The 57,671-nt window shown below is 48.9% G+C and carries 49 protein-coding genes (2 of these 49 cut by a window edge); 22 read left to right on the top strand and 27 right to left on the bottom strand.

Features of this window, described 5'->3' with window-relative positions; all coding sequences use genetic code 11:
• Positions 1-47: the end of a hypothetical protein gene (locus BMZ54_RS07735; protein WP_089908728.1), read on the top strand. It extends 352 nt beyond the left edge of the window; the window shows 47 of its 399 coding nt (coding positions 353-399); its start codon lies beyond the left edge, outside the window; it ends in the stop codon at positions 45-47.
• A 78-nt stretch (positions 48-125) separates the two neighbouring features.
• Here BMZ54_RS07735 and BMZ54_RS07730 read toward each other — a convergent pair whose 3' ends face one another.
• Positions 126-347 (bottom strand): DUF1905 domain-containing protein, encoded by a 222-nt coding sequence (locus tag BMZ54_RS07730; protein ID WP_089908725.1) that lies wholly within the window; start codon positions 345-347, stop codon positions 126-128.
• A gap of 115 nt (positions 348-462) precedes the next feature.
• Between BMZ54_RS07730 and BMZ54_RS07725 the strand changes: the two genes are divergently transcribed.
• The gene (locus BMZ54_RS07725; RefSeq protein WP_089908722.1) at positions 463-885 is read left to right on the top strand and encodes a hypothetical protein; all 423 of its coding nucleotides are present in this window, start codon (positions 463-465) and stop codon (positions 883-885) included.
• A gap of 194 nt (positions 886-1,079) precedes the next feature.
• Here the strand turns inward: BMZ54_RS07725 and BMZ54_RS07720 are convergent, their stop codons facing one another.
• The 4 genes from BMZ54_RS07720 to BMZ54_RS07705 form a co-directional block, all read right to left on the bottom strand.
• Positions 1,080-4,505, bottom strand: a complete 3,426-nt coding sequence (locus BMZ54_RS07720) for a HEAT repeat domain-containing protein (RefSeq protein WP_089908720.1) — start codon at positions 4,503-4,505, stop codon at positions 1,080-1,082.
• 93 nt (positions 4,506-4,598) lie between these two features.
• Positions 4,599-6,740, bottom strand: a complete 2,142-nt coding sequence (locus BMZ54_RS07715; protein WP_089908717.1) for a glycoside hydrolase family 31 protein — start codon at positions 6,738-6,740, stop codon at positions 4,599-4,601.
• 61 nt (positions 6,741-6,801) lie between these two features.
• Positions 6,802-7,359 carry a dihydrofolate reductase family protein gene (locus tag BMZ54_RS07710; RefSeq protein ID WP_162277495.1) on the bottom strand — a complete coding sequence of 186 codons (558 nt, stop codon included), beginning with the start codon at positions 7,357-7,359 and terminating at the stop codon, positions 6,802-6,804.
• Positions 7,360-7,445: 86 nt separating this feature from the next.
• On the bottom strand, positions 7,446-8,219 hold the full coding sequence (locus BMZ54_RS07705) for an AraC family transcriptional regulator (RefSeq protein ID WP_089908710.1): 774 nt from the start codon (positions 8,217-8,219) through the stop codon (positions 7,446-7,448).
• Between the two features lie 265 nt (positions 8,220-8,484).
• Here BMZ54_RS07705 and BMZ54_RS07700 point away from each other — a divergent pair, with 265 nt between their 5' ends.
• A complete protein-coding gene (locus tag BMZ54_RS07700; RefSeq protein WP_238386528.1) occupies positions 8,485-9,747 on the top strand; it encodes an NRAMP family divalent metal transporter in 1,263 nt (420 codons plus the stop codon).
• A gap of 6 nt (positions 9,748-9,753) precedes the next feature.
• Here BMZ54_RS07700 and BMZ54_RS07695 read toward each other — a convergent pair whose 3' ends face one another.
• Positions 9,754-10,161: an NUDIX hydrolase gene (locus BMZ54_RS07695; RefSeq protein ID WP_089908706.1), complete on the bottom strand. Its 408-nt coding sequence runs from the start codon at positions 10,159-10,161 to the stop codon at positions 9,754-9,756.
• A gap of 80 nt (positions 10,162-10,241) precedes the next feature.
• On the opposite strand from BMZ54_RS07695, the gene BMZ54_RS33130 reads away from it, so the two are divergent.
• From BMZ54_RS33130 to BMZ54_RS07680, 3 genes are all read left to right on the top strand, one after another.
• A complete protein-coding gene (locus BMZ54_RS33130; protein ID WP_089908703.1) occupies positions 10,242-10,439 on the top strand; it encodes a hypothetical protein in 198 nt (65 codons plus the stop codon).
• Positions 10,440-10,582: 143 nt separating this feature from the next.
• Positions 10,583-11,233, top strand: coding sequence for a DUF1349 domain-containing protein (locus BMZ54_RS07685; RefSeq protein ID WP_089908700.1), 651 nt, complete (start codon positions 10,583-10,585; stop codon positions 11,231-11,233).
• Positions 11,234-11,573: 340 nt separating this feature from the next.
• A complete protein-coding gene (locus tag BMZ54_RS07680) occupies positions 11,574-14,000 on the top strand; it encodes an ABC transporter permease (protein ID WP_238386527.1) in 2,427 nt (808 codons plus the stop codon).
• 114 nt (positions 14,001-14,114) lie between these two features.
• Here BMZ54_RS07680 and BMZ54_RS07675 read toward each other — a convergent pair whose 3' ends face one another.
• From BMZ54_RS07675 to BMZ54_RS07600, 16 genes are all read right to left on the bottom strand, one after another.
• On the bottom strand, positions 14,115-15,473 hold the full coding sequence (locus BMZ54_RS07675) for an alkaline phosphatase family protein (RefSeq protein WP_089908698.1): 1,359 nt from the start codon (positions 15,471-15,473) through the stop codon (positions 14,115-14,117).
• A 105-nt stretch (positions 15,474-15,578) separates the two neighbouring features.
• Positions 15,579-16,859, bottom strand: coding sequence for an MFS transporter (locus tag BMZ54_RS07670; protein ID WP_089908695.1), 1,281 nt, complete (start codon positions 16,857-16,859; stop codon positions 15,579-15,581).
• Positions 16,860-16,865: 6 nt separating this feature from the next.
• A complete protein-coding gene (locus BMZ54_RS07665) occupies positions 16,866-18,131 on the bottom strand; it encodes a sugar MFS transporter (RefSeq protein ID WP_202909178.1) in 1,266 nt (421 codons plus the stop codon).
• A gap of 9 nt (positions 18,132-18,140) precedes the next feature.
• Positions 18,141-18,953 carry an N-acetylmuramic acid 6-phosphate etherase gene (gene murQ, locus BMZ54_RS07660; protein WP_089908692.1) on the bottom strand — a complete coding sequence of 271 codons (813 nt, stop codon included), beginning with the start codon at positions 18,951-18,953 and terminating at the stop codon, positions 18,141-18,143.
• Positions 18,950-19,777 carry a TIM barrel protein gene (locus BMZ54_RS07655; protein ID WP_089908690.1) on the bottom strand — a complete coding sequence of 276 codons (828 nt, stop codon included), beginning with the start codon at positions 19,775-19,777 and terminating at the stop codon, positions 18,950-18,952. Before BMZ54_RS07655 ends, murQ begins: the two co-directional genes overlap by 4 nt.
• Positions 19,778-19,808: 31 nt before the next feature.
• Entirely contained in the window at positions 19,809-20,705 is an 897-nt protein-coding gene (locus tag BMZ54_RS07650; protein WP_089908689.1) for a phytanoyl-CoA dioxygenase family protein, read from the bottom strand.
• A 52-nt stretch (positions 20,706-20,757) separates the two neighbouring features.
• A complete protein-coding gene (locus tag BMZ54_RS07645; RefSeq protein ID WP_202909177.1) occupies positions 20,758-21,534 on the bottom strand; it encodes a 6-phosphogluconolactonase in 777 nt (258 codons plus the stop codon).
• Positions 21,535-21,573: 39 nt separating this feature from the next.
• Positions 21,574-24,417, bottom strand: coding sequence for a TonB-dependent receptor (locus tag BMZ54_RS07640; protein WP_089908687.1), 2,844 nt, complete (start codon positions 24,415-24,417; stop codon positions 21,574-21,576).
• Between the two features lie 38 nt (positions 24,418-24,455).
• A complete protein-coding gene (locus tag BMZ54_RS07635) occupies positions 24,456-25,709 on the bottom strand; it encodes a hypothetical protein (RefSeq protein WP_089908684.1) in 1,254 nt (417 codons plus the stop codon).
• Positions 25,696-28,176 carry a glycoside hydrolase family 20 zincin-like fold domain-containing protein gene (locus BMZ54_RS07630; protein WP_202909176.1) on the bottom strand — a complete coding sequence of 827 codons (2,481 nt, stop codon included), beginning with the start codon at positions 28,174-28,176 and terminating at the stop codon, positions 25,696-25,698. The genes BMZ54_RS07635 and BMZ54_RS07630 overlap by 14 nt, the downstream gene beginning before the upstream one ends.
• 242 nt (positions 28,177-28,418) lie before the next feature.
• A complete protein-coding gene (locus BMZ54_RS07625; RefSeq protein ID WP_089908679.1) occupies positions 28,419-31,247 on the bottom strand; it encodes a CARDB domain-containing protein in 2,829 nt (942 codons plus the stop codon).
• A 6-nt stretch (positions 31,248-31,253) separates the two neighbouring features.
• Positions 31,254-32,924, bottom strand: coding sequence for a glycoside hydrolase family 88/105 protein (locus BMZ54_RS07620; RefSeq protein WP_162277494.1), 1,671 nt, complete (start codon positions 32,922-32,924; stop codon positions 31,254-31,256).
• The gene (locus BMZ54_RS07615) at positions 32,908-34,452 is read right to left on the bottom strand and encodes a glycoside hydrolase family 28 protein (RefSeq protein ID WP_089908673.1); all 1,545 of its coding nucleotides are present in this window, start codon (positions 34,450-34,452) and stop codon (positions 32,908-32,910) included. The genes BMZ54_RS07620 and BMZ54_RS07615 overlap by 17 nt, the downstream gene beginning before the upstream one ends.
• An 81-nt stretch (positions 34,453-34,533) precedes the next feature.
• Positions 34,534-36,423, bottom strand: a complete 1,890-nt coding sequence (locus tag BMZ54_RS07610; protein WP_089908670.1) for an ulvan lysase-like protein — start codon at positions 36,421-36,423, stop codon at positions 34,534-34,536.
• Between the two features lie 45 nt (positions 36,424-36,468).
• On the bottom strand, positions 36,469-37,542 hold the full coding sequence (locus BMZ54_RS07605; RefSeq protein ID WP_089908667.1) for a LacI family DNA-binding transcriptional regulator: 1,074 nt from the start codon (positions 37,540-37,542) through the stop codon (positions 36,469-36,471).
• 58 nt (positions 37,543-37,600) lie between these two features.
• Positions 37,601-38,365: a phytanoyl-CoA dioxygenase family protein gene (locus tag BMZ54_RS07600; protein ID WP_089908663.1), complete on the bottom strand. Its 765-nt coding sequence runs from the start codon at positions 38,363-38,365 to the stop codon at positions 37,601-37,603.
• An 84-nt stretch (positions 38,366-38,449) separates the two neighbouring features.
• On the opposite strand from BMZ54_RS07600, the gene BMZ54_RS07595 reads away from it, so the two are divergent.
• The 5 genes from BMZ54_RS07595 to BMZ54_RS07575 all read left to right on the top strand — a co-directional run bounded on the left by BMZ54_RS07595 (position 38,450) and on the right by BMZ54_RS07575 (position 42,893).
• Entirely contained in the window at positions 38,450-39,352 is a 903-nt protein-coding gene (locus tag BMZ54_RS07595; RefSeq protein ID WP_089908660.1) for an AraC family transcriptional regulator, read from the top strand.
• 43 nt (positions 39,353-39,395) lie between these two features.
• On the top strand, positions 39,396-40,034 hold the full coding sequence (locus tag BMZ54_RS07590) for an NAD(P)H-dependent oxidoreductase (RefSeq protein ID WP_089908657.1): 639 nt from the start codon (positions 39,396-39,398) through the stop codon (positions 40,032-40,034).
• Positions 40,035-40,086: 52 nt separating this feature from the next.
• Complete coding sequence (locus BMZ54_RS07585; RefSeq protein WP_089908654.1) at positions 40,087-41,637, top strand: M81 family metallopeptidase; 1,551 nt, start codon at positions 40,087-40,089, stop codon at positions 41,635-41,637.
• Between the two features lie 164 nt (positions 41,638-41,801).
• On the top strand, positions 41,802-42,227 hold the full coding sequence (locus tag BMZ54_RS07580; RefSeq protein ID WP_089908652.1) for an OsmC family protein: 426 nt from the start codon (positions 41,802-41,804) through the stop codon (positions 42,225-42,227).
• 234 nt (positions 42,228-42,461) lie between these two features.
• The gene (locus BMZ54_RS07575; RefSeq protein WP_089908649.1) at positions 42,462-42,893 is read left to right on the top strand and encodes a response regulator; all 432 of its coding nucleotides are present in this window, start codon (positions 42,462-42,464) and stop codon (positions 42,891-42,893) included.
• A gap of 70 nt (positions 42,894-42,963) precedes the next feature.
• Here the strand turns inward: BMZ54_RS07575 and BMZ54_RS07570 are convergent, their stop codons facing one another.
• The 3 genes from BMZ54_RS07570 to BMZ54_RS07560 all read right to left on the bottom strand — a co-directional run bounded on the left by BMZ54_RS07570 (position 42,964) and on the right by BMZ54_RS07560 (position 44,589).
• A complete protein-coding gene (locus BMZ54_RS07570; protein WP_089908646.1) occupies positions 42,964-43,734 on the bottom strand; it encodes an SDR family NAD(P)-dependent oxidoreductase in 771 nt (256 codons plus the stop codon).
• On the bottom strand, positions 43,718-44,056 hold the full coding sequence (locus tag BMZ54_RS07565; protein ID WP_089908643.1) for an ArsR/SmtB family transcription factor: 339 nt from the start codon (positions 44,054-44,056) through the stop codon (positions 43,718-43,720). Before BMZ54_RS07565 ends, BMZ54_RS07570 begins: the two co-directional genes overlap by 17 nt.
• A gap of 245 nt (positions 44,057-44,301) precedes the next feature.
• Positions 44,302-44,589 carry an ArsR/SmtB family transcription factor gene (locus tag BMZ54_RS07560; protein ID WP_089908640.1) on the bottom strand — a complete coding sequence of 96 codons (288 nt, stop codon included), beginning with the start codon at positions 44,587-44,589 and terminating at the stop codon, positions 44,302-44,304.
• A 137-nt stretch (positions 44,590-44,726) separates the two neighbouring features.
• On the opposite strand from BMZ54_RS07560, the gene BMZ54_RS07555 reads away from it, so the two are divergent.
• Positions 44,727-45,107, top strand: a complete 381-nt coding sequence (locus tag BMZ54_RS07555) for a hypothetical protein (protein ID WP_089908638.1) — start codon at positions 44,727-44,729, stop codon at positions 45,105-45,107.
• Here BMZ54_RS07555 and BMZ54_RS07550 read toward each other — a convergent pair.
• On the bottom strand, positions 45,104-46,162 hold the full coding sequence (locus BMZ54_RS07550; protein WP_089908636.1) for a response regulator: 1,059 nt from the start codon (positions 46,160-46,162) through the stop codon (positions 45,104-45,106). The genes BMZ54_RS07555 and BMZ54_RS07550 overlap by 4 nt on opposite strands.
• Position 46,163: 1 nt before the next feature.
• Positions 46,164-47,744, bottom strand: a complete 1,581-nt coding sequence (locus BMZ54_RS07545) for a PAS domain-containing sensor histidine kinase (protein ID WP_238386526.1) — start codon at positions 47,742-47,744, stop codon at positions 46,164-46,166.
• A gap of 166 nt (positions 47,745-47,910) precedes the next feature.
• On the opposite strand from BMZ54_RS07545, the gene BMZ54_RS07540 reads away from it, so the two are divergent.
• The 10 genes from BMZ54_RS07540 to hemN all read left to right on the top strand — a co-directional run.
• On the top strand, positions 47,911-48,306 hold the full coding sequence (locus BMZ54_RS07540; protein ID WP_089908633.1) for a hypothetical protein: 396 nt from the start codon (positions 47,911-47,913) through the stop codon (positions 48,304-48,306).
• Positions 48,307-48,472: 166 nt separating this feature from the next.
• Positions 48,473-50,899 (top strand): heavy metal translocating P-type ATPase, encoded by a 2,427-nt coding sequence (locus tag BMZ54_RS07535; RefSeq protein WP_089908630.1) that lies wholly within the window; start codon positions 48,473-48,475, stop codon positions 50,897-50,899.
• A gap of 50 nt (positions 50,900-50,949) precedes the next feature.
• A complete protein-coding gene (gene ccoS, locus BMZ54_RS07530; RefSeq protein ID WP_089908628.1) occupies positions 50,950-51,108 on the top strand; it encodes a cbb3-type cytochrome oxidase assembly protein CcoS in 159 nt (52 codons plus the stop codon).
• A gap of 26 nt (positions 51,109-51,134) precedes the next feature.
• Positions 51,135-53,270, top strand: coding sequence for a cytochrome-c oxidase, cbb3-type subunit I (gene ccoN / locus BMZ54_RS07525; protein ID WP_089908626.1), 2,136 nt, complete (start codon positions 51,135-51,137; stop codon positions 53,268-53,270).
• 17 nt (positions 53,271-53,287) lie between these two features.
• Positions 53,288-53,467: a CcoQ/FixQ family Cbb3-type cytochrome c oxidase assembly chaperone gene (locus BMZ54_RS07520; RefSeq protein ID WP_089908624.1), complete on the top strand. Its 180-nt coding sequence runs from the start codon at positions 53,288-53,290 to the stop codon at positions 53,465-53,467.
• 12 nt (positions 53,468-53,479) lie between these two features.
• Positions 53,480-54,559, top strand: coding sequence for a cbb3-type cytochrome c oxidase N-terminal domain-containing protein (locus BMZ54_RS07515; RefSeq protein ID WP_089908621.1), 1,080 nt, complete (start codon positions 53,480-53,482; stop codon positions 54,557-54,559).
• A 5-nt stretch (positions 54,560-54,564) separates the two neighbouring features.
• Positions 54,565-55,989, top strand: a complete 1,425-nt coding sequence (ccoG, locus tag BMZ54_RS07510) for a cytochrome c oxidase accessory protein CcoG (protein WP_089908618.1) — start codon at positions 54,565-54,567, stop codon at positions 55,987-55,989.
• 5 nt (positions 55,990-55,994) lie between these two features.
• On the top strand, positions 55,995-56,441 hold the full coding sequence (locus BMZ54_RS07505; RefSeq protein WP_089908615.1) for a FixH family protein: 447 nt from the start codon (positions 55,995-55,997) through the stop codon (positions 56,439-56,441).
• A 2-nt stretch (positions 56,442-56,443) separates the two neighbouring features.
• Positions 56,444-57,157, top strand: a complete 714-nt coding sequence (locus tag BMZ54_RS07500) for a sulfite exporter TauE/SafE family protein (RefSeq protein WP_089908613.1) — start codon at positions 56,444-56,446, stop codon at positions 57,155-57,157.
• 3 nt (positions 57,158-57,160) lie between these two features.
• A protein-coding gene (gene hemN / locus BMZ54_RS07495) for an oxygen-independent coproporphyrinogen III oxidase (protein ID WP_089908610.1) crosses the window boundary here: on the top strand, positions 57,161-57,671 show its 5' portion. 848 nt of this gene lie beyond the right edge of the window; only the first 511 of its 1,359 coding nucleotides appear in the window; it begins with the start codon at positions 57,161-57,163; its stop codon lies off the right edge, out of view.

The following is a 57,671-nucleotide window of genomic DNA, read 5'->3' as shown; positions in this document are numbered from 1 at the left end:
ACGTGTATATTATGCAGCAACCCCGTTCACTGAGCGTAGCACGCTAATGACCGCTGATTATAGCGGGTACGCCTAAAATTATGGTGGATATATCTTTTCAACAATGGCGGATACTGCGCTGCGGCTTATAACCGTTGCTCCAGCTTCACTGTTACTGTTGCGCCTTCCTCTTTCCCGATCAGCTTACGCAAAGCAGCTTTTACCGGCAGCTTATGCGTACCGTTCCCTAACGCCATAAATGCGCTGGTAAAGGGATGGCCTTCAATAGTACCCTGTACTTTTACCAGCCCGCGGGTACCATAAAGCTCAAAGCAGAAAGCAGAAAGCAAAAAGCTTTCCCACCGCACTTTCCTGCTTTATGCTTTAGACCTCAAGCTTTATGCTTTGTGCTTTCCCCTTTCCGCTTTCGGCTCTATATTTGCTTTATTCCAGGCTAAACGAAACCCAAAAAACCGATTACTTATGAAGCATATTTACGCTTTACTTTTTTTACTCATTATCAGCTACTGTGCGCATGCGCAGCAGGAGCCCCTGCAGGAAGGCGTGCATAATTTCACCCTGCAATGGATAGGCTGGAACACGCCGGGGAAAGTGCAGATAGACAAAAAGGAGAATAATATTTATACCATTAAGGGAGAACAGCGCAGTGCGGATAGAACTGAATTTGCCACCATTACCGGTACCCTGCAGGTGCTCTCTGCACGCGAGCTGCTTTTTGAAGGTAAGATCCAGACCAGGACCAATGATAATAACAACGGAGAAGTTTGTGATAAAACCGGCACCTATCATTTTTTAGCCAAAGGCGACCGCAAATACTGGCGCTTACAGGAAATGGATAATTGTGAAGGCAATAATGTAGTGGATTATGTAGATATCTATTTTTGATAAGAATGTAAAATCATAAACCGGCGAAAGAGGTTCATAGAGACCATTTAAAAGACTTTATGAACGGGATCACTATAAAAGTAAAATGCCGCGAACATAGGCCTATTCGGCTTCGCGGCATTTTACTTTTATAGTTATGATTTAAAATTTTACATTTCACATTCTTTAAGGCAACGCCTTTTAGGATGGTTTATTTATTCTCCTTTTTGTTCAGCCAGGAAGCTCACCACATCGCGGATCTCCTTTTTAGAAAGGATCAGTTTCATATCCGGCATGCTGGATTGTGCATATTCCTTTTTCACGATGTGGTCACTGGGTATGGTACGCACCGGCTCTAATCCTTCTTTTACTTTTAACCCTGCCTTACTTTCTTCCTGTAAGATGGCGGTTAGCTTTTTACCGTCCTTCAGCTCAAGGGTTACCATGCCAAAACCAGGCGCCAGGCGTGCGCTGGGCGATATAAGCGCCTGCAGGATCTGCTCCCTTGAAATGCGGTTGGCTACCCCGTTCAAACGCGGGCCGGCATTGCCTCCCCTATCGTCGTAAGAGTGGCAGCGCATACACTGTGAGTTCTGGTTATTGAAAAAGATCTGCCGGCCTCTGTGAGGATCACCGCCCAGCAGGCAGCTGTTGTATGAGGCCATCAGGTCATTGGTTGATAGCTTGCTGCTGATCTCTTTATAACGGGCTATTAAAGGCTGTGAGCGGGTGCTGTCAATGGCTTCGCCCAGCTCCAGGTAAATGTCCGGGCTTAATTTGCCGGTACCCATTTTATTCAGCAGGTCTTCAAACGTTTTACTGGAATAGGTAAGCGGTAATTTGCCCAGTGTTAATACGGCCGCCTGTTTTTCTTCCATTGTTTTGGAGCTGATCACATCTGCGAGCAGGGTTACCATCAGCTCTTTAGGGATGTTCATTTTCTCCAGCAGGTCCAGCCCTGCTACCCGTACTATTTTTTCTTTATCTGCTATGGCCAGCTTAATGGCCTGTTCTGCAGCGGGATCCTGTAAGCTTACCAGCGCCTGCAGCACTTCCACCCGCATGGCAGGCTCACGGTCGGTTTTCAGTACGGCCAGCAATTCCGGCGCAGCCTGTTTAATATTTAGCTTGCTGATAGCTTTTGCAGCGCTTAGCCTTACGGGCAGCTCCTTATTCTTTAATAAACCGGTAAGCGCATTTGCTGATACATTTACCAGCGGCGCTGCATCTCTTTTGATCTCCCCTCTCAAACGTCCGTCTACCCGGTCCAGCACAGAAGGTTTGGCCCATACGCTTAATGCATCAATAGCTTCTGCCCGCATAGCTGCAGGGGCGCCTTCTTTCAGCGCGTAATGCACCAGCGTTTTCATTGCAGTATCGGTACCTACGCGCAGGTTGGCATTGATCACACGGCGCAGCAAGGCTTCATTGGTGAAGCGGGTGGTGTTTAATAAACCGGCCAGTGCGGGCAATGCTTCTTTAATGGAAAGATCATCATTAATAGCGCGGGCCGCTTCTGTTACTACAAATTCATCCTGGTCGTTTAGGAAGGCGGTTATGCCGGGGTTAGCCATTCTGCGCAGCGTTACCACAGCGGCTATACGTAATGCACGGGAAGGGTTGGTGGATAATGCGATCACCGACTCTGCCTTGCCAATACGGGCTAAAGCCAGGCAGCCTGCGTGCCGCAGATAGGTATCTGCATCATTATTATCGGCCAGCATCCCGATGATGGGCTGTATAGCCGGTTCATACTTTATTCTGCCCAATGCCTCTGCTGCAAAAAAACGTACGCGGCTGGCCGTGTCTTTTAATAACGGCAGCAGCGCGGCGCCGGCATCAGTGTAACGGATATCTCCCAGCCATTTTGCCGCCTGTGCCCTGATCTCGGGATCATTATCTTTCAGCACCGGCACCAGTACAGCAGCATATTTTTTATCCTGCCGGCCCAGCTGGCTAATGCCCCAGATAGCGTGTACCCGTGCCAGTTGGTTATCCGTTTGTTTAAGCGCCTGCTCAAATATGGCCTGCCCCTTATCCTTACGTTTTACCAGTTCAAACTGTGCTTTCAGCCGTACCCGCATATCCGGGTTCTTCAGGATGCCTCCTAATTCGGCTTCTTTACGTTTGCTGAAATCTTCTGCCAGTAAAGCCTTTACTTCTTTACGTATAGCCGTGGATGCGGCATTGTTATCGTCCAGCTTCCAGATGCGGCCATAGTTATGTGTATCCCATCCATCGATCCAGTCGGCTACGTACAGCGCGCCATCCGGGCCAAAATCCAGGCCGGTGGCCAGTATGCCGCCCAATACCTTTTTATGTTCGCCCAGCTCAAAGGTGGCGCCTTTGGGGTTTAGCTTAAAACCGTGTATGCCGGAACCTGCGGGGTTACCCACAAATTCCGCTACAAAAAAGGTGTTCTTATATGCTGCTCCCAAAGCAGTACCGGGGTTATATACAAAGCCTGCGGGCCCGCTTACAAAGTTGCTGATGCAGGGTGTAATGTAAGCTGCCTGTCCTTCAAAATGGGGCAGGTACATTTTTTCATCCATCCATACCTTATAGGTATTATTATCCTGGTCGCGGTATTTACCGTATTGCCAGTTGCTGCGCCAGCCGGCATCAGAGCCGTTCACAATGTATACCAGACGTTCTTTTTCACCGGGGTGGTCGCCATCATTATCTTCACTGATCAGGTTTCCGTATTCATCAAATGCAAATTCGTGCGTATTGCGCACACCGTAGGCAAAGATCTCAAAGTCGCTGCCATCGGGATTGGAGCGGGCTATTACGCCACTGTTGGGATGTTCCCATTTTTGCCCGTCGGGCCCCTTGCCGTTAAAGCCAATGTCGCCTATCTGCCAGTAGATGCGGCCATCCGGGCCCATTTCAACGCCTGACATACCATGCCCGCTGAAGCCTACATGTATGCCATAACCATGCGAGATGGATGTTTTTTCATCTTCTATGCCATCATGGTCCTTATCTTTCATGCGCCACAGGTCCGGCGCTACGGCCACATACAGGTCATCGCCATCACTTAGCACACCGCCGGCAACATCGGTCACCTCATCATGGAAATCATCTACCACCAGCTGCGACAGGTCGGCCACTCCATCGCCGGATACATCTTCCATCCGGTATACATTTTCCTTTTCCACGGTCAGGTCGCGCCAGTCATGGGAGCTATCGCCGTTCAGGTCATCCAGCCAAAGGTTCTTTTTGCTGTTCTCCGGCGACAGCTCTTTATGCAGGAAGGCACGCCGGTCCTCCACCGTTTGCAGGCTAATGGAAGGTATTTCCCAGTCCCGGTGGCCACGGATATCAAATTCAGAATGCTTTTGCCGGTTGGTGGTGGTATAGTATAATTTGCCCTGATCGTCAATATCAATGGCAATCGGTGAGATCACCAGGGAATCAATACCCCATAGCTTAAGGGAGAGCCCTTCTGCCAGCTCAGGTTTTACAGCAGCGGTAATGGAATCTGCCAGATGTGCGGTTAAGGCAGTATCCATTTTTTTGATCCGTTTGTCAACAGGGCCCTGCTGCTGCCGGCAGCCCGGCATAATTGTTCCGGCGACAATTAAGGCGCCCAGTGCAAAATTTTCAATTTTTCCAGGCAAAGCGATCGGTATTTTCATTTTAGTGGATTAAAATATAAGTTGGGTCTTTACATAATAATCGCATAAAATAATATTTTTCGCTTAGACCCTGGAAAGAAAATGATGAATGGGTTATAGTACCGGCACCCATTTTCTGATCTTGTACATGCCCGCTTTCAGCGGTCCCCTGCGTTGCATGCTCCCATGGCCATTTTTCCAGGATAATGTGATGAGGTTATATTTTCCCTGCTTATAAGCGAATGTTTCACCGTCATCTTCCAGCAGGCCTGCCGTAGCGTTCCCCGGGCCAAAAGCATAACAGGTAATATTGAAAGGCTGTGCGGCATCTAAATAAGGCACCGGATCGGCTAATGGCAGCAAGGTGCCGGACTTTATAAAAATGGGCAGCTGGTTAAAGCCGCAGTGAATGGTATACGTTTGGGCGCCGCTATATTTCCGGTGGGTATTAAAGTCGTACCAGTCCCCTGCCGGCAGATATACAGCGCGTACGGAATCTGTTCCGGTAAGCGGCGCTGCCAGCAGGCTTTCGCCTATCATATACTCATTGTCTACATTATATACATTGGCATCCTGCGGATAGTCCACTACCAGCGCGCGAAAAGGCGGAATACCATTATGTGCATACTGGAAAAACGCATGATACAGGTAGGGCACCAGCTGCATGCGGAAGTTAAAGAGCTGGCGGATGGTTTGCTCTGTTTGGGTGGCTTCCGGCAGCAGGCTGTCGGCATTATTACGCGCAGTATTGTATTGCAGCCAGGGCGGATTTTTCAGGTACCAGCTGTTAAATACTGTTTGTGCAGACATAACCGCGGTTTGCGTACGCCGCACCAGTTCTGTTACAGAGCCGGATTCCCGCACTTCCGGCGACCATAAGATGCCGCAAAAACCGGAGTTAGGGATCATACGGATGTAATCGTCGTGCTCATAAATATCACTGTACAACACCGCGGGGTAAGCAGATGCAAAAGCGCCCAGCTGGCGGATATCAAAGTAAGAACGCTGATCATGCTGCTGCATAAGCTGGTAAAAGCTACGGAAGTACAGGTTCCCGAATACCTGGTGCATTTGTTCTCCTGTAATGCCGGAAGGGAAAGTGCTGGCCTCCGGAAAGCTCCAGGTACGGTCTGCGCTGCCCAGGTCAGAGTTGTCACATTCATCCAGCTTAAAACCGGAAATACCTTTGCTTATTATAGCGGTATCATGGTAAGCGGCAAAAATGTTACGGGTAAGGCTATCCGCAAAATCAGGCACCAGCCCTTTCCACACCGGGAAGTCGCCCGACCGCTGCTCCAGCGGTTTGTATAATGGCGATAGCGGGTTTACAAAAGCATGCTCCCATAAGTTCACATGCAGGTGCTGTTGCCGCAGATCTGCAGCCAGCTGTTCAGGCTGTGGAAATTTTTTGGTATTCCATACGTAGGAGCAGGAATAAGAGGCCGTTTGCCAGCCGGGTTCCAGCCCAAATACATCACAGGGAATTTTATGATCGCGGAAGTAAGCGGCCATTTTCAGCACCTGCTGCTGGTTAAAATCCGCTTTCACACGGTATTTGATGCCCAGGCCCCAAAGCGGGGGCAGCACGCCGCCGCCGGCGTACAGGTTATAGCGCTGTATGGCCTGTTTCATATCAGGCCCTGCAAAAATGTATATTTCAATGCCCCGGGCGCCGGGAATATCCACGATCATGTTTCCCTTATCCTGGTCTTTACTCATGTAAAGCGCATCAGTGCTGAGCGCCGGTGTATTATTTCCTGCGCTGTCTGCGGCGGCTATTGCCCTGCGCCGCGGGTTGCTGCCACAATAAAAGGTAGTATAGCGCAGGGTATTGATCAATATTGCATATCCTTTATTGGATACGTACATAGGCACCGGCGCATGCGTGTAACCTACATTACCCAAAGGGCTGTCATTTGTAACAGGCCGTACCCTCAGCCCCCGCTGGTTAAATGAATTGATCTGCATACCAAAACCGTACAGCTGCTCATCAGCGCCAAGCGGAATTTCCACCACGCAGCCCCGTTCTGTGATGCGGATGTTAATATCCGCAGGGTTAAAAGGCAGGGTAGCTGCAGGCAGCTGCTGCAGGGCAGCCATTACCGGCTGCTCAGGAACAAACCTTTGCGGGGTAAAGGCATCGGGCGTTCCTTTTGAAATAACCTGTATGCCGAGTAAAGACTGCGCATAAAGAAGATGAGTATTTATAAAGAGGCATACCAGCAGCATGCCCCTTATTACATAGTGAGTTCTCATTTTTACGGGTTTGCGGATCTTTTACCCGCAATCTTCCTGCCGGATAATTCCTGACTGCTGTCTATTTGCTTTTCACCGGGCGGTAATACAGCACCAGCACGCCGTGGTCCAGTGTTTTGGTATCAATCAGCTCCAATCCCTGGAACAGGCCATCCTGGAAAAAGCGCTTTCCTTTGCCTACTATAACCGGGTGCACCAGGAAACGGTATTCATCCACTAAACCGGCTTCTGCCAGGGACCTTACCAGGATGGCGCTCCCTTCTACCTGGATCTCATTGCCGGGCTGCTGTTTTAATTGCGTGATGGCTGCTGCCAGGTTATCTTTAATAATAGTGGAGTTTTCCCATTCCGCTTTTTGCAGGGTGGCAGACACTACATATTTATCCACACTGTTCAGCTTAGCGGCTACGCCCATTTCATTATTCTTTTGTGCAGACCAGTAAGGGGCCAGCATTTCAAAGGTCTTACGGCCAAAAAGAATGGCATCGCTGCCCAGGATACCGTCCCGGATATACGTTTGCCGGCTTACACTGTCATAAGGGTTAAACCACTGCCCCATTGTTTCTGCGTCAAAAATACCGTCTAAAGACATCCAGGTTGATACTACTAATTTTCTCATATACTTCGTTGTTTTATGCATACAAAGTAACAGCACCCTGCGCCCATGGGATAGAACAAACCCGACATTTTTGGAAAGGGGTATTTTTAGCCGGCAAAATCGCTGGCTTCTTTTAAATATTCCAGGGGAGTGTGGTTGGTGAATTCTTTAAATGCGCGGATCAGGTGACTCTGGTCTGCATAGCCATTGGCATAGGCCACATCCGCCATGCCTGTAAACTGGCCCCGGCTCAATTGCTGCAGCGCGGAATGGAACTGGCAAATGCGGCTGAAGGTTTTGGGAGAAACGCCTACATGCAGCTCAAACATACGCTGCAAGGTACGTTCTGTTACATACAGCTCCTTCTGTACATTTGTGAGGGATACCATCCCTTTGCTTTGCTGTATCACCTGCGTAGCAAAGGAAATGGAGTTGTTTACATCAGGGTTGTTAATACCCGTAAGCTTTAACACATAGCTGTCCATGAGCTGTAAACGCTGCTTTAAAGTTGTGGCATTCAGCAGCTGTTCTTTGAGGCGCATGCCCCTGGCAGGTTCTGAAAGGCTCAGGTCAATACCCAGGTCGGTGAGCTCCCGGGCATGCCATCCAAATAAAGGCTTTAATACAAAGGGGTACAGGAAATAGGCGATCACGGTCACCTGTCCGGCTATATGCAATTCAATGGGTTTAATATTTTGACCGTACAGCACCAGGTTATCCGGTTGCTTAGGGCCGTCCGTAAGCTGGAAGGTGATGCTGGGATACCCTCTGGCGATGAGCGGCAGCACAGTTTCATGCAGCACATGATCATGTTCAATGACCACAATATCACTTACATAACGGGCAATGGAAGGAGGAGGAAGCAGGGTTTGTATATTCATCCCCGGTTACATTTATAATTTTCACTAATTTAAACATATCAGCCGAAAAAAGATAGCGAATGAACACCGGTCCTTACGCAATTTTACAAACACACCTGCATAGGCGCTAAAAGCGGTATTCGCCCCTACCGACTACCTGAATTGTAGAATAACTTACTCAGTTTAAATGTATTACCGGGCTGTAACCCTGTAAATACCCTTCTTCGCAGGAATGGTATATGAATTGCCTTCTGATATTCATACATTCCACTTTAACACCATTCATTTGAATAAAAAAACCACCAGGGAATCGGGCATTAAAAGATTCCTGAAAATATTAGGGCCCGGATTGATCACCGGCGCCAGTGATGATGATCCCTCCGGCATTATTACCTACACACAGGCCGGCGCAGGTTTTAAGTTTGCGACCCTGTGGACGGCCCTGATCACCTTTCCATTAATGGCTGCAATACAGGGCATGTGCGCCCGCATCGGTATGGTAACAAAGGAAGGCTTATCGGGCATTCTCCGTAAACATTATCCCAGGGTTATATTATATACCATGATGCTTTTCAGCTTCCCGGCTATTCTTTTAAACATCGGCGCAGATATACAGGGCATGGGCGCTGTGGCCAACCTGCTGCTGCCGGGTGTCCCGGCATGGGCATTCAGCATCATTTTTACAGGCGCGCTGCTGTTCGTGATCATTAAATACCCCTATGGCAAAATTACCCGCATCCTGAAATGGCTGTGCATTACCCTGTTCCTGTATATGATAGTACCTTTTATGGTGCATGCAGACTGGAAAGATATCGGTAAGCATACCCTTATTCCTACCTTTCACGCGGATAAGGAATATCTGCTCATCCTGGTAGCCATACTGGGTACTACTATTTCGCCTTACCTCTTTTTCTGGCAGGCCACCATGGAAGCAGAGGATATGAAACAAGAAAAAAAAGTGGTGGTGAATAAACGCATTCTCAGCGATATGGCAACAGATGTGAACACCGGTATGTTCTTCTCCAACCTGGTGATGTTCTTCATGATCATTACTACCGGCGCCGTGTTATATAAAGCAGGTGTGCGGGATATTACTTCCATTGACCAGGCGGCCAAAGCGCTGGAACCACTCACCGGTAAGCTCACCTACATACTTTTTAGCCTGGGAGTGCTGGGCACCGGCTTCCTGGCTATCCCCGTATTAGCGGGCTCTATGTCGTATGTACTGGCGGAAGCATTTAACTGGCAGCAGGGGCTGGACAAAAAATTCCAGCAGGCCAAAGGTTTTTATATTTCTATTATTATTGCGCTGCTGGTAGGTTTGCTGCTGGAATTTTCGGGTATCAGCCCGGTGCATGCATTGTTGTACACGGCAGTGTTGTATGGGTTAACGGCGCCGGTAATGATCGCTATCATCATCCATATCTGCAACAATAAAAAGATCATGGGCAAACATACCAATACCACTTTATCGAATGTACTGGGCGTATTAACTTTTATATTGATGCTGGTGAGCGCTGTGGCGCTGGTGTATTACCAGTTTAAATAAGTGTGCTTAATCCACCAAACCATCTTCCCTTAATTTTTCAAAAGCTATTAATACGCCCGGCACCTGCTGCGGCTCCTTTTGATAATCAGCCAGGCTGAAATATTTTACCGCACCGATCTCTGAAGAGGGTACCGGTGTTTGTGTAAGCGCATGTATAAAACAGTCCTGCTGCATTTGCAGCCCGTTTTCACCAAAAGCAGGTGCGGAAATATGATGATACCATTGCAGCTCTTCCAGGGGAATGTGGATGTTCAGCTCTTCCGCTACTTCCCGTTGCAGGCCGTTCACGGCGGTTTCACCGGCATCTACCTTACCGCCGGGCAGGTACCAGGCTTGTTTGTTATTGCTGAAAGCCAGCAGCAATTGCCTGTCCTTTACAACGATTAATCCCGCGCAATGCAATTCCTTTTTCATGAGTGCAATTTTATAACTTAAAGCTGTATACTGCAAGACATGGAAATATTTATCTATATTGCAATGCTTTAATTTTACCCATGAAACTCAAACATTTTATTATTCTCCTGTTTATCAGCTTCCTGTTATACTTCACAGCTGCGGTTTTCAAGATCCAGCATTGGCCGGGTGCAAGTAACCTGCTGATGGCTGCATGGATTATAAACATCCTTGCTATTGTTGGCATACTTTATAAGCTAGTGACCCATCCGAAAATAAAAAATTTCCTGAACTGGTAAATAGGATGGCTGGCGTACATTCCGCTATGCCAGCCTGTTTAATGTTTATCGCTACTCCACGTCTAAACCTGCCCGCTACTAAATCCGGCCTTTTATAACCATCTTTGTTCTATAGACGAACAGCCTAATTAAAAGCATCAAAAATGAAAAAAACTATTTTAAGCATCCTCACGGTATGTACGGTACAAGTTACATTAGCCCAGAGCCTCAACAAAATGTTATGGTTCAACGAACCGGAAAAATGGGAGATCAAAAACAATAGCCTGAGCATGACGGTAACGCCGCAAAGCGATTACTGGCGCATCTCCCATTATGGATTCACAGTAGATGATGCCCCGTTCTATTATGCCACTTATGGTGGAGAGTTTGAAGCAAAAGTAAAATTAACCGGTGCTTACAAAGCCCGTTTTGACCAGATGGGTTTGATGATCCGCGCAGATCATGAAAACTGGATCAAGGCCGGGGTTGAATTTGTGGATGGGAAATTAAATGTAAGCTCTGTGGTTACGCATAAAACCAGCGACTGGAGTGTGATAACGCTGGATAAGGTTCCGCCCTTCATCTGGATAAAAGTAGTGAGGAAGTTAGATGCAGTGGAGATCTATTACTCTTTTGATGATAAGAACTATATTATGACGCGCAATGCGCCGCTGCAGGATAACCACCCCGTAATGGTAGGGTTAATGGCTGCCTGCCCGGATGGCAATGGCTTTGATGCTACGTTTGAAAGTTTTACGGTGAAACATTTGCCGGATCAGCGGAGAGTGGAGTGGCTGAAAAAGCATGCGGAGTAATTAATAAAAGTTGGCATGCGCTTACTTAGAACTTATCTATTATTATGTCTTTTGATACTCATGCTGTCGTTAGTTTTTCGTTGTTCAAAAGAAGGAAGGCTCAGGTTGCAGAAAGCAACATGGGAGCGAAGAATAAAGAAATTTCATGAAAGAGACAGTTTGAATAAGTCTAATAAGGTAAAGAAAGATCCATACTAAACATAATTGTTTAAAAAGGCTGACGCACATTTACGTATCAGCCTTTTATCATTTAGTTGTAACTGTTTTATAAATGAACGATTTATTGTTCATTATCGAACAGGTGAACGGAAAAGGTTATTATAATTGATTGATTATCAAATTGGATAATCTCTGGCATTTTTTTGGCCGCCTGGCTCAAATGCTAAAGACTTACTTCAGGACTGCATGGCGGGAGATCAGCCGCAATAAAGTATACAGTGCATTGAATATTCTGGGTTTGGCTTCCGGAATGGCCGCAGCCCTGCTCATCGGCTTGTGGGTCTATGTCCAGGTTTCCTATGATCGCTTTATACCTGGTTACCAACATGTCTACAAGGTAAGATATAATGTGAATAACAACGGCGAGATCAATACTTCCAATTCCACCAATTTACCGTTGGCGGAGGCATTGAAAGAAGATTTTCAGGAGATAAAATATGTGGCACAAACCGACTGGATGGGCCAGCATCTGCTGAGCGTTGGCGATAAAAGAATAAACGTTAATGGAGCAATGGCAGGAAGCGACTTCCTGAAAATTTTTCAATATCCGTTTATTCAGGGTAATGCAGGTACTGCGCTGAGCGATCCATATTCCATTGTTCTGTCACAGACCACGGCGGTTGTCTTATTTGGCCAGGAAGATCCTGTGGGCAAAATAGTGCGCATCGATAATTTTCATAATCTGCGTGTTTCCGGTATCCTGAAAGACGTACCGGCCAATTCTACATTTCAGTTTAGCTTTATTGTGCCTTTTGCCTATTATTCGGCTACTGATGAAGGGGTTAAAAATTCACTTAATGATTGGAACAATAATTCTTTCCAGACCTTTGTTGCCCTGCAGCCTAATATTTCTTATGCAGATCTGGCCCCTAAAATAAAGGGAATGCTGGTTAAGCATAGTCCGAAATATTTTGCGCAAACAAAAGCTGAGCTGTTCCTGGAACCTTTAAAGGACTGGCATTTATTTTCGGAGTACAGGAATGGAGTAGTCACTGGCGGCCTGATAGATTATGTGAAGATGTTCGCGATCATCGGGATCCTCATCCTGGTCATTGCCTGTATCAATTTCACGAATCTTTCCATAGCACGTTCAGAAAAAAGGGCACGCGAAGTAGGCATCCGTAAAGCCATCGGCTCCCGCCGTAAAGACCTGGTTTTGCAGTTTTTGACCGAATCCATGACCTTAACCGTAGTGGCATTTTTGCTTTCGCTGCTTTTAGTCATACTGGCGCTCCCGGCTTTTAACAACCTTACCCATTCAACTATCAGCATTCCTTTTAATAATGGCTTGTTTTGGCTGACCATGGCAGGCTACATCCTGCTTACAGGCCTGCTTGCCGGAAGCAGACCAGCGTTTTACCTGTCCTCCTTTAACCCGGTGAAAGTTCTAAAAGGATCTATGCAAACAGGCAAGGGCCGTCACATTCCCCGGAAGGTACTGGTGGTGGTGCAATTCACCTGTTCTATTGCGCTGATCATTAGCACGATCATTATTTACCAGCAGATACAGCATGCCAAGGACAGGCCGGTGGGATATGACGCCAGCCGTTTATTGATGACCGATGCTACCGGAGATTTAACGCGCAATTATGAAGCCTTTAAAAACGAAATGTTGAACACCGGCGTCGTAAGCAGTGTTACCAAATCATCCAGCCCGGTTACCGACCTTTGGGCCAGTAATAGCGTAACGGACTGGTCTGGCAGGCTGCCCGGAGAAACCCTAAGCCTGGCGATTATCGGTGTATCTGATGCGGATTATTTTAAAACGCTGGGTATGAAAATAGTGAACGGACAAAATTTCACCGGCAATCTTGGGGCGGATTCCCTGAGCGTCATCCTGAATGAAGCGGCTGTCAAGCGCATGCGGTACAAAGATCCAATCAACCAGGTTATCACCTGGCACACCGTGCAACAACAGGCTACGGTTATCGGCGTGGTTAAAGATGCATTAATGTTGTCGCCGTTTTCGGGTTCGGTTCCGACTATTTTTATTTACCAGCCAAGCTGGTCAAACGTAGTGACCTACCGTTTATCACCGTACGTTAATACACATACAGCGCTCACAAAACTTGCCCCGGTGTTCAATCGTTATAACCCAACCATTCCCTTTCAATACCGCTTTGTGAATGAAAGCTACGCGTCAAAATTCGATTTTGAATCGCTGATCGGAAAACTCGCAGGCCTCTTTGCCTCGCTGGCTATCATAATCTCTTGTATAGGCCTTTTTGGCTTAGCATCCTATCTGGCAGAAAAGCGGACCAAAGAAATTGGCATACGCAAGGTACTTGGCGCTTCTGTTCCCCAGGTATGGTTGCTGCTTTCAAAAGATTTTCTTTTGCTTGTATTGATCAGCTGCCTGATCGCATCCCCGATCGCTTATCATTATTTGCAAAACTGGCTGATGAAATACGATTACCGGATCACAATAGGCCCTACACCATTTGTACTGGCGGCAGTGGCAGCCACCCTCATAACTGTATTTACTGTCAGTTTCCAGGCTATTAAAGCTGCCATTGCAGATCCAGTGAAGAGCCTGAGGTCGGAATGATTGCCTTTTCCTGAAATCAATCCGACTTTAAGGATTAAATAATTGCAGGATTAAATTATAGCCTTAAATATTATTTTCCGGATCAGGCTTGATTATTACAAATCAGTTCACCACTTATTTATCCTTAAAACAACCCGGGTACTCCACTCCTTCCCCACCCGGCATGGTAAGCCCCATTAAATGCGCTACCAGCGGTGCAATATCTTCCAAACCCATTGCAGGAATGACCACATCCTTTTTCAAACCAGGTCCATAGGCAATAAAGCCGGTCTCTATATTATGAAAGTCCGGGAAATAGCCATGGGTACCGCCTTTGGCGGGTTTCAGCGGTTCTCCGCCTGCAGCATCACTAAATGCAATGCCTTGTTTGGCAGCCAGTGCCAGCTGCACTTCCGGGTCAGCGCCTATTTTGGTAAGCTCCTCTTTTTCTACTATCCTGAACAGCTTTTGCTGAGCGGCCGGCATAGATCTTAAGACCTCTTTTACCTTATTCAGCGTTTGCTGGTCGTTCTTATCTCTCAGGTACAGGAAGGTGCTGCCGCCCTGTGCGTGAAAGGTAGCTTTCCAGTTGCCGCGGTCTTTTTTATCCTCCATCAGGCCGGCTTTTGCCAGCCATACATTGGGTGCAAATAATGTGTGGATGTCTACAAAACCATGGTCTCCTACTATCATGATCACAGTGCTGTCTTTAATGCCGGCTTTTTCCACGGCTTCCATAATGTGGCCTACGGCGCGGTCCGCATTGGCAATAGCCCTGTCTACGCCTAACCCCTGACGGCCGCCCAGGTGCTCAAAATGGTCTACACAAACCAGGTGCACGGTGGTAAGGGAGGGTTTGTAGGTTTGTACCAGGTAAGATGTGAGGCGGGCGATATCTTCATCCATGCTCAGGTAGTCGCCGCCTATATCTGCTGTATCCAGCTTGCCAATTGCATTTTTTTCTGCTTCTTCAAACAAACCTTTGGGAGTAGATGCGTCACGCATGGGTTTTAAAGGATCTTCACCCGGCTTGCCTTTGGGCGATTCCGGCAGGTTATAATCTATATAGGTAGCGCCTACGGTTACCGGCCAGTGTACCGCAGCAGTGGTGCCGCCTTTCTGCTTAACGGCCTGCCATAAAGTAGTTGTTTTGATCAGGTTATTTTCCCAGTTCCAACGGCCGGTTTGTCCTTCGCGCTCAAAAGGGGTATTGTAATAAATGCCATGGCGGGCGGGCATTACACCAGTCATAATGGTGGTGTGGGATGGATAGGTTACAGTAGGCAGCACTCCCCTTACACCGTCGGCAGAAACACCTTCTGCTGCCAGCCAGTGCAGGTTGGGCGTGGGCCAGGTAGCTTCGCGGTAAAAGTCCGGGCGCAGGCCGTCAATGCTGATCATCACTACATACTTTGCCTTTTGCGCCCGGGCTGCAAATGCGCCGGTCAGCACCAGCGTTACGGCCAGGGCTATACGTTTACAATTCCAATTCATGATACAATAATTTTGCTACGTTTATGTACTTAAACAGAAGCGGCCAAATTACTGCAAAAGAAAAGTTGGTCAGGTTATCATTATGTTATGAATCGGGGGCTATGCTTAGAAATCTATCGGCTCCATTTTCGGCGTAAGCCAGTGGATCAGCAGCCAGGCCAGTAAAAAGGAAAGACTGCAAAAGATGAATATAATGTTATACCCCGCGGTAATATTATTCAGCGCTTTGTAATGGTCCAGCACTGCGCCAATACCCATGGGAAACAGCACCCCGCCTATAGCGCCGGCCATGCCTCCGATACCTATCACGGAGCTTACTGCCTTACCTGGCAGCATATCCGATACAATAGTGTAGATATTGGCGCTCCACGCAGCATTACCGGCAATGGAAAGACTGATCAATCCTACCACTACCCAGATATCCTGCGTGTACCGCGAAGCAAAAATAGGCAGCACGGTTAAGGCAGATACCAGCAGCGCATACTTGCGCGCTTTATACACCGGCCAGCCTTTTTTTATGAGCATGGATGAAAGATAACCTCCGCCCAAAGCGCCTACTGTGGCGGCTGTATAAATAATGATCAATGGCGGTGTAGGCTTTTTCAGGTCCAGGTGAAAGGCGCTGGAAAAATAGGAAGGCAGCCAGTACATGAAAAAGTACCAGATAGGATCTGTAAAGAACTTACCAATAATGAATGCCCAGGTTTGTTTCAGCCCAAACAGCTTAAACCAGGAAACGCCCTGTCCCTGCGGCGTTAAAGGATCTGCATCACTTTCAATATACGCCAGCTCCTGCGAGGTTATTTTTTTATGCCTGGCAGGGACCTCATACATGAACAGCCAGGCTATTAACCACAAAATGCCTAAGCTACCGGTAATAATGAAAGCGGCCTGCCAGCCATACACGCCCAGCAGCCAGGGAATTACCACCGGCGCCAGTACCGCGCCAATATTGGCGCCCGAATCAAAAAAACCGGTGGCCAGCGCTCTTTCCTTTTTAGGGAACCAGGCTACCACTGTTTTAATGGCGGAAGGAAAATTGCCGGATTCGCCCAAACCCAGGCTGGCCCTTACAATGCCAAAACCCAGCGTGGTCTTTACCACGGCATGCAGCATAGCGGCAATGCTCCATATGGCAATGGAAATACTGTATCCCAGCTTGCTGCCCAGCTTATCTATCACGCGGCCAAACAGCAGCAGCCCGAAGGCATAGGCTGCGGTAAAGGCCATTACTATATGGCTGTAATCTGTTTCTGTCCAGTTAAATTCTTTTTCAAGTATAGGTTTCAGGTAGCCCACCACCTGCCGGTCCAGGTAATTGATGGTGGTTGCAAAAAACAGCAGGCTGCAAATAGCCCAGCGGTAATGGCCCGTTTTGTTAGTCATGTAAGGTTATTTAGCTTGTTTCTTTCCTGCATTGCTGTAATAGACCAGGAAGCCGTATGCCGGTATTAATATACAATAAGCGTATTGATTGTTAAAAACAGTGGCCAGCCAGCCATACAATAAAGGCATCAGCGCGCCGCCGGCAATGCCCATGATCAGCACTGCGGAGCCGCGGGCCAGCGCTTTACCTTCCAGTCCCTTTAATGCCTGTGGCCAGATGGCAGGCCATAACATGGCATTGGCAAGCCCCAGCAATGCTACGCCTGCAATAGAGGCTTTTGCAGGTAATAGTATAACCAGCACCGTTAGCATAAGCCCCAGCCAGGTAGATGCATAAAAAGCCTTTTGCTGTGATACATAACGCGGAATGGCCCACACGCCTGCAATATAACCTACCATCATGCAAAACAATGCATAGGAGGTAAAGTTCTTGGCTATATCCAGGCTAATGCCGTGGTACAGGCCATAATTGCCGATGGTATCACCGGCCAGCACCTCCGCACCTACAGCAAAGAAGATGGCGGTAAACCCCGGCAGAAAACGCATACTGCCGGTTAAAGGCGCGGTAACAGCAGTTTCCGGCGCTGCCGGCTTAATATCCGGCAGGTGTGCAAAGCGCAGTAAAATTGCTACCAGCACCAGTATGGCTGTGAGTATACAATACGGCAGTATTACATCATGCGCCAGCTCATCTAAGCGCAGCTTTTTTTGCACTTCATTCATTTGCGCCAGCTCGCTGATAAGGCCTCCGGAATTTTTCAGGATAATGCTGCCCATGATCAGCGGGGCCAGTATACCGGCCACTTTATTGCAAATGCCCATAATGCTGATACGGCGTGCCGCGCTTTCCGCGGGCCCCAGTAAAGTAACGTAAGGGTTAACGGCTGTTTGCAAGAGCGTAAGCCCGCCGCCGGTTAAAAATAAACCGGTCAGGAACAGGCCATAGCTGCGGGTAAGCGCTGCCGGCACAAACAGTAAGCAACCGGCGGCCATAATGTATAAGCCGGCGCTCATGCCCCTGATCATACCGGTTTGCTGTAACAAACGGCTGGCTGGTATGGCCATAGCCGTATAGGAAATATAAAAAGCAAAAGTAACCAGGTAAGCCTGCCACTCCTCCAGCTCACAGGCTATTTTCAGGTAAGGAATTAAAGTGCCGTTGATCCAGCTGATGAATCCGAAAATAAAAAAGAAGATCCCGATCAGCAGCAGGTTCTTCCTATAGCCGCTACCGGTAGTGGTGCTGTCTTGCATGCTTACTGCTACTGCCATTCCGTTTGTTTACAGGTTTGTTAATGCCGCCTGCACGCTGCCGTATTGCAGCAGCAATGCCTTTGCCTTTTCATAATCAGCGATGCCGCCGGTTTCCATTAACATACGCGTACCACGGTCCGTTAATTTTTCGTTGGTGATCTGCATGTACACCATGCGGTTATCTTGCACGCGGCCCAGGCGTATCATAAGAGCGGTGGAGATCATGTTCAGCACCATTTTCTGCGCAGTGCCGCTTTTCATGCGGGTGCTGCCGGTAATAAATTCCGGGCCTGTTATTACTTCAATGGGATAATCCGCATGGCTGGCCACCGTCGATCCGGGATTGCATACAATACAGCCTGTGGCAATGTTATGCTTCCTGCATCGTTGCAACGCGCCTGCTACATAGGGTGTAGTACCGCTGGCGGCAATGCCTATTACAAAATCATTGGATCGTATGTTATACTGCTGCAGGTCCTGCCAGCCGGTTTTATAGCTGTCTTCCGCATCTTCGATCCCAAAACGCAGCGCTGCATCCCCGCCGGCCATCAGCCCGTTAATAATACCTGCATCTACCCCATAGGTAGGCGGACATTCACTGGCATCCAGCACGCCTAAACGGCCGCTGGTACCGGCGCCCATATAAAAAACGCGGCCGCCTGCTACCAGCAGCAAGGAGGCGGCTTCTATCAGCGCCGTAACAGCAGGTAGTACTTTTTTTACTGCCAGCGCTACTTTCTGATCTTCCTCATTAATGGAGCGCACAATTTCCTCTGTAGACATCTGCTCTATGTGCCGGTAATGCGAGGGTGATTCCGTGATCCTGTTCTCCTTTTTCATGCAAAGGGGTTATGATTATACCTGCTGTTCAGCAGGGCTTTCATGTAAAGGTTTATATCCCATTGGCTGGCCACCGGCTGCTGTGTGTAAGGCAGCAGCGGCATATAAGGGGGCGGTCCAAATTCAGCCGTTACCGTTAGCTGCTGCAGGCCGGCCTGTTTGTTAATGCGCACTACTTCATCCCAGCAATCCAGGTGCACCTGTAATGCAGCTTCCCATTCCGGTGCGCGCGGGTCGCTTACCTGCGCCCCCTGGGTATGCCCTACCCTGGCATGGATATGACGCGTACGGCTAACAGCCAGCGCTACGGCCGGCTGCTGCTCCTGCAAAAAACTTTCTGCTACCGCTATCCAGTGGGAAAGGTCCAGCGTTAGCTGCAGGCCGGGGAATTGCTGCAGGTACGCAGCAGTAACATGCGCAGCAAAACTGAACTTGCTGCGGTGCGTTTCGTGGTATACCGGTATGCCTGTTGCTGCAGCTACCTGCGCTGCTGCTGTTATTAATTGTCCGTTCTGCTCCATGGTGAAAAAGTCACGCCCCGTTTGTGCGTTTATACATAGGGGTGATACAGCTGCCATGCGCTGCAATCTTTCCATGTAAGCCGGCAGGTGTGCGTCAAAATCCGGTGTTACGGTTTCCCAGTGCTGTGCTACCAGCAGCAGGCCGTGTTTTGCAAGCGCTTCCAGCATCTGGCCCCGCTCCTTTTCATCAGCCGGTACATCGGTCTCTACGCCGTCGTACCCGGCTGCTTTTACCTGTTGGACAAATACATTCCAGGGTACATGTGCATGGCCCCAGCGGGGGCAAAAGAATAATATCTTCATCTAAACCTTTTAGTCGGGTTGCTGATCTGTTTTACAGCTGCACCGCAGGGTCAAATAGCAGCGGATAAAACTGCCCTTTCATTTTTTCGCCTTTGGGTATGCCCGGTGTTTTAGGCAGCAGCTCCTGATCTGAATTGGATAAAGTACCATCTGCAAATACATTTAGCACAAATGCCCGCCGGGAACGTTCCGATCTATTCGCATACGAGCCATGCACCATTAAAGGGTGGTGGAACGCAGCATAACCTTCCTTCAGCTCAATAGGAACGGGTTTAAAAGCGGCTTTCTGTTCCGGTGTCAGGTAATCCAGCACGCCTTCCATATCGCCTGCCAGCTCCGGTTTGTCCAGCAAACCCCAGTGCTGGCTGTAAGGCACATAATAGAGGCAGCCGTTTTCCGTAGTGGCATCATCCAGCCCTACCCAGCAGGTTAAATGCTGCAAAGGAGTGGTACGTGTCCAATAGGAATAATCCTGGTGCCAGGCCACTACCCCGCCATGCCGGGCAGGTTTGCAAAACAGCTGGTCGTGCCAGAAACGTACGGCCTTATTGCCCAGCAGCTGGCTGGCTGCCATTACAAAAGCAGGGTTCCACAAAATATCGTGAAACCCTTTTGTAATACGCCAGGCGCCCAATGCATGAAATAATACCGTGTTAGCATCGGATGATTCGTTAGAGGAAAACTCGTAAAACAGCTCATTACCGGGATGCGCAGGATCTGTGATACCTGCCAGCTCTTCATTCAGCTGATCCACCTGCCATTCTTCCAGCAATTTTATATTACTCACATAACCGTACTCGTTAAAATGCGCTACCTGCTCATCTGAAAGCCGGTATGGTTCCCACTCAGCGGCGGTTTGCGGCCATTTGAACAAATTGCCGGTCAGCTGGTGATACACTGACAGGTCTTCAATTAAAGGCTGTTCCATGTATATATTTTTAAAGGTTTCCTGCTAAATTTCATGCTTCTTCAGCTAATAATCAGCGGGCTGTGCCTGCAGGTACGATCCTTTCTGCGCTGGACTTATCCAGGAACAACACTGCGTTGGCATGTGTTCTCAGGATGGTGGATGGATATTCCTCTGAAATATCATCGTTCAGCGTATGAAATACCGCTTCTGCTTTAGAGGTACCGGGCACCATGCAAAAAATGTAACGCGCTTTCAGCAGGGCCGGTATGGTTAACGTAAACGCATCTACGGGTACCTGCGCCGTATTTTCAAAACAGCCTTCATTTACCTGCTGCTGCTTGCACGCTTCATCCAGGTCCACGATCTTTACCAGCTGCGGATCGTTAAAATCCGCTACATGCGGGTCATTAAAGGCCAGGTGGCTGTTCTCGCCAATACCCATACAGGTAATATCTACCGGGTATTGCTGCAGTAATTTTGCATACCGCTCACATTCCGCAGCACGGTCTGCAGCCTGCCCGTTAATATAATACACCTGTTTGAAGGGCACCTTACCAAAGATCCTTTCCTTCAGGAAAATACCGAACAAGCGGCTGTCATCTTCCGGCAGGCTGGTATATTCATCCATGTGAAAAGCCTGCACCTGCTGCCAGTTAATGTCCTGCTGCACCAGCGCTTCCAGGAACTCGTTCTGGGATGCTGCTGCGGCAAAAATAATGTTCACTGTTCCCTGCGTTTGTAACAGTTCCCGGATGCAGGCAGCTGCCATTTCCGCTGCCGCCTGCCCCATAGCTTTCCTGCTCTCGTAGATCTGTACCTTTAACTGTTCCGCTAATAACTCTGTCATGGTTTTACGTTATATTTTGTGTCTTAAATGGGATTCCAATTACATCCTGAATTTTACACCTGCCCGTCCCCAGTAGGAATAAAACTGTTTTTCGTAGATGCGGTTCTTTTGCCCGAAATAGGCCCGCTGCGGCGCATTGGTCAGGTTCTGCGCCTCTACGTATATGGTAAACCGTTTGCTGATCTGGTAAGATGCGTTGGCATCTATCTGGGTGCGTGCATCACGGATCACATCTGTCTCTGCATCCTCACCCAGGCTTACAATGTAAGAGCCATTGTAGTTCAGGTTACCCTGAATGGTAAAGCCTTTCAGCGAATACGCCAGGGATGCGTTGGCCGTGTGCGTGGCCTGACCCGGCAGGCGCAGGTCCTTGCGGAACTGGGCATCTGCATTGGAATGGCTGTAAGTATAGTTGGCAAATACAGTGAAGCCTTTCAGGAAACCGGGCAAAAAGGTGAGGTTGGCCTGTGCGTTCAGCTCTAACCCGTATACATTAGCTGTGTTACCGTTCAGGATCTGGTAATAACGCCAGTTGGCATATTTATCCGCGCCCTCAAATTCATTACCGTTAAGCGTGGTTACGCTGTTATACTGGAACTTGTCGATCTTCTTATAAAAAATACCGGCGGAGAGAATGCCCAGGTTAGATAAATATTTTTCCGCCATTAGGTCCAGGTTGGTAGAGAATGCGGGCTTCAGCTCCGGGTTACCATCGGTAATGGTTTCGTTCAGGATGCTGACAATACGGCCCGGCACCAGGTCTACAAAGTTAGGACGGGAATAGCCGAATGTTAAACCGCCGCGGATCAGGGATGATTTTGTAAGATCATACTTGGCCTGGATGTTAGGCAGGAAACGGGTGTAGCTGTTCTTTTTCTGCGTAAGCGTGGTAGATTCCCACAGCTCATCTGCATCCTGTGTTATGATGTTGCCTTTATAATCCACAGACGTTCTTTCCACACGCAAACCGGCCAGCAGCATTACCCTGTTGAACTGGATACGGTTCATCAGGTAACCGGCGGTAACGGTTTCCACGGCATCATAGTAATAAGCATCCTGGCTGATGCGGGTACCGGAAGCATCCTGTGTAAAAATGCCATTGTCCAGGTTCTCATTTTCGTTGAAGTAGTTGATCGTCTTATCACGGTCTACTCCCAAACCAAAGTTCATATTACCATCCAGCAGGTGATCATCTACCTGCGTAAGGCCGGAAAAGTTGGTCAGCTTACCTGCGGCCGCATCACCTGTATAAGAGCTTACAATGGTATTGGGCAGCTTGTAACGCTGGTTGTGCATGCGTTTTACCTTAGCGCCTGCTTTGAAGATGGCTGCATTGTTGCCTATTTTATAAGGGATCTGCGCATTCAGCTTGGCCACAAAGTTCTTGCCTTCTGTGTTCCAGTAATCCCGTTCAATGGTATTGTAAGTAAACAGGGAGGCGTCATTCTGCCAGTCCGTACCGGTTGCCAGCAGGTAATCACTGGAAATATCGCGGATGGTAAGCGGAATATTACCCGTAATAAAGTTGAAGGTATTGGCGCGGTTCTCAAACTTCGAATTGCTGTAAAACACGCCTGCATCCAGCTTTACACGGCCTATCTGCGTTTCGCCCTGCAGGTTGTAGTTAATGTTCATGTTATCTTCCGTGGCCGCTTTTACTTCGTTATAGGAACGGCCCCGGGTAGTAACAAACTCGCCATCTTCATTCATATCTGTTCTACTGGTTTGCATGCGGGTACGCTTGCGGTAGCGGGTAATATCATTATCACGGTCGCTGTACATGATGTTGGCCACAATGCTGGTCACCGGGCTAAAATTGTAATCAATGGTAGCGGATGCGCCGGTACGGGTGCGCTGGTTCTCAACAAAAAGGTAGCGTACATCTGTAGGGAAGTAGATCTCACCTTTACCGTCCTCAAAATCTTTTTTCTGCCATACCTGCGCATTCACCTCATCATAACCATTGGTGGTGCGGTAATAGCTGCCTGTTAGCATGATGCCTAAACGCCCGTTGGGATTGGCTTCATCCTGGAAAAAACGTTTACCTACAGCCAGGTTACCAATACCGTTCGACTTTTTGCGCAAGCCGTTATAACCCAAACCGGCATCTACTGATAGCTTGGTTTTGAGTGAGGTGGCGGTAGGAGATTTCATGTTAATAGCACCGGCAATAGCATCGCCGTCCAGATCGGGCGTGAGGGATTTTACTACTTCCATGGAAGATAATACGTTGGTAGGTATAAGGTCGAGGGTGGCGTTACGTTCGCCATTTTCGCCGGTGCCCATGATCTGTTCGCCATTTACATTAATGTTGGTAAAGTTGCCGGGAGTGCCTCTGAGCTGCACGGTAGAACCTTCCCCGCTGCTGTTACGGCCAATGGTAACACCTGGCAGGCGCTGCATGGATTCTGCTACGTTCAGGTCAGGGAAGCGGCCCATTACATCTGCAGATACCACCTGTTTGATGTTATCGGCATTCCTTTGCTGGTTCAGCGCTTTTTGCTGTCCTTCCATTACGCTGGACACCGTTACCGTTGAAAGGTTGGTGGCTTTGGACGACATTTTAAAATCTTTCACCACGGTTTTACCGCCGGTTACCTCTACGGGCACTTCCAGCGCCGTATAGCCCATGTAGTTAATAACCAGGGTATGGCTGCCTGCCTTTATGCCCTGCAGCTCAAAATTGCCGGCCGTGTTGGTAGATACACCCTGGGTAGTACCCTTTACCTGTACAGAAGCGCCGGGCAGGGCGTTTCCATCTGTGTCGGTGATCTGGCCTTTAATATTGCCGATCGTTTGTTGCGCGGAAGCGTGGAATACGCAGCACATCAGCAATGCCAGTAAAAATACAGGCAATAGCGGCTTGTGAATACCTTTTTTCATTTGCTGATAGTTTTGGATTGATAAAATGAACGACATACTTATTTGTACTTAAATGCGAGGTAATCTGCAAAGAACCTTACTGCAAAAGAGGTCCCGATATCCCGGTTGGTGAGCCATATTTTTCCATCTTTGGAACGGGTGCGGGTTTCCAGCACCGCGCCCCGCAGATTAGGATCCGGATGGTCTAGTGCATAGCGGTTCTTCATTAACCATGTTGCTGATTTTTCTATATGCTTATCAAATTCCTTGTAGCCATTTTCCGACAGCGCTATCCATACAATACCTGCCAGCGCCGCTGCAGAACCGGTAGCAGAGCCTTTGTCGGAAGCGCGGCCATTGGTATAGTTATCGTAGTAAATGGTACCGTCTTTTTTCTGCGCTTTTGCAAACGTGCGGGCAGTGTGCGCAGCTCCTTCCAGGTATTTTTTATCACCGGTAAGCTTATACGCTTCTATCAATGATTCCGCATACCAGAGTGAAAAACGGGGATGAAAAGAATGCTCCTCTTCTGAATTGGGCATAAACCGCATCCATACTCCATCCGGCCCCTGCAGCTTCAGCAGGCTGTTACACAGCACAATGAATGCATTGCGGAAAGCCGTATCCTTTGAAAATTCATAGGCATCTTTAAACAGGGAGCCTTCTGTGTTAGGACGCGATACATCATACAGCTCCTGGTCTTTCATAGCCTTCTGTTTCCAGAAAGGACTGTATTCTTTCAGCACCTCCCCTGTTATTATGTTCAGGTTATCGTAACAGATACCTTTATCCTTATCATACATGTTCTTCATCATCCAGGCAGCAGCGTTGGTGGCCACCTGCGCATACTTCGGATCTTTGGTTACTTTAGACAGCTCATAGATGCCAGGTGTACCATCTGATACAGTGGCAAACACCACAAAATCCGGTCCCAGCACATCGCCATGAATGGCCCTTACCATGCCATTCAGTTTGGGATTGTCTTTTATTTCCATGCCGATCCAGTAGTTACCGCCCTTTTTGGCGGCATCCAGGTAAGCCTCATTATGCGTAACCTTATACGCTGCCAGCAGCGCGTTCACTGCCTGCCCCGTATGCCAGGGCACTTCGTAGGGATACCACTTACCTTCTGTAAGGTTATAATCACAGCGCGACTTTCCTTCTTCATCCAGCAGCACACCGGATACATAACCCGCGGTTTCATTAATAGCGGTAATGACCTCTTCTTTCTTCAGCTGCCCATTCACCTGCTGGGCGCCCAGCAAAGCGCCAGCCATGCAGGCCGTAAATACCGTTTTATTAATCCACTTCATATTTGGTGCTTTTAGCATTCAGTTGGTATTTATGTTTATGATTGGTGACCGCGATGTTATCCTGCAGGCGGAAGGTAAAATTCCAGGGCGCCTGCCTGTTATTAACTAATTTAATGAGCAGATGGTTCACCCCTTTCTTTAAGGGCAGCTGCACCTCGCGCGCTGTACCGCTGCCCGTGCTTTTACAGGCTATGCCATTGCAGTACAGCACTGCATTATTAGCGGCATCCAGAAACGCTTTCACAGTGGCGGCGCTGTCTGTTTTGATCTGGCAATAGGCATAGGTGATAGCAGCGCCGCCTTTATAGTGATAATTCTCATCCAGGTCTACAATCCCTCCATCCATGGAAGGAAATTTTTGCCAGCGGTAGATCTTATCCTGGTAATGAATAAAATCTCCCGGTGAGGGCGGTACATCCTCTTCCTTTGACGGTGCATATAAAAAACCGGGTATCACTCCATATTCCTTAACCGGTAGAGGACCGCATAACATCCAGTTCTTAAAATAAGTACGGTCTGTAACCATAATATTTAAGCGCGTTCTGTTAACGGGTGGCAGCTTGCCCTGCACTACGGCCTGCCGCAGCTGCTGTTCCAGCGCAGCCAGGGCATTACTCTTTTTCTCATACGGCTGCATTACTACGTTCAACCAGTAAGGCTGGTTCTCCTGCAGCCAGGCCTGCTGAAACCATTGAGCGGCTGCTTTGTAACGCTCATTCAGCGCATGCAAAGTATCCGCGCAGGCTGTAACAACTGTTACAGCCTGTTCACGGAGCATATGGGTTGACGCACTATATTTTTTAACAACATCCGCTATGATCAGGCGGGTGGTGATCATTAGCTTGTATTGCCGGATGGCAAATTGTAAGGCGCTGATGTCTGCTGCATGACTATGCGGATTAGCCGCAGTAATATATCCCTCGGCCTGGTTAACGATCTGCAAAGCTTCCGTGGCAGATGCATTGTTCAGGATCAGTTTTTTACCGCTGTCCGGTAATATCTTCTGCTGCCATAGCTGGTCGTTCAGGTTATAGGTAAGCGGTAATGCCCGCAGCTGCATCAGCGTGAACAATGCTTTCACATAATTGCCGTTGCTGCTTTCATAAGCGCAGGTTTCATAACGCTGGTCAAACGACGCAGTGTTTGCAGTATCCAGGTTCCAGCTTTTTTCCGCGGATACATATACGCCATACCAGTCGGCAGAGAACAGGTAAGTACCGCCATCATCCCAGATGGTGGCGAAAGCGCCGGTAGCACCATCCCGCTTACCCTGCCGGTAAAAGCCGTCAATGTTGGCTTTGGCCATTACCATATCCGGGAACATGCGGTAAGAGTTGAGGATGCCAGAACATACCATAAACTCCAGCTTGCGTTTGGCAAAGGGTTGTGTCCAGGCATCATAATTCTGCTGATCGCCATACTCCCAGCTCAGGTAGATCACATCTTTAGGCAGCAGGTCCAGCACTTCCTCATGCTGCAGAGCAATATCGCCCCACATCATAATTTTCTTACCATGCTTTTTTACCACATCGTATAGGAACTGCAGGTGATCTGCATAGTATTTTGCTACGCCCACGCTATCTACATACGCTTTTGAATATCCTTTTCCCAGTCCGAATGTTTCATCACAGTTTACATTAAACCAGGGGGCGCTAAAAGCATCGCATAGCTCGCCGATCACGTCTGAAAGGAACTGCCGCGCCTTAGGGCTCAGTGGTGATATTAAGCTGGATGTTTCGCCCATGGAGCGGTACTGCGGCAGTGAAAGTATTTTTTCAAAATGCCCGAACGACTGAAAGCTGCCGATCAGCTGCATATGATAGGTGGCTGCATAAGCCGATAGCTCTTTGATCTGTGCAATGGTCAGCTTCCCGTTCTCCGGCGCAAAATCCGGGTGGGAAAGCGGCTGCACCACATGCTCTATGTAAAAGGAAAGGTAGTTGATCTTCAGCTCCGCCATCCGCGCTATCTGCTCTTTTATATAGGCTACGGTGGAAATGGGTCCGCGGCTGATATCATCAAAGATCACGCGGCGGCTGTAAGCCGGCCAGTCAACAATCGTTAACGCGGTTTGCCAGCCAGCGCGTGTAAGCTGTTTCAGTGTTTGTAACCCGTAGAATAAACCGGTTTCCGTATTGGCGGCAATGAAACGGTACTGCTCATTCATTACCAGTATGTATCCCTCCTGCCCAATAGTCGTGATGCCAGCTGCTGCATACTGGCGTACCAAAGCATCTGCACCTTTATCTTTACCTAACAATACCAGGTTAACTGTAGTTGGCTGACCGGCGCCTGCTTTTGCGGTAGCTGCAAATAATTTCCAGTGTGCGTCCAGGCGGGCGTTCATCAGCGCATCCGTTCCTATACCGTGTAAACGCAGCTGTGCGGGAAAATCTACTTTCTCCGGCCCTATGCTTACCTGCTGCGGGTAAGGCAGCACCGGCACTACTGCACTCGTGGCGTACATTCCATGCAATAGCATGGCCAGTAATAGAAATATCTTTCTATAAACAGTCATTACTTAATGTCCTAAATTTTACTTCGCTGATTTAGACGTTGGCTCGCTTCCGGTAATTTAAAAAATGTCCCCCCAATTTATTGTAATACTCCGGATCAAAAAAAAGAAAAACTTCCTCTATAAACTCGATAACTCTAATATAAAACAATTTTTCGGTAACGTACCCGGAAAATACAAAAAACATAAAAATATTATTCTTTCGTGTTATGATCTGCCGTGAAATATAAAGCAGCTTCGTTATTCAACACTGTGATTTCCGGTTGTTCTCCGTCAATTTTAATTCTTACCAAATGCTTTCCGGGAGCCGCTTTCCAGTGAAACAATAATTGCTGCGTGCTTGACTGCAGATCATCAGGCGTTTCCAGTGAAGTGATCACTGTGCTATCTTCCACCACATCATCCACATAAAATTTTACCCGGCTGTTCAGGGCTGCCGCATTTCCAATATTATGGATAGTGATCTGTACCACATACATGTTATTTCCGGCGCCTGGTCTTATCACAATATCCTTAGCGGTAAGCCCGGGATCCGCTTTAGGCGCAGGGCTACCGGGGTAAGCCTGCAGCTGTTTTACAGTTACTATCAGCAGCTGTTGGCCGGGCAGGGTAAGTGAAATGTCTTTTACCCGTTCCGTAATGGTGATGGTATCTGTAGTAAGTGCTTCATCCATGTTATCATCCTCATTCTTATCAAGACCGGTGCTTACGCTGTACCGGCCGGGCTGCAGCTGCCAGCTGCGTAATTGCACCCTTCTCTCCTGCCCAAAATTGTATAGGGTTGCCTGTAAAAAGTGCTGATCGCCGCCATTCACAAGGATGGCTACATCCTTACCGGTATTTTTCCAGGAAGCCAGCAGGCTGGGATATTCATACCCTGCGCCAAAATGGCCCAGGTACATACCGGATAATAAGCTGTTATTGGGAATGTATACGCGATCTGTAAATTTTACTTCGCTGGTCAGCAAAGGAAAATTGTAGCGTAAGCTGTTCAGCATTTCTTCCAGTCCCTGTTCAATTACTTTTTTATCATGATGCAGTGTATACCGGTTATAATGCGCGCCATATTGATCCACCAATGTATCATAACGGCTGCTGTTACTGAGCTGCCGCGCCATGGCAAACAGCTTGCCCATTGGGTTGCTGCCGGCTGTATGATCTATACCGCCGCTAAGCAGCTGTTGCCGTACCCAATACAGCGATCCGGTTGCAGTATCTTTTTCCTGCAGGGGCTGCGTCATTAACCTTGCATTGGTGTTAATGGTCTGCAAAAAAATTTGCTTTTGCGTAAGCGCGTATAGCCCTGCCAGCAAATATTGCAGCTCATTCACATGCCCCAGGTGATCCCAGTTGTAATACGTGTAGGTAAGCTGCGGGTTATACCACTGTGCGGAATGGCCGCCTATTTTATCACCTTCAAAGGCCACGGCCGACGGGATCACTCCCGCCGGCTTGCCATTGGTGGCCCTGTTGGCATCGGTTATCCATGCCTGTCCCCATTCACTCAATAATTTTATTAACGTGGGATTGTTGTTATACCAGGCGGCCCATAAACCGGGCAGCAGCGCTCTTGCATTCATAGCTACATCCACATCATACGGATAATATGCTGATACTGCTGTGGCAGATAAATAGTAAGAACGGAAATGCCGGTGCCCCATGGAAGTAATGCCGGTCCACACATCCCTGAAATTCTGCATGCTCGTCAAACATCTTTCCACGTATTCCGGATCGCCGTATCTGATCAGGAACATACCGGGATGCGTATCCCTGAAAAGCTCTGCTGCATGTTCCACATCATCTATTCTTTTTGCAAAACCGCGTTCCAGCACGCCGCTGTTCCAAACCCCATCTGCCAGGCGGGTATAGCCCACGAGGGCCAGGCTGTCATCTGCACCCAGCACCGGCGGAAGCCACCAGCGCAGCATTTCCACATCATCCCCGTACTTGCCGCCCATCTCTCCATTAGCTGTTTGTTTTACGCCTACCCACCAGTGAATGATCTTTAATAAACGGTACATTACTTCCCGCTGGTACACGGCCCACAAGGGCGCGTTTTGCGGGGCTCCCGGTATATTACAGGTATCCATTACCTTTTGTCCGGTATACATTTTAAGCAGATTATTATCCGGGTAAGTTTGCTGTAATTTTTTAAAAAGCTCCCGGGCCCTTGCCTGCTGCCATGTGTTATCATCTTCCTGGTCCAGCCAGTAGTAAGTGCGCGCCAGCAGGTACTGGGCGCGGTTATACAAGGGATCGTCTGCATCAGCGGTTACCTGCTCCAGCAGATCGGCTGCGGCATTCATACGGTATATTAAACTTAGCCCGGTTTCCTGTACCGCCCATGACCAGCCGCCACCTTCAAAATATTTACAGGCCAGCAAGTATTTGCGGCATATATCTGCCTGGTTGGCAAAGGCTATATTGTTACTGTCCGGCTGTTGCAGGAACTGTTCTACTGCAGCTGTATCTTCATCCAAAGGGGTATCAAACTGTATGTCACGGTTACGGGTACACGGCCTTAATTCCAGCGCATATAAACCTACCGGGGTGCCCTGCCCCCTGATGCTTATGACCGTATTGGCTTCTTTCAGCGTTATTTTCCTGCGTAAGGTATGATAAGGCAAGCGGTACAGGGGCGTGTTAATGGTATCCGGCAGGGGCCTGTGATCTACGGCCACCGTCATTTTCAGGTCCACAGAATCTTTGCAGCCCAGGCTCAGGATCATAAAGTAATCACCGGCCGGCACATCTGCCCGGAACACCAGGCTGTCTTTTGCCCATACGCCGCTGCGGAAAATGGGGCTGTATAATTTTTCATTGGCAGTATCAAATGTGCCTGCCGGCGCCTGCAGCCATCCAAAACCTTTTTGCGCATTGTACTGCATGGGAGGTGTAATGCGGGTATAACCCGGCGTTGCGGCCTGCTGTTCACTGCCCATATCAAACAGGTAGTTCTGCGGCTGTTTACCGCAGGCGCAAAGGAACATGATCCCAAACAGGTATAAAAATGTTTGCCGCAATGAATATTATGGTTTAAGTTCCGCGATTGCTATTCCTGCCATGATCACCGCGCCCAGGCCACGGGGATCGTTATTAACCGTTTTCCGGTTTATATAGAATTTTTCATCTGCACCTATTTCCGTGCCCTGGCAAATACCATGCACCACACCAGTGCTGTCTATGTTAGCCGCTACTCCTTCCCAGGCCTGTAAGGCATGCTGTTTAAAACCCGGAGCCAGCCAGCCATGCTGCAGGCCTTTAGCCATAGCATAGGCAAAAATGGCAGTACAGGAAGTTTCCTCATAACTGGCCGTACAGTTTATGAGCTGATGCCACCTGCCGCTTGCTGCCTGGTAGCGTAACAAGCTGGCCATATGCTGCTGAAAGGATCTTAATATTTTCGTATAGGCGGGATGTGTATCCGGCAATGCTTCCAGCAGCACTACCGTGGCCCATGCTATCCAGCCGTTGGCGCGGCCCCAGTAGGCTACTGACTGCCGGCGGGTAGTACTGAACCAGCCGTGTTTGTATAAGCCGGTTTGCGGATTGTACAAATATTTCCGGAACTGCAGCACCTGTTTTACGGCGTCTTCCAGGTACTGCTGCTTACCGGTGGCCTGGCTCATGATCACCAGGAAGGGTACGCTCATAAACAGGTCGTCGGCCCATACCGTAAATTCAAGCGGCTCAGGGCGGCAAAAAGTGCTATCCGGTAAGCGTACCTGCTTATCCGTTATATACTGCAGCAAGGGCCCCAGTAAAGTGCTATAAGCCACAGCATCTTTTTCCTTTTGGTACAGGGCTGCAAAAGGCAGGGCAGCCGCCCCGGCATCATCCAGCATGGTGCGCCGGAATACACGGTGGTAGCTGCCCCGCCAGGCATAAAGGGAATCGTATTGAAACTGAAGATTAGAATAGTTATCGAACAGGAACCGGGTATATCTTTTTACAAAGTTGCTATAACGGCTGTTGTTTGTTGCCTGTTGCAAAGCTAATAAGGTCCATACAGCAGTGCCGTGGGAGTAATGCCAGTTAGCATAGGATTCCCGCTGGTAGGCCGCAGTACTGTCGATCAACAGCTCCGGCAGCCAGCGTTGCGGCGCTGTTTGCCAATAGGCATAGGCTCCCTGCGGATTAAATACGGGTTGTGTAGCCTGCACTGCCTGCCTGGTGTATAACCAGGGCTGCGCGCTGAACTTTACCGCTGTTTCCTCATCGCCTGCAGCTGTTATTGCGCGTAAAAAAATAACCGCCCGCGAACGGGTATGGATCAGTATTTCATTTTTCCCTTTATGCAGCGGGGCGGTAAAATATTTATTGAAGGTAAAACGGTTGTAGGCAATCTCTTTAGGGTTTACCACATTGGCAGCATCCTGTTCATACACCCGCTGCTGGTTGATCCATACCTGTACCGGGCCTGCGCTGGTAATGCCAAAGCGAACCAGGGTATCTGCCATTGCATCGGCAAAACGAAGCGCATAAGCGCCCTGTGCTGCATTCAAAGACCTGGGATCAATTACCTGCATGCCCAGCACTTCTTTTTGCGGTTCCCAGCTCCATTCAAAACGGGTATCATTTATAAGCCGGTCAGCCACCTTGCAGGCCAATGCCAATGCAGGTGCATGCTGCGCTACCGCGGTATGCAGCAGCAATAAAGCCATGCTTAACAGGCCAGTTATTTTACTTTGCTGCTTCATCTGCTTTAATGTTGATGGATTGTTGATCCTTGATCCATACACGCTGCACCGGGTAAGCATTGCGGCTGTTGCTTATGATACCCTCCTTACTGTTATTAATGTACACGGCAGCGGGTGTGCTGCTGCCGGTTTGCACATCCAGCCCGTTCAGGGTGAACTGCTGCGTTTGTGCTACCACTACACCCGGACGTGTTTCTTTTCCTGCATTACGCAGTGTAATGTCAGACAAGCGCACATCTTTTGCATACCGGATAAAGAATCCGTATGATGGCAGGTTGCCAAACATAGTAGCCTCCGGGTATTCTGTTTCTTTTTCTACTACCGGCTCATACAGGTTCACCTTTGCCCCATCGCCTTTGGTTTCGATGTAGATGTGTTCCAGTGAAATATTTTCCAGCGGCGCTTTTGCAATACCGCTGATAGAGCAGCCTGTTTCATCTGCGCCTGTAGCAGTAATGTTAGACAGGTGAATGTTACGCGCACGGCCCGGCGCAGGTACCGGCGCATCTTTTATATGCGGCCTGGCCCTGTTGCCCAAACGTACAAACAGCGGCACCTGCGGCCCTTCTATCACTATGTTGCTGATGGTAATATTTTCCATGATACCGCCATCCACCATTTCCAGCGAAATGCCGCTGTTGCCAGCCGGTTTACCGTAAATGGTGCTTAGCTGCGCAGAGGGTTTGATCACACAATTGCTTACTGCAATGTTCCTGAAACCACCGGTTGATTCTGTTCCAAACTTTAATGCATTACAATGGCTGCTGATGACACAATTGCTGATGGTAATATTTTCTGAGATATGGGAAGAGGTGCTTTTAATGGTAATACCATCATCATCCGAATCGCCGGTTACACCGGAAATATGTACATTCCGGCAACCATCAATATCCATCATATCATTGTTCTTATTAGAGTGGTTCCAGATGCACACACCTTCTATCCACACAAATTCACAACCCAGGTAATGCTGCATCCAGAAGGCGGAGTTACGCAGCGATATATCCCGCACCTTTACATTTTTACAGTTGATGAACCAGAGCAAATAAGGCCGGTCGCGGTAACGGTCCGGTTTCTTATTGGTGGTAATTACAAATGCGCCGCCCTGCCCGTCAATAGTGCCGCTGCCTTCAACGCCTACGTTCTCCTGGTCTTTACAAAAGATAAGGCTTTGCCTGGCCCACTCATCTCCATAAAAACGGATGCCGGCATCCTGGTAGGGATATTGTTTTGTATCCGTATGGCCCAGAATAGTGGCGCCGGCGGCCACGTGCAGGGTAACATTACTTTTCAGGTAAAGCGTAGCGGTTAAAAATCTGCCTGCAGGAAAATATACTTTTCCGCCCGTGGCAGCACAGGCATCTATTGCTTTTTGTATGGCTTTTGTATTATCTGTTGTACTATCCCCTACTGCACCATAGCGGGTTACATCATACCACTGCGCTTTTACGCTACCGGTAACGCCTGTGAACAGGCAGCACAGGAACAGGACGTGGAATATTTTTTTGGTTACGGGAAACAATTGCATTACGTTTTTCACTTTTACAGATAAAATAAGATCTGGTCCTAAATTAAGTCTTTTTCGGGTACGTACCCGTTTTTAATCATTTTATTTGTCCGCTGGTGTATTTAACACCTGCAGGCAATAGGTTACACTGCCGGAAATGGCCTCCCCTTCCGGCTGTATTTCCAGCTCCAGCGGCCAGGCTTTCAGCGCGGGGTAAGGCGTCCAGTAACGGGCTGCCTCCCGCCCTGTAATCCATCGCGCCTTACCGGATAAGATCCTGAGCGCCCATTGTTTTTTACCGGCGTGGATTAGTATGGTATGATCATCTTTTTGCTCAAACCTCATACCTGCATATTGTATAATGGGCTCAATCACATGCACTACCGGCCAGGCATCATGCCAGGTAACGGTAATTGTTTTTTGCAGCGCACTGTCGGTGAACAGGTAGTTCAGCTGGTACCCTACCCCGCCGGTAAGCCCATTCTTATCTTTCAGCTCACCGCTGACATTTACGGCATACTGTTCCTTTGCTATTTCATGAAATGATAAACGGCTGTCAAACTCATAAAGGTTGGTGAAATAACCTGCGCTATCCGTATATTCTATCCTGGGCGTAAGCGGCAGCACACCGGGAGCTTCCGGAAAGCTCATAGGCTCCGGCCGGCTATATACCGTAGGGCTGGATGCGGTTATAAAGCCATGCCCTGCGGCCCACAGGTGGCTGATAGCACCACCATCAGGACGGTACATGTATTTACCTTTGGCGCCGGCCGGGTCTTTATAACGGTAAGCAGTAATGGTAGCCATGAATTGCTGCGTGCGTATTTCAATAACATCCAGCGTGGTAAAGTGTTTTATCCAGCTGCTGCTATCAGCCGGAATAGCTGCTAATGGCCGTGTGTCCCTGGTTTCCAGCGTGTAGGCCAGCGCCAGGTTCTTGGCTTTGGCAAAGGTGGGATAAATACAGGGCGGCGTATTAAACAGCTCCGCATGCTGCGGGCCATAACCTATCAGGCCAGCGGTTATATTGCTGCGAAGGAATTGCAAATTTCTCAGAGAGGCGTTAGCATAACGTGGATCCTCATCAGCATATAGGCTGAATAAAACCTGGCAGCCATCAGAAGTGGCACTGCCATACCCAGTCCATTTATTGGAGCGGATGCCCCAGGAAGCATCCAGCGAGCCATCGGGATAAATAAAATATAAATGATTTTTCAATGCTCTTTTCACATAACCATCTACCAGCGTATCGGCCGTCAGGCGTGCGTACAGGCCCAGCCCCCATAACGACATTTCCATATCATAACCCAGGTCCACTCCCATTTTATTGCCATGGCTGCGGCCTCCTTCACCGTTCAGGAACCCGTCTTCATCCATTTTGGCAACCGTTCTGCGGGCCAGCTGCCGCGCCTTTTGCGTATAGGCATGCTGGTGTAACACTAATCCTGCTTTGGCTAAAGTAGCGGTAGTAGTAGCTACATAATTAATGCTGGCAAATTCCGGCGTCATTACCCTGTTAAGATAAGCGGCGGCTTTTTCCATGCTGCTGCGCCATTGTATTTGCTGTGCGGTTGTTAATTGCGGGGATAATTTTTCGTAGGCTAACAATAACATTAGCAGCTGGTCGGTAGTAGTGCCTGTCCATTCTTCCGGGGTTTCTTTCCAGCTGCCATCTGCCTGCTGCTGGCGGAAAAGCCAGTCAGCCGCACGTTTTGCAGCCTGCGCGTAACGGGCATCACCGGTAATATCAGCAGTAATGGCAAACGGATACACTGCTTCTGCCGCGCGGGTATGCCATACCTTGCAATGCGCACACCAGATACCGCCGGTATTATTCCCGGCGCTGTCTGCTGCCTGCCGTTCCAGTAACGCATTGGTTAAGATTACCAGCATGGCGGCATATTCTTTTTTGGGTGATAGTTCCTGCGAACTGGCCGGAACAGCTATTCCCGGCAACCCTGCCAGTAAAAGATATATAAGAACACGGGTCATAAGCATTTGCTGTTCACACCTGATGCCTTTATATATCCCTTACCGTTAGTTGCGGTAAAAAAGGTAGTTCTCCCTGGTAATAATATCAATAGGCATCAGGTAGTTTTTCTCTATAACATTGGAATATACCAGGTGCTGAAAAAGCGTCATAATACCCCGGTATCCCTGCTCCTGCGGCTTTTCGCAGATCAGGAAATCTATATTGTCTGCTTTAAGGTGTTGTACATTATCGGTTGTAAAATCATAGCCTAACAAAATAATATCCGTACGGCCGGCCGCTTCGAGGTAACGGGCCACCAGCGATACACGCGAGTTAGTGACAAAGATGGCTCCAATATTTTGCTCCTGTTTGATCAGCTTTGCCAGCTTACGGGATACCCCGGCATACTCTGTATCCTTGGAATCCAGCGTTAGCAGCGGATTTTCCAGCTTACGGTCTTTAAAATAAGCCCTGAACCCTTCTTCCTTACGCAGGATAGCGTAGTTGGTGCTTATTTCCCGGGCTATTTTAGCGATCACTATTTTCTTATCCCTGGCCGTGCAATAGTGCACCAATTGGGCAGCCAGGTAACCGCTGTGAAAACTTTCAGGTCCTATATAACACATGGCATCATAGCCCGGAATATCAGTATTAATGAGCACATACGGGATACCGGCCTTTTTGCTATGCTCTGTCAGCTGCACCGCCGGATCCGGAAAAGTAGGCGTAAATAAAATGCCCTGCGGTTTAAAACGAATGATCTTCTTCACTTGTTTTTCAAACGTGCTTTCATCATTCTGATCAAAATAAAAGTAGTGAATGTTCACCCCGTATTGTTTGATCTCGCTTTCCGCTTTAGTGATACCATCCCTGGGCGCCTGCCAGAACTCTGTTTCCGGGGATATAACCGGCAGCAATACTGCCAGGTTAATAGTGCCGCGGGTGGCCAGGGCCAGGCGTTGCGCCAGCACATTGGGCTGGTATCCCAGCTTATCTATGATAGCCTGTATCTTCGTTTTGGTTTTCTCCGACACTCCTTCCCTGTTGTGGATCACCCTGTCAACCGTAGCGATGGATACCTGTGCAAGCCTTGCTATTTCCTTTACGCCGGCAGCAGCTTTGGCATTATTTTTCTTCATAAAGTTTCAAGCGTATGTAACAAATATAGAAAAATAATCAGCCGCCCGCTTGTTAACGTTAGTCTTTAGCGCTGGTATTACGCACCTCCCGCTCACCTGTGTGGTCAAAGCCACGCTCCCGCTCAAATTGTATCATGGCTGCCGGCCTGAAGTTGTTAATGAAGGCACGGCGACGGTTACCCGTACTGTTACCGCGGCTATAATGCAGCGTTGCGCCCTGGTGCCATACGCAGGAACCTGCTTTTATTTCTACGGCTACACCTTCCTTTTCTTCTGCATCACACATCAATGCGCCACCGCCACTGCCGGCCGGCCGGTGTGCGCGAACAGGCTGCCTGTGTGAGCCCGGTACGTACCACATACAACCATTATCTTTCACCGCATCATCCAGCGCTACCCAGCAGCTGGCGGCACGTGTGTCCGGCATGCTGATCCAATAAGCGCAGTCCTGGTGCCAGGGTGTAGGCGTATTGGTAAAAGGCGCTTTATCTATCAGCATATCAAAATCCATATCCATATCGTCACCTAACAGCTCTCTGGCAATAGCCAGCGTTCTTACATGCAATACCTCATTCAGCAATGAGGGCAATAACCTGCCCGGTAACATGATCTGGGTGATACGCTCACGGGTAGCGGACGACCGGGTGCCATCGGAAAAGCCGCCCAGGTCTGAACGGAACTTACCTGTATTGATCTTATCATCCAGGAATTGCTGGTATATATCGCGATAATAATTGATCTCGTCCGGTGTCAGCAGATCGTTCATTACCAGGTAACCATCGTGGTTAAAGGCTTCGATCTGGGCTGCAGTAATAACCCCCATAATATATTTTTTTTGTCCCTGTTCAAATGTACTATTGTATATTTAAGAACTATTTCAACATAGTACTCCAATACTATTTTATACATGGCAAAACGTACGGCCTTAGATATCCATTCCACCGCAGAGCGCCATATCATTGACTTCCGCCAATGGGGCTGGAAGGACATTGCCGTGCTGGGGAAATATCATTACAAACAAACCCGCACCTCGCTGGATGCCCACTCACACCAGCATATGCTGGAGATCTGTTTTTGCAGTAAGGGGGAACAGGTGTATAAAGTGAACAAGACCCTGTATAAAATAAAAGGCGGTGAGCTGTTTGTTACCTATCCCGGTGAATTACATGGCACCGGCGAATTCCCGGAAGAAAAGGGAGAAATGTACTGGATCATTATTAACATGGATACTACCCGCAACGCACGGCGTTTCCTGCATTTCGACGGTAAGCTGGCTGCTGAATGGAAGCGGCAGCTGCTGCAGCTGCCCCGGCACTTTAAAGGGAACAGCAAGCTAAAAACCACGCTGGAACAGGTGTTTCAGCATTATGCACAAAACAGCTCCCTGCTGGATCAGATACATGTACAACATTTGTTGGCAGATTTCTTACTGTCTGTGATCAGCTGCTCACAATCTGCTACGGTACGCAGGATAGAGGAACGGATGGATAAGATAGACGCCTACATCCGCGGCCATCTGGATGAACCGGCCGTCTTACCGGAGCTGGCAGCACAGGCGGGTTTATCCCTCTCCCGCTTTAAAACCTGGTTTAAAGAAGCTACCGGCACTACCCCGCTGGATTATGTATTAAAGTATAAAATTCAAAAAGCGCAGGAAGCCCTGCTGAAAGGAAAGCTGTCTATTGCCGGTATTGCCTATGAAACCGGCTTTCAGAATGCACAGTACTTTGCTACAGTCTTTAAACGGTTCACGGGTTTAACACCTGGTGCATATAAACAACGTGCAGGCGGTAACGTTAAAAAAGGCTAGTGGCCAGCTATGCTATCCCATCATAAAACAATTAAAAAATTATATGGCAGACAACAAGAAGATCCTGATCATAAATGGATCTGTAAGAGGTAAACAGGGAAATTCAGGACGCATTGCAGCCAAAGCGCTGGCCTATCTTGATAGCAAAAAAAGTGTTATTACAACCATACTCACCTTAACAGATCCTATGCCGGATATAAAGGCTGTGTATAACCTGTTAGCCGCGCATGACGGCTTTCTTGTAATAACCGGCGTTTACTGGAATAACTGGAGCTCTCCACTGCAAAAGTTTATTGAAATAGTAAGTGTGTTTGAAAATTCGCCTGCCTTTTTCGGGAAGCCGGTTACCTGCGCTGTTTCCATGGATTCTGTAGGAGGTATCGAAATTGCAGGCCGTTTGCATGCGGTATTTTCCGGTTTGGGATGCTGGAGCCCGCCCTGTTCCACGCTGGTTATATCGCGGGTTGGACAAGCAGCAGTAGATGCCACAAAAGGTACCGCAAATGATCCCAATGAAGATGTATGGCGTTTGGATGATATTAAAGTAGTATTGGATAACCTGGTTATTTCAACACATATAAAGAGTGAGTGGATAAGCTGGCCGCACGCTGAGCTTAGCATAGCAGAAGGCCCCTGGCCGGATACCGGCGCTGTTGACCTGGGATCACCTAAGTTTTTATAAGGGTTATGAGATTAGCCCTTTTCTGAGTACTTTAGAACAAAGCGTTCCCACCATGAAGCAACTATATTTACTGGTACTTTCCCTCTGCGGTATAACAGTAACGGCTATAGCCAAACCGTTACCCCGTATTGCCATTACCGGGCTGGCTATAGAATCCAGCACCTTTTCACCGGCATTAACCAATGAAGCCGCATTCCATGCAAAATATGGTGAGCAGATCTTTACCTCTTACCCATTCTTTGCACCTGATTCCTCCTTACGGAAACAGGCCCTGTGGCTGCCTGCAGTAATGGGCCGCTCCTTACCCGGCGGCGCAGTTACCCGCGAAGCATATGAATCGTTAGTAACACAAACACTGGAAGCGCTGAAAAAGAACATGCCCTATGATGGATTGTTCTTTGATATACATGGCGCCATGAGCGTGGTAGGGCTGGATGATCCGGAAGGAGATCTTATTACCCGCATCCGCGCAGTGATAGGCAAGCAAACGCTTATCTCCACCTCCATGGACCTGCATGGCAACGTATCCTGGCGGCTGGCAGAAAATACAGACCTTATTACCTGTTACCGTATGGCGCCGCATGAAGATGCCATGGAAACCAAACGGCGCGCTGTAAGCAACCTGCTGGAAAGGCTGGAAAGCGGCAAAGGTAAACCGGCATATAAAGCCTGGATCCCCATTCCTATACTGCTGCCTGGTGAAAAAACAAGCACCCGCATAGAGCCCGGTAAAACCGTGTATAAGGCTGTGGCACCGGCTTCCAGACAACCGGGTATTATTGATGCCGCTATCTGGATCGGTTATGCCTGGGCCGATGAACCGCGCAACCATGGCGTAGTAATGGTAACCGGCGATGATAAAGCAGCAGTGACCAGCACTGCGGAGCAGCTGGCAAAAGGCTTTTGGAATGCCCGTAAGGATTTTGCTTTTGTAGCGCCCACCGGCGATCTCAAAGAATGTTTGGATAAAGCGCTGGCCAGCGATAAACATCCGTTTATGATAAGCGATTCCGGCGATAACCCTACAGCCGGCGGCGCAGGTGATGTTACCTGGACCATCACCCAGATCTTAGCACGGCCTGAATTTAAAAATGAGAACGGCCCTGCATTAATTTATGCATCCATACCCGGCCCTGAGCTGGTGCAGCAAGCCCTGGCAGCCGGTGTTGGCGGCCATGTGGATGGTTATGCCGGCGCAAAGGTAGATGCACGTTATGCCCCGCCGGTACATTTGGCAGGTACGGTTACCGCTATTAAAAAAGGCGATAAGGATGCGGAAGTAGAAGTAGTGGTAAAGGTGGGCAGTGTAAGCGTGATCGTTACCCAAAAAAGAAAACCCTATCATAAGGAAAAAGACTTCACCGACCTGGACCTGCAGCCCCGCAAAGCGGCTATTGTGGTGGTAAAGATCGGGTACCTGGAACCGGACCTGTATAATATGCGGGCTGACTGGCTGCTTTCCTTAACACCCGGCGGTGTGGACCAGGACCTGGAACGCCTGGGCTATAAACGTATTCAACGGCCCATGTTCCCATTGGATAAAGATATGCCTGAGCCGGATCTTACAGCGAAGTTGGTACCGGCATCGGATAAGGTGAAGTAGGATCAACTGCCAACTGCGGACTGCCAACTGCCAACCACTCCGCAGACTATGGGCTATGGACCATCGACCATGGACTATTTAGCATTATAATTATGTAAATTTAACTTTAGTTAAAACTTCTTACCTTTTATTTCATCACCTTTACATCCATAAAATCACATAATATGAAAAGAACAGCAAATGCCCATTGGACGGGCAATCTCAAAGAAGGCAAAGGAGAAATATCTACACAAAGCACGGTATTGAATAAAACGCAATACTCCTTCAATACCCGTTTTGGTGATGGTGTAGGCACCAATCCTGAAGAGCTGCTGGGCGCCTCTCATGCAGGATGCTTTACAATGGCTGTGAGCGCTGCGCTTACCCAGGCTGGCTTTACCGCCGGTACCCTGGATACCAAAGCTACCGTAGAACTGGATCCTGCTGCAGGTCCAAAGATCACCAATATAAAGCTGGAGCTTACTGCTTCTAAAATTGAAGGCGTATCTGAAGAGCAGTTTAAAACCATTGCCAATGGCGCCAAAGAAAATTGCCCCATTTCAAAAGCACTGAGCGCTACCCCCATCACCCTGGAAGTAACTTATCAATAATATTTCACGCAATCAGTAAAAGTAGTTGCCCGGCCTGCATGAATGCGGACCGGGCAATTGCTTTATAAAATAATGGTTATATTTATACGCAGCAGTACTCTTACACGTAGCCATCTTCACTAAGACCGTTTACCATCATCCGGCCGCCTGTGCGTCATTAGTACCAGGTGTTGTTGATAATTACAAAAGAAAACACTGCTTTTAATTTATTACTCATTACAACTTCTTAAACTTATGCCCGTAAGTGGTCCCATTCTTATCGTTGACAATGACCTGGAAGACCAGGAATTTATTTCAGCCATACTAAAGGAAATTGATCCGGCCATTAACACTCACTGCTTTCATGACGGACAGGATGCGCTGGTTTACCTGGTTACAACTCCCCAGCAGCCTTTCCTGATCCTTTGCGATGTTAAAATGGAAGGCATGAATGGCCTGGAACTACGTGCCCATATAAACGACAATGACTTCCTCCGGAAAAAATCTATCCCCTTTGTATTCTTCAGCGATTACGCCACGCAGGAGAATGTGACTAAAGCATATGACCTTACCGTGCAGGGCTTTTTTGAAAAAGCCAATACCCATGACGGCCTTAAGGCGCAGCTGGAGCTGGCTGTTAACTACTGGAAAGCCTGCCTGCACCCTAACCGCTATTTCATCACCTGATGCTAACCGGCTACTGCTGCCGCCTGCTTTAATAAATTCAGCTGCCCCATATGATTAAAGATGAGGATCCTTATGCCAGCATACCTCCATCCACGGCAATAGATTCGCCGGTAAGGAAAAGCGATTTGCTGGTGCCCAGGAACACAATGGCTTGTGCTACTTCTTCCGGCGACCCGGCACGCTTTGCAGGAACAGCGGATAACAGTCCTGATTTATATTCTTCATTATGACCTACAAAGCGGTTCAGCATACCCGTTTCAATAGGGCCGGGGGCTATTACATTCACACGTACGCCGGCGGAAGCTACTTCCAGCGCAGCAGAGCGGCTAAGACCTTCCACTGCATGTTTGCTGGCTGTGTACACGGATGCGCCTGCGGCGCCCTGCCGGCCTAGTACGGAAGATACGTTGATGATGCTGCCATGCCCCTGTGCCACCATTACTTTCAGCTCATGCTTTAAGCTCAGTAATACGCCCAGCACATTGGTCTGGAAAATGGCTTCGTAAGTTTCCGGTGTTTGCTCCACTACCGGGCCGGGCTGCCCTTCTGTTCCGGCATTATTAACGGCTACGTCTAAACGCCCGAATTTTGCAACGGTTTGCTCAACCAGGTTCTGTACATCCGCTTCTTTTCTTACATCGGCATTTATATATTCTGCGGTTACACCCAGCTCACGCAGCTCTGCGGCCAGGGCCTGCCCTTCTGCATCACGGCGGCCGCTTACTACTACGTTAGCGCCTTCCTGGGCAAATGCAATGGCCGTAGCACGGCCTATACCGGTAAGCGCACCGGTTACCAGTACCACACTTTGTGAAAGGTCTGGTTTAGATGTTGTTTTCATTTGTTGATATTTTATTATTGTCAGAAGATATTGGTTTATCTGCGGGCGCTTTGGCTGCATACGGCTGCAGGAGCTGCAGGTATGCTTCAAAACGGCTCTTATTAATACCGTACCGGATGGTACGGCCTTCTTTTTCAACTATTAACAGGTCTGCATCCACCAGCTGTTTGGTGTGGTGTGAAACCGTCGATTGTGCCAGATCTAACATATCCGTAATGGCGCCGCACTGCATCCACCCTTCCTTGCAGATGGCCTGCACAATCTTCAGCCGGTACGGATCGCCCAGGGCTTTGGATATTTTTTCAATTTCACGGTTGCTCATATGATCTGCTTTAATGGAACAGCGCCAGCAACTTATTCATTAATCGAAATAAATCGATTAATAAACGTAAAGAAAAGGGCCGGTAGTGCCAGTTACGCTTTTCCCGGGCCCTTTTTTATGATCCCTTATAGCTAATTATCTAAACCTGTCAATTCTTCATTTCCACGCTGCCGCTTTTGCTGATACAAAGCTATGCAAACAAATCGACAAAACGGAATATTTCGATTAATAGAGGTAAAAAATTTTTACCGCTCAAACTTCCTTAAAAAATCCACATAGTCATTAAAGCCCTCCCGGTTCACCTTATACTTGGTGCAGCGGCCATCCTTTTCCATATGCAGCAGCTCAGCGTCCACCAGCTGTTTCAAATGGTGGGAAACGGTAGACTGGGCCAGGTCCAGCATATCCATAACGGCGGCGCACTGCATCCAGTCGGGCTCTTTTTTAATGGCCTCCATGATCTTAATCCGGTAAGGATCGCTTAAGGCTTTGGAGATCCGCTCAATCCGCTTCAGGTCAAATGATGTATTCATTATTGCAAATTTATCGATTTATGGGCAAAAGGCCAAGTCATATGAACATCCTGATGTAGGATATTTTGCATACTGACCACCATCATAGGTCAGGAGAAAACACGGTATTAAATTGCCATGAAAACTTTCAATAAGCAATGAGAAACGGAAAAACTGGGGAGCTGATCGCAGATAACGAAAACTGGAAAAACGAGCTAAAAGTGCTGGAAGACGGCATTATACGCTTTAAAACAAAGCTGGCGGGCATCCTGGAAGCTGATCTTCAGCCATATGAGCTGGAACAGCTGGAGTATTTCCAGAACAAGTTCCTGAAAATGGATGACCAGATAAGCCTGCTACGGCATGAAGTAAGAGAGCAGCTGCACCTGCTGCAGCAGCTGATCCAATCCAACGGTCCCCAGCTGAAAAAGATCCTGGACCTGCAATACAGGCTGGAGGTGAAAATGATCATTATCCAGGGGAACTTTGATAAGCTGAGCTCCGAATTTAGCGGTTATCTGCAAAAAACCTTTTCTTAATACAACAGGGCGCCCAGCTTTTTTTCATTGAGGATGACGATGGCCCCATCTTTTATATCGATCAGCTTTTCCTCCCGGAAATCGCCCAGCGTGCGGATCAGCGATTCGGTAGCCGTACCGGCAATGGCGGCCAGGTTATCACGGCTGATATCAATGGCAAACGGCCCTTCTTTGCGCCCGCTGTATTTTTTGTGCAGATGCATTAACGCTTCAGCCACTTTTTTGCGCAGGGAATTATACGCCAGGCCCAGTAGCTGCTGCTCTTTGCCGGTAATATTGCGGGCCAGCAGCCGTATGAACTGCACGGCTACTTCGTGATTGTTATGCAGCAGCTCTTCAAAGTCTTCACGGGGAATAACGGCTATTTCACATTCTTCCATGGCCTCCGCTGTTTCTTTATACACCGTTCCTTCCAGCAGGGCTATGTACCCCAGGAAATCGCCTTCATTATACAGCTCCACAACCAGCTCTTTACCATCTTCATTCCGCTTAAATGTTTTTACTTTCCCCTTTTGAACATAGAACAGGCTGGCAGGGTGATTCCCCTCCATGTAAATAACCTGCTTCTTTTTAAACTTATCTGTATTACGCCCTTCAGACAGCAGCTGCAGGGATCCTTTGCCCGTAGCAGCCTGCATCAGCTTATTCAGCCCTTCGGGGTTAGAGGCAAATTCCTGTTTCTTCAGCAGGGATTTTTTCAAACGGCCTTCTATAGCATGCAGCAGCTCTGTACCGCTGAATGGTTTAGTGATATAGTCATCTGCCCCCATTTCCATGCCTTTACGGAAATCGGCACGCTCTGTTTTGGCCGTCAGAAAAATAAAGGGAATATCCTGCATATCATCATTACGCTGCAGCATATGCAATACGCCAAAACCATCCAGCACCGGCATCATAATATCACAGATCACCAGGTCGGGTTTTTGCTGCAAAGCCAGCTCCACGCCCACCTTGCCGTTTTCTGCGGTTAATACTTTATACCCGGCCAGGTCCAGGATCTCGGCCGTATTTTCACGAATATCTGTATTGTCTTCAATCAGCAAGATGGTTTGCATATTAATAGCCGGCTGTTTCGTTATTTAAAGAAAAATCAATGGTAAAAGTAGTGCCCACGCCTAATTCGCTCTCACAGGAAATACGGCCGTTCATCAGCTCACTGTACTTGCTTACAATATGCAGCCCCAGGCCGGTACCCTGTATATTGCTTACGTTGGCGCCGCGGTAAAACCGCTCAAAAAGGTGCTGCTGGTCCTCCTGCGACATGCCTATACCATTGTCCTTTACCTGCAGCTGAAAACTGTGGAGGTCTTTTTTAGTATAGATGGCAATAGTAGCCCCGGGGCCCGAGAACTTAATGGCGTTGCCTAACAGGTTCATGATAATGTGTTTCATTAAAGATGGATCCAGCAACACCTGCGGGGGACCGGTGTGAAAGTAGCTGATCTCCTGCCCTTCCCTGATCATGCCGTGCATTTCCTGTATTACGGTGTTAATGTTATCTGCAATATCAAAATTGCTCAGGCGCACCTGGATCTTTCCTTCCTCAATCCTCCCTACGGATAAAAAGTCGTTCAGGATATCTGTGAGCAGGTTCACGGATGTGACTATACGCTGTATGTGCTTGTTCCGTTTGGGCTGATCAGCCTCCGCGGCATATTGTTTTACCAAAAAGGCGGATGACAGGATAGTGCTGAGCGGGGTGCGGAACTCATGGGAGGCCATGGACACAAAGCGGGTCTTAAGTTCATTCAGCTCTTTTTCCTTACCCAGGGCAAGCGTGAGCTCCTCTTTGGAAAGTTCCAGGTCTTCCAGCGCTTTACGAAGCTGTACCGTGCGGTCCTCCACCATTTGCTCCAGCTCATCATTCAGCCGTTCTACTTTTTCTTCCGCTTTTTTTCTTTCCGTAATATTATTTACGTAGGCGATCACAAAGGCGCCTTCTTCATTCTGGTAATGGCTCAGGCTTATTTCTACCGGGAACTCCGAACCGTCCTTCCGCACGGCAAACAGGTCCAAACCTATGCCCATAGGGCGGTTCTGCGGGTGATTGTTAAAACGTTCGCGGTGGCCCACATGCCGGTGGTGCGCACGGGCAGGTATCAGCACTTCCACCTTTTGCCCGGTAAGCTCCTGCCGTTGGTAACCGAACTGGTTCAGCGCAAAATCATTGACCAATACAATCTCCCCTTCTTTATTAGTAACCAGGATGCCAATGCTGGCAAAGTCAAACAAAGCGCTAAAACGCTCCAGCTCTTTATTTAATTGTTGCTGGTGGCGGTTATCTGAAGGCATAACCGTAATGCGGAAGGCGCAATAATCCTTACCGGCATGCCGGAATGAGATGTCGTCATATAAACCGGAAAAGGTTTCCCCGGCCAGGTTGGTCCACTGCCGCTCTTTTGACAGCCCGTTCTTTCCCGTACCGGGCGTACAGATGCCTAACCCGTGTTTATCCAGGAGAGCCTGCAGGGCAGCATGATCTTCCGTGCCCAGCATTTTTATTCCGGTTTCATTAATATACAGCAGCTGCCCGCTTCCCAGCTCCCGCACCGCCACCAGCCCGGGCTCCCGTTCCAGCACGGCCGCAAAAACAGAAAGCTGGAAATTAACATCAAGGTCGTGAATGGAAAAGTTCATATCATTAAAGTAATGTGAAAGTTACAGTTTTTTCCGGCTGTATCATTACTGCCAAAAATGCAAAGATCCCCCCGAAGGATATATGACCATAATCATGACCGCCGCTGACAGCCATCATTGAGGGGCAGGCAGCAGCGGTTTACATTGCGTGTATAAACCTTTAACCATGGAGATCTATATAAGCGAGGACGCTACCATTGCCACCCTGCAGCATGAGTTCCAGGAGGCTTATCCTTATCTGAAGCTGGAATGCTACCGGCAGCCCCACCCTGAGGGCGGGGCCAGTGCGCCGGGCGACAAACTGCCGTCAGCAACGCCCATAGAAGATATCCGTATGATACACAACTTCGGCTGGCTGGATATTGACCGCCACCGCACGGTAGCAGCAGTAGAACATGATTTCTATCATAAATATGGGTTGAGTGTACAGATATTGCGCAAATCCGGCGATCTGTGGCTGCAAACCACCGCCACCGACAACTGGACGCTGGGACAAATGAACGAAGAAGGAAAGCTGGCGGAAAAGAACATTTTTTATTACCCGGAGGAACCGGTGGGATAATTTTTTACCTTTTCATAATCTATACCTGATAAAACCGGTGTTGCTGAAGGCGCCGGTTTTTTTTTGGCCGCTTTTTCCGTTCCTGATAAATATCATACCCGCATATGATGTCTGTCATTGCCCCCCCTGCCCGCTCCTTTTACTTTTGAAGCTATAACCGAAAGGCATGATCACTGTTGAAACCAGCTGCTACCATTGCGGCGAAACCTGTGAAAATACAAACATTCTTCTGGACGACAAACCGTTTTGCTGCGAAGGTTGTAAGCTGGTATTTGAGCTGCTGAATGGTAACGGGCTTTGTACCTATTACCAACTGAACGGTCAGCCGGGCGCGCCACAACGCAGCCAGATAAGGCCTGATAAATTTGCCTTCCTGGAAGACGAAAAGATCCGGCAGCAGCTGATACAGTTCCGCAATGATACCCATACCCACGTTACCTTTTATATTCCGCAAATACATTGCAGCTCCTGCCTGTGGCTGCTGGAGCACCTGCATAAGCTGGATGACGGCGTGCAGCGCGTAACCGTAAATTTTGCGCGCAAAGAAGCGCAGGTGATCTTTCAGCAATCCCAAACCTCTTTACGTAAGGTGGCCGAACTGCTTACCAGCATTGGGTATGAGCCTTACATCAGCCTGCAGGACCTGCAGCATAAAAAACCGGCAGTGAACCGGCAGCTGATCTACCAGCTGGGTGTAGCCGGTTTTTGTTTTGGCAATATAATGCTGCTTAGCTTCCCCGAATATTTTTCCGGCAACGGCGGTATGGATACCCATTTGTTCCGTTACCTGAACCTGCTGTTATCCTTACCCGTATTCCTGTACAGTGCGCAGGCATTTTACCGGTCGGCCTGGGGCGGCCTTAAACATGGGTTCATGAATATAGATGTACCTATTGTACTGGCCATTATAGTCACCTTTACCCGCAGCCTTATAGATATCAGCACCAACAGCGGGGCCGGGTATTTTGATGCCATGACCGGCATTGTGTTCTTTATGCTGGCAGGGCGTGTGCTGCAGGATAAAACCTACCAGGGACTTTCCTTTGACCGGGATTATACCAGCTATTTTCCTATAGCCGTTACCGCTATACGCGGCAAAAAGAATGTGCCCATTGCCCTGCCGGATATAAAGGAGGGAGAAACTTTACTGATCCATAACAATGAGCTGGTACCGGCAGATGGGATCCTGGTAAAAGGCAGCGCGCTGATCGATTATAGCTTTGTAACCGGCGAGGCCGATCCAGTGCCCTGCCTTACGGGAGATATTGTTTATGCCGGCGGCAGGCAGCTGGAAGGCAATATACAGCTGCACACCATTAAAGCCGTAGCGCAAAGTTACCTCACCAGCCTGTGGAACCGGCAGGAGCTGCAGCAGGATGCGCATAAACAACCCTCTTTCATACACCTGCTGGGCCGCCATTTTACCTGGGTGGTGCTGGGCATTACCGTGCTAACGGCTGCCTGGTGGGGCTTTCATGACCCGTCCAAAATATGGCCATCTGTAACGGCCATACTAATTATTGCCTGCCCCTGCGCCCTGCTGCTATCAGCATCCTTTACCAACGGGCACATTTTAAGCATCCTGGGCCGGCATAAATTATACCTGCGTAATGCGGGCGCTATTGAAAGGCTGGCCGCTACAGATCATATTGTGTTTGACAAAACCGGCACGCTTACAGACAAGCAAAAAGCCGTTACTGTTTTTAACGGGCAGCCGCTTACCCGCCATGAACGGCTGCAGGCAGCTGCCCTGGCAGCACAATCCACCCACCCGCTAAGCCGCATGGTACGCGACTTTTGCGGCAGCAATCATATACCTGTAAAGGATTTTGAACAGGTAACGGGCATGGGCATCAGCGGTACGGTGATGAAGGATACCATCCGCCTGGGCAATGCAGCTTTTACCGGCGCAGCGGGTATTGCCGCCACGAATGGCAGCGTGGTATACCTTTCCATTAACGGGCAGGTACGTGGTTATTTCAGCATACGCAATGGTTACCGTAACGGCATACAGTCCTTAATACTGCAGCTGCGGAAAAAATATCAGCTTACGGTGCTCTCCGGCGACCATGCACGGGATGAAAGCACACTGCGCAAGCTCATGGGCACAAAGGCTACCCTGCGCTTTTTACAACAGCCGCAGGATAAGCTGGATCATATACTGGCCCTGCAGCAGCAGGGGCAGCACGTGCTTATGGTCGGCGACGGGCTGAATGATGCCGGCGCCCTGAAACAGAGCGATACCGGCATTTCCCTTACAGAGGACAGTAACAATTTCACCCCTGCCAGCGATGGCATTTTAGCGGCCGCTAACCTGCCGCTGCTACCCTACTATATACAATTATGTAAAACCAGCAAACGCATTATACTCGCCAGCTTTATTTATTCCCTGGTGTATAATTTCACCGGTTTGTTCTTTGCCGTACAAGGCAGGCTATCCCCCCTTACCGCAGCTATTTTAATGCCGGCCAGCTCTATCAGCATTATACTGCTTACCTGGAGCATGAGCGCACTGGCGGCTAAAAAGCTGCACCGTAAAGCATTACAGCTCACAGCTGACGAAGATCAGTCATTTGCCTGCGCCAGGTCATAGTAGCCGCAGCACAGGCACACTAATTTTGAACTGTTCAAAAAAACATATCCATGAGCGTTATCATACTGTTGCTGGGGGCCAGCCTTACCGTAGGGCTCCTTTTCCTGGCGGCCTTTTGCTGGGCAGTGAAAAGCGGGCAGTTCGAGGATGATTATTCACCCGCCCACCGCATCCTGTTTGATGAACAGGCGGATGATCACCAACTATAAACCTGATCAAACAACAAGCTATACTTATGTCTTTGGAAAAATTTTCTTACGACAACCGCACCGTAAAATGGTTTGCTTACGCTGCTACCTTCTGGGGACTTATTGGCATGCTGGCCGGGCTTTGGATAGCCCTGGCGCTGGCATACCCGGCCATGAACCTGGGCTATGCGCCCACCACCTTCGGGCGTTTACGGCCGGTGCATACCAATGCCGTGATCTTTGCCTTTGTGGGTAACGGCATTTTCATGGGCGTGTATTATTCCTTACAACGCCTGTGTAAAGCCCGCATGTTCAGCGACCTGCTGAGCAAGCTGCATTTCTGGGGCTGGCAGGCCATTATAGCCGGCGGCGCCCTTACCCTGCTGTTAGGCTGTACTACCGGTAAAGAGTATGCGGAGCTGGAATGGCCTTTTGATATAGCCATTACCGTAGTATGGCTCATCTTCGGAGCCAACATGCTGGGCACTATTCTAAGGCGGCGGGAAATGCACCTGTACGTGGCCATCTGGTTTTATATCGGTACCTGGGTAGCCGTGGCCATGCTGCATATTGTAAACTCCTTTGAGCTGCCCGTTTCTTTCCTAAAAAGTTACAGCTGGTATGCCGGCGTGCAGGATGCGCTGGTGCAGTGGTGGTATGGGCATAATGCCGTGGCATTCTTCCTTACCACGCCTTACCTGGGCCTCATGTATTACTTTGTTCCAAAAGCGGCTAACCGCCCTGTTTATTCCTATAGGTGGTCCATCATACACTTCTGGGCGCTCATATTTATTTACATATGGGCCGGACCACACCACCTGTTATATACTGCCTTACCGGAGTGGGCGCAATCATTGGGTACGGTGTTCTCCATCATGCTCATTGCGCCCTCCTGGGGCGGTATGCTCAACGGTTTGCTTACCCTGCGCGGCGCCTGGGACCGCGTGCGGGAAGATGCTATTCTCAAATTCTTTGTAGTAGCGCTTACCTGTTATGGTATGGCCACTTTTGAAGGCCCTATGCTATCCCTGAAGAACGTGAATGCCGTAAGCCACTTTACCGACTGGACCATTGCACACGTGCATGTAGGCGCGCTGGGCTGGAATGGCTTTCTCACTTTTGGTATCCTGTACTGGCTGATACCCCGCATTTTTGCAACACAGCTCTACTCCCGTAAATGGGCCAATACCCACTTCTGGATAGGTACGCTGGGCATTATCTTTTACGTGATACCTATGTACTGGGCTGCTTTTACGCAAAGTATGATGTGGAAAGAGTTTACCCCGGAAGGACAGCTGAAATACCAGTTCCTGGAAACAGTAACCACTATTGTACCTATGTATGCGCTGCGCGCGGTAGGTGGTTTGTTATACGTTAGCGGTGTGGTGCTCATGATGGTGAACCTGGTAAAAACCATCCGCAGCGGCTCCTTTGTAGCCAATGAGCCTGCGGAAGCAGCCCCCCTCCCTAAAAGAACAGCTGTAGTTACGCATGGCACAGCACACTGGCATAACTGGATTGAGCGCAGGCCCCTGCAAATGGTAGCCTTTAGCCTCATTGTAGTAGCGATTGGCGGTATCATAGAGCTGATACCCACCTTCCTGGTGCGCAGCAACGTACCTACCATCAGCAGCGTAAAACCCTATACACCGCTGGAGCTGCACGGGCGCGACATCTACATCCGCGAAGGCTGCTATACCTGCCATTCACAGATGATACGCCCCTTCCGCGATGAAGTGGCGCGCTATGGGGAATATTCCAAAGCCGGTGAATTTGTATATGATCATCCTTTCCAATGGGGCTCCAAACGTACCGGGCCTGACCTGGCGCGTATTGGCGGCAAATACCCGGATAGCTGGCATTATAACCATATGCTGGATCCGTCCTCTATGTCGCCGGGCTCTATTATGCCTTCTTATCCCTGGCTAATGGACGACCGGGTGGATAAAAGCGCCACCCCTGCCATGATCAATGCCATGCGCAAGCTGGGCGTGCCCTACCCTTATAAATATGAGCTGCAGGCCAATGCAGATATGGAGAACCAGGCAAAGGAAATAGCCGCTTCCCTGAAAAAGGATAAGCTGGAAACACCGCCGGACCGTGAGATCGTAGCATTGATAGCTTACCTGCAAAGAGTAGGAAGGGATATTAAGGAAGCGCCGGCTAAAACCGCCATGAAATAACTTTTAAAATAAACAGCATGAAATTCATCAATTACCTGCAAAGCATTACCGGTGTAAGCGTGTACCCGTTAACGTCATTGCTCATATTCACCATATTTTTTATTGTGGCCAGCATGTGGGCATTCAAGGCAGATAAAGGAATGGTAGATCACGTAAGCCGTATACCACTGGACCATGATGATTCTCAAAGCCGATAAACACATTTGTATATGAACAAAAAGCTGCTCTGTTTTTTATACCTGCTTCTGCTAGGCAGTGTTACACCGGTGCTGGCCCAGGGGCCGCCCAAACCATCTTCCCTGATGGAAAATGCAGTGGCCCAGGTATTGCTGGCCGTGATCTTTGGATTGTTCATTGCCATTGCCGTGCTGGGAAATGTGGTGGTACAGGCCATGGACCTTTACCGGGAGCGCATGAAAAAAACTGCTGACAAAACATTACTGCTCATTGGCATTACCATTACCGGCTGCTTGTTCAGCAACGCCGCCATGGCCCAGTCTGAGCCGGCGCCTGCGGTAAAGGAAACCATTAACGGCCTTTCTGCCACGGCATTCTATGTGCTTACATCCGTAATAGCGCTGGAGCTGCTGGTAATACTGGTACTGCTATATGCCCTGCGCATACTGGCAGGTATTGAATCCAAACGTAAACGTAAAGCGATAGCTGCCGGCAAACCTGCCATCAGCTGGTGGGAGAAGGTGAACAAAACGCGCAGCGTAAGCGCAGAAGCGGAACAGGAAGCTGATATGGGCCACGACTTTGACGGTATACGGGAGCTGAACAACCCCACCCCGCCCTGGTGGCAATGGGGCTTTTACAGCAGCATTATTTTTGCCGTAATATACCTGTGGGTATACCACATATCCCACAGCGCACCGCTGCAGCTGGAAGAGCTGGCCATTGCAGAAGCGCATGCTGCCGAAGCTAAAGAAGCCTACCTGGCCAATGCCGCCAATAATATTGATGAACATTCTGTAAAGCTGTTAACAGACGCCGCTGACATAAGCAGCGGGCAAAAGCTGTTCAGCGCCAGCTGTGCACCCTGCCATGGAGCAGCCGGGCAGGGCGTGGTAGGCCCCAACCTTACGGATAACTACTGGCTGCATGGCGGCAAAATAAATGAAGTGTTCAGCACTATTAAATACGGCGTACCGGAAAAAGGGATGAAGTCCTGGAAAGATGATTTCTCCCCCAAACAGATCGCGCAGCTGGCCAGCTTTATTAAAAGCATACATGATACCCACCCTGCCGGCGCCAAGGAGCCACAGGGCCTGGTAGCAGAAAACTGAGTTTTATGAAAGATGAAGGAAGCATACATGGAACTATTCAGGAAGAATCATTCAGGGATCATATAGCCACTGTTAATGAACAAGGCAAGCGCAACTGGATATATGCGCAGCAGCCAAAAGGAAAGTGGTATCGATACAGAAGTTATCTGAGCTATGTTTATTTCGCACTGTTCTTCAGCCTGCCGTTCATACAAATAAACGGCAGGCCCCTGTTCCTGTTCAATGTAGTGGAGGGGCAGTTCATTTTGTTCGGCACCTCTTTCTGGCCGCAGGATTTTTTCCTTTTCAGCTTAATTATGCTTGCCTTCATCCTGTTTGTTACACTCTTTACTATGGCCTTTGGCCGCTTGTTCTGCGGGTGGGCCTGCCCGCAAACCATTTTTATGGAAATGGTGTTCCGGCGTATTGAATACTGGATCGAGGGCGATGCGCCTGCACGCCGCCTGCTGGATAAAGGTCCCTGGACAAGCGATAAGATCCGTAAGAAAACATTGAAGCATGTTATCTTCTTTGCTTTATCTGTACTCATAGCCAACCTGTTCCTCTCTTACATTATAGATGTACATGAATTAGGGCGCATTATCAGTGGTCCTTTTGAAGCGCATGTGGGCGGTTTCATTGCCATGCTGGCTTTTTCCGCTGTGTTCTACGGCGTATTTGCTTTTTTCAGAGAGCAGGTATGCACTACCGTATGTCCTTACGGCCGCCTGCAAGGGGTTTTGCTGGATAAGAACTCTGTAGTGGTAGCCTATGATTATGAAAGAGGCGAGCCGCGCAGCAAATTCAAAAAGAACGAAACCCGCACTACCGGCGATTGTATTGATTGTATGCAATGCGTAAAGGTATGCCCTACGGGGATAGATATACGTAACGGCACCCAGCTGGAATGTGTGAACTGCACTGCCTGTATAGATGCCTGCAACTTCATGATGCAAAAGGTGAACCTGGCCGAAGGCCTGATCCGTTATGCTTCAGAGAATGGCATTGCCCAAAAGCAGCCCTTACGTTTTACGGGACGTTTAAGAGTTTACAGCATAGTGCTGCTGCTGATACTGGGCGGCATCAGCTACCTGCTGGCAAGCCGTGCGCCGGTAAGCGGCACCATTATTCGTACAGCCGGTATGCTTTACCAGGAGCGGGGTACAGACAGCATCAGCAATTTATACCGTATTAAGCTGATGAATAAAACCCCGGAACCCATGCAGCTGCACCTGGTATTAAACGACCTGCCCGGGCAGATCATTATGATAGGCCAGCCGCAGATCAACATTAAACCAGGCGAGCAGGGCGAAGGCACTTTTTTCATTGTATTGCCACGCAGCGCCATTACCAAACGTAAATCTACCCTGCACATCAATTTATATGCAGGCAGTAAAAATACCGTTGCATTAAAAACCACTTTTTTAGGACCCATTCATGTTAAAAATTAGCTATTATGAAAACCATTCACTGGGGACATAAGATCATACTGGTATTCCTGCTTTTTGCAGCCGGCATTATAACGCTGGTGGTAAAAAGCATCGGTACTAAAATAGATATGGTTACCACCGATTATTACGGCGCTGAATTAAAATATCAGCAGGTAATAGACGGGAGGAAAAATACGGCCGCCCTATCCGCACCTGTTAGCATTATCCAGGCAACGGACCAGGTGCTGCTCACCTTCCCGGCAGAGCTGCAGGGGCAAAATGTGCAGGGGCAGGTATTGTTTTACCGCCCTTCTGATGCGCAAAAGGACTTTAGCCTGCCTTTGACGTTGGATGAGCAGGGCCGCATGCCGGTAGGCAAGCAAAAATTTATACCCGGCAGCTACCGCGTAAAAATACAGTGGACCCTGAACAGTACACCTTATTTCCAGGAAACTGCTTTATATATACACTGATCATGCTACTCCTTTTATTATCCGCACTTTCGCTGGGTTTTGTAGGCAGCTTTCACTGCGTAGGCATGTGCGGGCCTATTGCATTAACGCTGCCGGTACAGCATTTAAGCGGGTATAAAAAAATGGCGGGCATCCTGTTGTACAACCTGGGCCGCATGAGCGCCTATGCCTTACTGGGCTTATTATTCGGCTGGCTAGGCAGACAGTTTTACCTGGGTGGCTTACAGCAATGGCTATCCATTGCCCTGGGTTACTTATTGCTGGTAATAGCAGGGCTGCAATACATTACCAAACGCAGGTCCGCTTTCTTTGCCGACCTGGGTGTGCTTACCAAAGGCTTACAAAAAATATTAGGCAATTTATTGCGCCGGCAGCAGTTCCGCACCCTTTATGCCATTGGCTTTTTTAACGGCTTGCTGCCCTGCGGGCTGGTGTACCTGGGTATTACCGGCGCCATAGCCACGGCCCATATTTACCAGGGTGCCTTGTTCATGGCAGCTTTTGGCGCAGGCACCTTACCGGCTATGACCACCGTGGCCTGGTGCAGCCATTTGCTGAGTTTACGTGTACGCAACCGCGTTAGGCAAATGATACCGCTGGTAATGGTTATTATGGCAGGCCTGTTAATTGTGCGGGGGCTAAACCTGGGCATTCCCTACCTGAGCCCTGCCATGCACGCGCATACACACAACATTATTGAATGTCATAAACCGTGATATATGAACCTGCTTCGCAAATACAATGTGGCTGCGCCGCGTTATACCAGCTACCCCACCGTACCTTATTGGGACACCGGCAGCTTTGACCTTACCCAATGGCAGCAGCTGTTAAAAAAAGCTTTCCAGGCCACCAACGGCAAAGACGGTATTAGCCTGTATATACACCTGCCTTTTTGCGAAAGCCTGTGCACTTATTGCGGCTGTAATAAACACATTACCATAAACCATGCGGTAGAAGCGCCTTACATAAAAGCCCTGTTACAGGAATGGCAATTGTACCTGCAGCTGTTTGGGCAAAAACCCCGCATCCGGGAAATACATTTAGGCGGCGGCACCCCTACCTTCTTTCACCCGCAGCAATTACGGTTCCTGCTGGAAAGCATTTACAAAAGCGCCACACTGCTGCCCGATGCATCTTTGAGCTTTGAAGGCCACCCCAACAACACCACAGCCGCGCATATGCAAACATTGTACGACCTGGGTTTCCGCCGTATGAGCCTGGGCATCCAGG

It is taken from the genome of Chitinophaga rupis (genome assembly GCF_900109685.1).
Lineage (GTDB): Bacteria > Bacteroidota > Bacteroidia > Chitinophagales > Chitinophagaceae > Chitinophaga > Chitinophaga rupis.
Note: the sequence above shows the minus strand (reverse complement) of the source record. Positions and strands in the feature narration are given on the sequence as shown.

Coding starts and splice junctions, on each gene's coding strand:
- BMZ54_RS07725 (WP_089908722.1), top strand. CDS start 463: ATGAAGCATATTTACGCTTTACTTTTTTTACTCATTATCAGCTACTGT.
- BMZ54_RS07720 (WP_089908720.1), bottom strand. CDS start 4,505: ATGAAAATACCGATCGCTTTGCCTGGAAAAATTGAAAATTTTGCACTG.
- BMZ54_RS07715 (WP_089908717.1), bottom strand. CDS start 6,740: ATGAGAACTCACTATGTAATAAGGGGCATGCTGCTGGTATGCCTCTTT.
- BMZ54_RS07710 (WP_162277495.1), bottom strand. CDS start 7,359: ATGAGAAAATTAGTAGTATCAACCTGGATGTCTTTAGACGGTATTTTT.
- BMZ54_RS07705 (WP_089908710.1), bottom strand. CDS start 8,219: ATGAATATACAAACCCTGCTTCCTCCTCCTTCCATTGCCCGTTATGTA.
- BMZ54_RS07695 (WP_089908706.1), bottom strand. CDS start 10,161: ATGAAAAAGGAATTGCATTGCGCGGGATTAATCGTTGTAAAGGACAGG.
- BMZ54_RS33130 (WP_089908703.1), top strand. CDS start 10,242: ATGAAACTCAAACATTTTATTATTCTCCTGTTTATCAGCTTCCTGTTA.
- BMZ54_RS07685 (WP_089908700.1), top strand. CDS start 10,583: ATGAAAAAAACTATTTTAAGCATCCTCACGGTATGTACGGTACAAGTT.
- BMZ54_RS07675 (WP_089908698.1), bottom strand. CDS start 15,473: ATGAATTGGAATTGTAAACGTATAGCCCTGGCCGTAACGCTGGTGCTG.
- BMZ54_RS07670 (WP_089908695.1), bottom strand. CDS start 16,859: ATGACTAACAAAACGGGCCATTACCGCTGGGCTATTTGCAGCCTGCTG.
- BMZ54_RS07665 (WP_202909178.1), bottom strand. CDS start 18,131: ATGGCAGTAGCAGTAAGCATGCAAGACAGCACCACTACCGGTAGCGGC.
- murQ (WP_089908692.1), bottom strand. CDS start 18,953: ATGAAAAAGGAGAACAGGATCACGGAATCACCCTCGCATTACCGGCAC.
- BMZ54_RS07655 (WP_089908690.1), bottom strand. CDS start 19,777: ATGAAGATATTATTCTTTTGCCCCCGCTGGGGCCATGCACATGTACCC.
- BMZ54_RS07650 (WP_089908689.1), bottom strand. CDS start 20,705: ATGGAACAGCCTTTAATTGAAGACCTGTCAGTGTATCACCAGCTGACC.
- BMZ54_RS07645 (WP_202909177.1), bottom strand. CDS start 21,534: ATGACAGAGTTATTAGCGGAACAGTTAAAGGTACAGATCTACGAGAGC.
- BMZ54_RS07640 (WP_089908687.1), bottom strand. CDS start 24,417: ATGAAAAAAGGTATTCACAAGCCGCTATTGCCTGTATTTTTACTGGCA.
- BMZ54_RS07635 (WP_089908684.1), bottom strand. CDS start 25,709: ATGAAGTGGATTAATAAAACGGTATTTACGGCCTGCATGGCTGGCGCT.
- BMZ54_RS07630 (WP_202909176.1), bottom strand. CDS start 28,176: ATGTACGCCACGAGTGCAGTAGTGCCGGTGCTGCCTTACCCGCAGCAG.
- BMZ54_RS07620 (WP_162277494.1), bottom strand. CDS start 32,924: ATGAAGCAGCAAAGTAAAATAACTGGCCTGTTAAGCATGGCTTTATTG.
- BMZ54_RS07615 (WP_089908673.1), bottom strand. CDS start 34,452: ATGCAATTGTTTCCCGTAACCAAAAAAATATTCCACGTCCTGTTCCTG.
- BMZ54_RS07610 (WP_089908670.1), bottom strand. CDS start 36,423: ATGACCCGTGTTCTTATATATCTTTTACTGGCAGGGTTGCCGGGAATA.
- BMZ54_RS07605 (WP_089908667.1), bottom strand. CDS start 37,542: ATGAAGAAAAATAATGCCAAAGCTGCTGCCGGCGTAAAGGAAATAGCA.
- BMZ54_RS07600 (WP_089908663.1), bottom strand. CDS start 38,365: ATGGGGGTTATTACTGCAGCCCAGATCGAAGCCTTTAACCACGATGGT.
- BMZ54_RS07595 (WP_089908660.1), top strand. CDS start 38,450: ATGGCAAAACGTACGGCCTTAGATATCCATTCCACCGCAGAGCGCCAT.
- BMZ54_RS07590 (WP_089908657.1), top strand. CDS start 39,396: ATGGCAGACAACAAGAAGATCCTGATCATAAATGGATCTGTAAGAGGT.
- BMZ54_RS07585 (WP_089908654.1), top strand. CDS start 40,087: ATGAAGCAACTATATTTACTGGTACTTTCCCTCTGCGGTATAACAGTA.
- BMZ54_RS07580 (WP_089908652.1), top strand. CDS start 41,802: ATGAAAAGAACAGCAAATGCCCATTGGACGGGCAATCTCAAAGAAGGC.
- BMZ54_RS07575 (WP_089908649.1), top strand. CDS start 42,462: ATGCCCGTAAGTGGTCCCATTCTTATCGTTGACAATGACCTGGAAGAC.
- BMZ54_RS07570 (WP_089908646.1), bottom strand. CDS start 43,734: ATGAAAACAACATCTAAACCAGACCTTTCACAAAGTGTGGTACTGGTA.
- BMZ54_RS07565 (WP_089908643.1), bottom strand. CDS start 44,056: ATGAGCAACCGTGAAATTGAAAAAATATCCAAAGCCCTGGGCGATCCG.
- BMZ54_RS07560 (WP_089908640.1), bottom strand. CDS start 44,589: ATGAATACATCATTTGACCTGAAGCGGATTGAGCGGATCTCCAAAGCC.
- BMZ54_RS07555 (WP_089908638.1), top strand. CDS start 44,727: ATGAGAAACGGAAAAACTGGGGAGCTGATCGCAGATAACGAAAACTGG.
- BMZ54_RS07550 (WP_089908636.1), bottom strand. CDS start 46,162: ATGCAAACCATCTTGCTGATTGAAGACAATACAGATATTCGTGAAAAT.
- BMZ54_RS07545 (WP_238386526.1), bottom strand. CDS start 47,744: ATGAACTTTTCCATTCACGACCTTGATGTTAATTTCCAGCTTTCTGTT.
- BMZ54_RS07540 (WP_089908633.1), top strand. CDS start 47,911: ATGGAGATCTATATAAGCGAGGACGCTACCATTGCCACCCTGCAGCAT.
- BMZ54_RS07535 (WP_089908630.1), top strand. CDS start 48,473: ATGATCACTGTTGAAACCAGCTGCTACCATTGCGGCGAAACCTGTGAA.
- ccoS (WP_089908628.1), top strand. CDS start 50,950: ATGAGCGTTATCATACTGTTGCTGGGGGCCAGCCTTACCGTAGGGCTC.
- ccoN (WP_089908626.1), top strand. CDS start 51,135: ATGTCTTTGGAAAAATTTTCTTACGACAACCGCACCGTAAAATGGTTT.
- BMZ54_RS07520 (WP_089908624.1), top strand. CDS start 53,288: ATGAAATTCATCAATTACCTGCAAAGCATTACCGGTGTAAGCGTGTAC.
- BMZ54_RS07515 (WP_089908621.1), top strand. CDS start 53,480: ATGAACAAAAAGCTGCTCTGTTTTTTATACCTGCTTCTGCTAGGCAGT.
- ccoG (WP_089908618.1), top strand. CDS start 54,565: ATGAAAGATGAAGGAAGCATACATGGAACTATTCAGGAAGAATCATTC.
- BMZ54_RS07505 (WP_089908615.1), top strand. CDS start 55,995: ATGAAAACCATTCACTGGGGACATAAGATCATACTGGTATTCCTGCTT.
- BMZ54_RS07500 (WP_089908613.1), top strand. CDS start 56,444: ATGCTACTCCTTTTATTATCCGCACTTTCGCTGGGTTTTGTAGGCAGC.